Origin of the sequence: Enterobacter sp. V89_11 (genome assembly GCF_029967775.1) — a bacterium.
GTDB classification, from domain to species: domain Bacteria; phylum Pseudomonadota; class Gammaproteobacteria; order Enterobacterales; family Enterobacteriaceae; genus Enterobacter; species Enterobacter ludwigii.
Map to the genome: position 1 here is coordinate 1 of NZ_JASCAN010000007.1, position 57,008 is coordinate 57,008.

General features: G+C 56.3%; 54 protein-coding genes and 1 riboswitch (1 of these 55 running past the window's edge). Of the genes, 27 read left to right on the forward strand and 27 right to left on the reverse strand.

Annotated elements, in window-relative coordinates:
• Positions 1-251: 251 nt before the first annotated feature.
• Both nadA and pnuC read left to right on the forward strand, forming a co-directional pair.
• On the forward strand, positions 252-1,295 hold the full coding sequence (nadA, locus tag QLG09_RS07070; protein ID WP_049021869.1) for a quinolinate synthase NadA: 1,044 nt from the start codon (positions 252-254) through the stop codon (positions 1,293-1,295).
• A 22-nt stretch (positions 1,296-1,317) separates the two neighbouring features.
• Positions 1,318-2,037, forward strand: coding sequence for a nicotinamide riboside transporter PnuC (gene pnuC, locus QLG09_RS07075; RefSeq protein ID WP_049021867.1), 720 nt, complete (start codon positions 1,318-1,320; stop codon positions 2,035-2,037).
• On the opposite strand, the gene zitB is transcribed toward pnuC, so the two are convergent.
• Together zitB and QLG09_RS07085 are read right to left on the reverse strand one after the other, a co-directional pair.
• Complete coding sequence (gene zitB, locus QLG09_RS07080; RefSeq protein WP_020884956.1) at positions 2,034-2,972, reverse strand: CDF family zinc transporter ZitB; 939 nt, start codon at positions 2,970-2,972, stop codon at positions 2,034-2,036. The two genes, pnuC and zitB, sit on opposite strands and share 4 nt — an antisense overlap.
• A 105-nt stretch (positions 2,973-3,077) precedes the next feature.
• Positions 3,078-3,458, reverse strand: a complete 381-nt coding sequence (locus QLG09_RS07085; RefSeq protein ID WP_025204646.1) for a YbgS-like family protein — start codon at positions 3,456-3,458, stop codon at positions 3,078-3,080.
• 304 nt (positions 3,459-3,762) lie between these two features.
• Here QLG09_RS07085 and aroG point away from each other — a divergent pair, with 304 nt between their 5' ends.
• Positions 3,763-4,815, forward strand: coding sequence for a 3-deoxy-7-phosphoheptulonate synthase AroG (gene aroG, locus QLG09_RS07090; RefSeq protein WP_040016953.1), 1,053 nt, complete (start codon positions 3,763-3,765; stop codon positions 4,813-4,815).
• A gap of 61 nt (positions 4,816-4,876) precedes the next feature.
• Here aroG and gpmA read toward each other — a convergent pair whose 3' ends face one another.
• From gpmA to modE, 7 genes are all read right to left on the reverse strand, one after another.
• Positions 4,877-5,629: a 2,3-diphosphoglycerate-dependent phosphoglycerate mutase gene (gpmA, locus tag QLG09_RS07095; RefSeq protein ID WP_282488790.1), complete on the reverse strand. Its 753-nt coding sequence runs from the start codon at positions 5,627-5,629 to the stop codon at positions 4,877-4,879.
• Positions 5,630-5,835: 206 nt separating this feature from the next.
• Positions 5,836-6,879, reverse strand: coding sequence for a galactose-1-epimerase (gene galM / locus QLG09_RS07100; protein ID WP_032677707.1), 1,044 nt, complete (start codon positions 6,877-6,879; stop codon positions 5,836-5,838).
• Entirely contained in the window at positions 6,873-8,021 is a 1,149-nt protein-coding gene (gene galK / locus QLG09_RS07105) for a galactokinase (RefSeq protein WP_049021862.1), read from the reverse strand. Before galK ends, galM begins: the two co-directional genes overlap by 7 nt.
• Positions 8,022-8,024: 3 nt before the next feature.
• Positions 8,025-9,071 carry a galactose-1-phosphate uridylyltransferase gene (gene galT / locus QLG09_RS07110; protein ID WP_049021861.1) on the reverse strand — a complete coding sequence of 349 codons (1,047 nt, stop codon included), beginning with the start codon at positions 9,069-9,071 and terminating at the stop codon, positions 8,025-8,027.
• Between the two features lie 9 nt (positions 9,072-9,080).
• Complete coding sequence (gene galE, locus QLG09_RS07115; RefSeq protein ID WP_020884951.1) at positions 9,081-10,097, reverse strand: UDP-glucose 4-epimerase GalE; 1,017 nt, start codon at positions 10,095-10,097, stop codon at positions 9,081-9,083.
• 202 nt (positions 10,098-10,299) lie between these two features.
• On the reverse strand, positions 10,300-11,772 hold the full coding sequence (modF, locus tag QLG09_RS07120; RefSeq protein ID WP_020884950.1) for a molybdate ABC transporter ATP-binding protein ModF: 1,473 nt from the start codon (positions 11,770-11,772) through the stop codon (positions 10,300-10,302).
• A gap of 67 nt (positions 11,773-11,839) precedes the next feature.
• A complete protein-coding gene (gene modE, locus QLG09_RS07125) occupies positions 11,840-12,628 on the reverse strand; it encodes a molybdenum-dependent transcriptional regulator (RefSeq protein ID WP_047366362.1) in 789 nt (262 codons plus the stop codon).
• 127 nt (positions 12,629-12,755) lie between these two features.
• On the opposite strand from modE, the gene QLG09_RS07130 reads away from it, so the two are divergent.
• From QLG09_RS07130 to modC, 4 genes are all read left to right on the forward strand, one after another.
• Positions 12,756-12,905, forward strand: a complete 150-nt coding sequence (locus QLG09_RS07130; protein WP_020884948.1) for an AcrZ family multidrug efflux pump-associated protein — start codon at positions 12,756-12,758, stop codon at positions 12,903-12,905.
• A 179-nt stretch (positions 12,906-13,084) separates the two neighbouring features.
• Entirely contained in the window at positions 13,085-13,858 is a 774-nt protein-coding gene (modA, locus tag QLG09_RS07135) for a molybdate ABC transporter substrate-binding protein (protein ID WP_025204642.1), read from the forward strand.
• Entirely contained in the window at positions 13,858-14,547 is a 690-nt protein-coding gene (modB, locus tag QLG09_RS07140) for a molybdate ABC transporter permease subunit (RefSeq protein ID WP_014169203.1), read from the forward strand. Before modA ends, modB begins: the two co-directional genes overlap by 1 nt.
• A gap of 2 nt (positions 14,548-14,549) precedes the next feature.
• Positions 14,550-15,608 (forward strand): molybdenum ABC transporter ATP-binding protein ModC, encoded by a 1,059-nt coding sequence (modC, locus tag QLG09_RS07145; protein WP_020884945.1) that lies wholly within the window; start codon positions 14,550-14,552, stop codon positions 15,606-15,608.
• Here the strand turns inward: modC and QLG09_RS07150 are convergent, their stop codons facing one another.
• Entirely contained in the window at positions 15,609-16,427 is an 819-nt protein-coding gene (locus QLG09_RS07150; RefSeq protein ID WP_025204641.1) for a pyridoxal phosphatase, read from the reverse strand.
• Between the two features lie 140 nt (positions 16,428-16,567).
• On the opposite strand from QLG09_RS07150, the gene pgl reads away from it, so the two are divergent.
• A complete protein-coding gene (pgl, locus tag QLG09_RS07155; RefSeq protein ID WP_049021857.1) occupies positions 16,568-17,563 on the forward strand; it encodes a 6-phosphogluconolactonase in 996 nt (331 codons plus the stop codon).
• A 91-nt stretch (positions 17,564-17,654) separates the two neighbouring features.
• Here the strand turns inward: pgl and QLG09_RS07160 are convergent, their stop codons facing one another.
• The gene (locus tag QLG09_RS07160) at positions 17,655-18,938 is read right to left on the reverse strand and encodes a putative acyl-CoA thioester hydrolase (protein WP_014169207.1); all 1,284 of its coding nucleotides are present in this window, start codon (positions 18,936-18,938) and stop codon (positions 17,655-17,657) included.
• 224 nt (positions 18,939-19,162) lie between these two features.
• Between QLG09_RS07160 and hutI the strand changes: the two genes are divergently transcribed.
• From hutI to hutH, 5 genes are all read left to right on the forward strand, one after another.
• Positions 19,163-20,386: an imidazolonepropionase gene (gene hutI, locus QLG09_RS07165; protein ID WP_049021856.1), complete on the forward strand. Its 1,224-nt coding sequence runs from the start codon at positions 19,163-19,165 to the stop codon at positions 20,384-20,386.
• Positions 20,383-21,321 carry a formimidoylglutamase gene (gene hutG, locus QLG09_RS07170; protein WP_063435232.1) on the forward strand — a complete coding sequence of 313 codons (939 nt, stop codon included), beginning with the start codon at positions 20,383-20,385 and terminating at the stop codon, positions 21,319-21,321. Before hutI ends, hutG begins: the two co-directional genes overlap by 4 nt.
• Positions 21,322-21,340: 19 nt before the next feature.
• Positions 21,341-22,075 carry a histidine utilization repressor gene (locus tag QLG09_RS07175; RefSeq protein WP_014169210.1) on the forward strand — a complete coding sequence of 245 codons (735 nt, stop codon included), beginning with the start codon at positions 21,341-21,343 and terminating at the stop codon, positions 22,073-22,075.
• A gap of 136 nt (positions 22,076-22,211) precedes the next feature.
• Positions 22,212-23,897: a urocanate hydratase gene (gene hutU / locus QLG09_RS07180; protein ID WP_020884940.1), complete on the forward strand. Its 1,686-nt coding sequence runs from the start codon at positions 22,212-22,214 to the stop codon at positions 23,895-23,897.
• Entirely contained in the window at positions 23,897-25,417 is a 1,521-nt protein-coding gene (hutH, locus tag QLG09_RS07185) for a histidine ammonia-lyase (RefSeq protein ID WP_041162502.1), read from the forward strand. The genes hutU and hutH overlap by 1 nt, the downstream gene beginning before the upstream one ends.
• 42 nt (positions 25,418-25,459) lie before the next feature.
• On the opposite strand, the gene QLG09_RS07190 is transcribed toward hutH, so the two are convergent.
• Together QLG09_RS07190 and bioA are read right to left on the reverse strand one after the other, a co-directional pair.
• Entirely contained in the window at positions 25,460-25,936 is a 477-nt protein-coding gene (locus tag QLG09_RS07190) for a kinase inhibitor (RefSeq protein WP_014169213.1), read from the reverse strand.
• A 72-nt stretch (positions 25,937-26,008) separates the two neighbouring features.
• Positions 26,009-27,316 (reverse strand): adenosylmethionine--8-amino-7-oxononanoate transaminase, encoded by a 1,308-nt coding sequence (gene bioA / locus QLG09_RS07195; protein ID WP_014169214.1) that lies wholly within the window; start codon positions 27,314-27,316, stop codon positions 26,009-26,011.
• Positions 27,317-27,384: 68 nt separating this feature from the next.
• Here bioA and bioB point away from each other — a divergent pair, with 68 nt between their 5' ends.
• From bioB to bioD, 4 genes are read left to right on the forward strand one after another with little or no spacing between them, the layout of a single operon-like run.
• Positions 27,385-28,425, forward strand: coding sequence for a biotin synthase BioB (bioB, locus tag QLG09_RS07200; RefSeq protein WP_049023150.1), 1,041 nt, complete (start codon positions 27,385-27,387; stop codon positions 28,423-28,425).
• The gene (gene bioF / locus QLG09_RS07205; protein WP_049023149.1) at positions 28,422-29,579 is read left to right on the forward strand and encodes an 8-amino-7-oxononanoate synthase; all 1,158 of its coding nucleotides are present in this window, start codon (positions 28,422-28,424) and stop codon (positions 29,577-29,579) included. Before bioB ends, bioF begins: the two co-directional genes overlap by 4 nt.
• On the forward strand, positions 29,563-30,318 hold the full coding sequence (gene bioC / locus QLG09_RS07210; RefSeq protein WP_049023148.1) for a malonyl-ACP O-methyltransferase BioC: 756 nt from the start codon (positions 29,563-29,565) through the stop codon (positions 30,316-30,318). Before bioF ends, bioC begins: the two co-directional genes overlap by 17 nt.
• On the forward strand, positions 30,311-31,012 hold the full coding sequence (gene bioD / locus QLG09_RS07215; RefSeq protein ID WP_049023147.1) for a dethiobiotin synthase: 702 nt from the start codon (positions 30,311-30,313) through the stop codon (positions 31,010-31,012). The genes bioC and bioD overlap by 8 nt, the downstream gene beginning before the upstream one ends.
• Here the strand turns inward: bioD and QLG09_RS07220 are convergent.
• Entirely contained in the window at positions 30,975-31,697 is a 723-nt protein-coding gene (locus QLG09_RS07220; protein WP_014169219.1) for an ATP-binding cassette domain-containing protein, read from the reverse strand. The genes bioD and QLG09_RS07220 overlap by 38 nt on opposite strands.
• 752 nt (positions 31,698-32,449) lie before the next feature.
• On the opposite strand from QLG09_RS07220, the gene uvrB reads away from it, so the two are divergent.
• The gene (gene uvrB / locus QLG09_RS07225; protein ID WP_020884934.1) at positions 32,450-34,465 is read left to right on the forward strand and encodes an excinuclease ABC subunit UvrB; all 2,016 of its coding nucleotides are present in this window, start codon (positions 32,450-32,452) and stop codon (positions 34,463-34,465) included.
• Positions 34,466-34,551: 86 nt separating this feature from the next.
• Here the strand turns inward: uvrB and yvcK are convergent, their stop codons facing one another.
• Complete coding sequence (yvcK, locus tag QLG09_RS07230; protein ID WP_020884933.1) at positions 34,552-35,460, reverse strand: uridine diphosphate-N-acetylglucosamine-binding protein YvcK; 909 nt, start codon at positions 35,458-35,460, stop codon at positions 34,552-34,554.
• A 226-nt stretch (positions 35,461-35,686) separates the two neighbouring features.
• A riboswitch (molybdenum cofactor riboswitch) is annotated at positions 35,687-35,821 on the forward strand.
• On the opposite strand from yvcK, the gene moaA reads away from it, so the two are divergent.
• The 6 genes from moaA (at position 35,809) to QLG09_RS07260 (ending at position 39,282) form a co-directional block, all read left to right on the forward strand.
• On the forward strand, positions 35,809-36,798 hold the full coding sequence (gene moaA, locus QLG09_RS07235; protein ID WP_032677720.1) for a GTP 3',8-cyclase MoaA: 990 nt from the start codon (positions 35,809-35,811) through the stop codon (positions 36,796-36,798). (Overlaps the previous riboswitch by 13 nt.)
• 24 nt (positions 36,799-36,822) lie before the next feature.
• Positions 36,823-37,335, forward strand: a complete 513-nt coding sequence (moaB, locus tag QLG09_RS07240; protein WP_020884931.1) for a molybdenum cofactor biosynthesis protein B — start codon at positions 36,823-36,825, stop codon at positions 37,333-37,335.
• Between the two features lie 3 nt (positions 37,336-37,338).
• A complete protein-coding gene (gene moaC / locus QLG09_RS07245; protein ID WP_008501142.1) occupies positions 37,339-37,824 on the forward strand; it encodes a cyclic pyranopterin monophosphate synthase MoaC in 486 nt (161 codons plus the stop codon).
• Complete coding sequence (moaD, locus tag QLG09_RS07250; protein WP_020884929.1) at positions 37,817-38,062, forward strand: molybdopterin synthase sulfur carrier subunit; 246 nt, start codon at positions 37,817-37,819, stop codon at positions 38,060-38,062. The genes moaC and moaD overlap by 8 nt, the downstream gene beginning before the upstream one ends.
• 1 nt (position 38,063) lies before the next feature.
• A complete protein-coding gene (gene moaE, locus QLG09_RS07255) occupies positions 38,064-38,516 on the forward strand; it encodes a molybdopterin synthase catalytic subunit MoaE (RefSeq protein WP_014169225.1) in 453 nt (150 codons plus the stop codon).
• 58 nt (positions 38,517-38,574) lie between these two features.
• Entirely contained in the window at positions 38,575-39,282 is a 708-nt protein-coding gene (locus QLG09_RS07260) for a Bax inhibitor-1/YccA family protein (protein WP_014169226.1), read from the forward strand.
• Positions 39,283-39,340: 58 nt separating this feature from the next.
• Here QLG09_RS07260 and QLG09_RS07265 read toward each other — a convergent pair whose 3' ends face one another.
• The 3 genes from QLG09_RS07265 to QLG09_RS07275 are packed head-to-tail and all read right to left on the reverse strand — an operon-like array spanning position 39,341 to position 42,302.
• On the reverse strand, positions 39,341-40,303 hold the full coding sequence (locus QLG09_RS07265) for a YbhN family protein (RefSeq protein WP_020884928.1): 963 nt from the start codon (positions 40,301-40,303) through the stop codon (positions 39,341-39,343).
• Complete coding sequence (gene clsB, locus QLG09_RS07270) at positions 40,303-41,544, reverse strand: cardiolipin synthase ClsB (RefSeq protein ID WP_014169228.1); 1,242 nt, start codon at positions 41,542-41,544, stop codon at positions 40,303-40,305. The genes QLG09_RS07265 and clsB overlap by 1 nt, the downstream gene beginning before the upstream one ends.
• Positions 41,541-42,302, reverse strand: a complete 762-nt coding sequence (locus QLG09_RS07275; protein ID WP_014169229.1) for an endonuclease/exonuclease/phosphatase family protein — start codon at positions 42,300-42,302, stop codon at positions 41,541-41,543. The genes clsB and QLG09_RS07275 overlap by 4 nt, the downstream gene beginning before the upstream one ends.
• A 133-nt stretch (positions 42,303-42,435) precedes the next feature.
• On the opposite strand from QLG09_RS07275, the gene QLG09_RS07280 reads away from it, so the two are divergent.
• Complete coding sequence (locus tag QLG09_RS07280) at positions 42,436-42,846, forward strand: YbhQ family protein (protein WP_014169230.1); 411 nt, start codon at positions 42,436-42,438, stop codon at positions 42,844-42,846.
• Here the strand turns inward: QLG09_RS07280 and QLG09_RS07285 are convergent.
• Genes QLG09_RS07285 through cecR form a run of 5 tightly spaced genes read right to left on the reverse strand, consistent with a single transcriptional unit; the run spans position 42,808 to position 48,448 of the window.
• On the reverse strand, positions 42,808-43,914 hold the full coding sequence (locus QLG09_RS07285; protein WP_014169231.1) for an ABC transporter permease: 1,107 nt from the start codon (positions 43,912-43,914) through the stop codon (positions 42,808-42,810). The two genes, QLG09_RS07280 and QLG09_RS07285, sit on opposite strands and share 39 nt — an antisense overlap.
• Before the next feature lie 9 nt (positions 43,915-43,923).
• A complete protein-coding gene (locus tag QLG09_RS07290) occupies positions 43,924-45,057 on the reverse strand; it encodes an ABC transporter permease (protein WP_020884927.1) in 1,134 nt (377 codons plus the stop codon).
• Positions 45,047-46,786 (reverse strand): ATP-binding cassette domain-containing protein, encoded by a 1,740-nt coding sequence (locus QLG09_RS07295; RefSeq protein WP_282488791.1) that lies wholly within the window; start codon positions 46,784-46,786, stop codon positions 45,047-45,049. The genes QLG09_RS07290 and QLG09_RS07295 overlap by 11 nt, the downstream gene beginning before the upstream one ends.
• Complete coding sequence (gene hlyD, locus QLG09_RS07300; protein WP_014169234.1) at positions 46,779-47,774, reverse strand: secretion protein HlyD; 996 nt, start codon at positions 47,772-47,774, stop codon at positions 46,779-46,781. Before hlyD ends, QLG09_RS07295 begins: the two co-directional genes overlap by 8 nt.
• Entirely contained in the window at positions 47,771-48,448 is a 678-nt protein-coding gene (gene cecR, locus QLG09_RS07305) for a transcriptional regulator CecR (protein ID WP_014169235.1), read from the reverse strand. The genes hlyD and cecR overlap by 4 nt, the downstream gene beginning before the upstream one ends.
• Positions 48,449-48,685: 237 nt before the next feature.
• Here cecR and rhlE point away from each other — a divergent pair, with 237 nt between their 5' ends.
• Together rhlE and dinG are read left to right on the forward strand one after the other, a co-directional pair.
• A complete protein-coding gene (gene rhlE / locus QLG09_RS07310) occupies positions 48,686-50,074 on the forward strand; it encodes an ATP-dependent RNA helicase RhlE (RefSeq protein WP_020884924.1) in 1,389 nt (462 codons plus the stop codon).
• A gap of 96 nt (positions 50,075-50,170) precedes the next feature.
• Positions 50,171-52,348 (forward strand): ATP-dependent DNA helicase DinG, encoded by a 2,178-nt coding sequence (gene dinG, locus QLG09_RS07315; RefSeq protein WP_049022732.1) that lies wholly within the window; start codon positions 50,171-50,173, stop codon positions 52,346-52,348.
• Here the strand turns inward: dinG and QLG09_RS07320 are convergent.
• The 4 genes in view from QLG09_RS07320 to QLG09_RS07335 are tightly spaced (at most 26 nt apart) and all read right to left on the reverse strand, a layout consistent with a single transcriptional unit that may run on beyond the window.
• Positions 52,335-52,838, reverse strand: coding sequence for a fimbrial protein (locus QLG09_RS07320; protein WP_025204629.1), 504 nt, complete (start codon positions 52,836-52,838; stop codon positions 52,335-52,337). The two genes, dinG and QLG09_RS07320, sit on opposite strands and share 14 nt — an antisense overlap.
• 5 nt (positions 52,839-52,843) lie before the next feature.
• Complete coding sequence (locus QLG09_RS07325) at positions 52,844-53,833, reverse strand: fimbrial protein (protein ID WP_049022733.1); 990 nt, start codon at positions 53,831-53,833, stop codon at positions 52,844-52,846.
• Between the two features lie 22 nt (positions 53,834-53,855).
• Positions 53,856-56,399 (reverse strand): fimbria/pilus outer membrane usher protein, encoded by a 2,544-nt coding sequence (locus QLG09_RS07330; protein ID WP_282488793.1) that lies wholly within the window; start codon positions 56,397-56,399, stop codon positions 53,856-53,858.
• Between the two features lie 26 nt (positions 56,400-56,425).
• Positions 56,426-57,008 carry the 3' portion of a molecular chaperone gene (locus tag QLG09_RS07335; protein ID WP_032677726.1) on the reverse strand. Its footprint extends 92 nt past the window's final position, so only the last 583 of its 675 coding nucleotides appear in the window; its start codon lies beyond the right edge, outside the window; the stop codon is at positions 56,426-56,428.

Below are 57,008 nucleotides of genomic sequence, written 5' to 3' on the forward strand. Positions count from 1 at the left end.
CCTGCACGACCCACCAATGTAAAAAAGCGCCCTAAAGGCGCTTTTTTGCTATCTGTATTCCGCATATTTTGACCTTGCAGGTCGACTCCGGCGAAGTCGCCATCCGCTGCGTGCTACGCACACCTATTTCCGGTGACTTTTTCTCGTAAATTCGCTATCTTGTTTAGTATACAAAACACATTTGCCGTCCGTTTTGCTATGTCATGCAAAAGAAAGGCAATAATGTTAAGCCAGTAAAACGAGAAGCCATAATGAGCGTGATGTTTGATCCAGAAGCCGCAATCTATCCCTTCCCGCCAAAGCCTGTCCCGCTGAGTCAGGATGAGAAGCAGTTTTACCGTGAGAAGATCAAACGTCTTCTCAAAGAGCGAGATGCAGTGATGGTTGCACATTACTACACCGACCCGGAAATCCAGCAACTGGCGGAAGAGACCGGGGGCTGCATCTCTGACTCTCTGGAGATGGCACGCTTTGGTGCCAGACATCCTGCTTCCACGTTACTGGTCGCAGGCGTTCGCTTTATGGGGGAAACCGCAAAGATTCTCAGCCCTGAAAAAACCATTCTGATGCCAACGCTACATGCGGAGTGTTCACTCGACCTCGGCTGTCCGATTGATGCATTCTCGGCCTTCTGCGATGCCCATCCGGACCGGACCGTGGTGGTCTATGCCAATACCTCTGCCGCAGTGAAAGCGCGGGCAGACTGGGTCGTGACATCAAGCATCGCCGTTGAACTGATTGAACATCTGGACAGCCTGGGCGAGAAAATCATCTGGGCACCTGACCGCCATCTCGGTAATTACGTGCAGAAGCAGACCGGCGCTGACGTGCTTTGCTGGCAGGGTGCCTGTATTGTTCATGATGAATTTAAGACGCAGGCGCTCTCGCACATGAAGGCGCTTTACCCGCACGCTGCGATCCTTGTTCACCCGGAATCACCGCAGTCCATTGTCGACATGGCGGATGCCGTGGGATCCACAAGCCAGCTTATCAATGCCGCCAGGACGCTTCCGCACAAGCAGCTCATCGTGGCAACTGACCGCGGTATCTTCTATAAGATGCAGCAGGCCGTGCCTGAGAAAGAGCTGCTTGAAGCACCAACGGCGGGCGAGGGGGCGACGTGTCGTAGCTGCGCGCACTGCCCGTGGATGGCGATGAACGGCCTGAAAGCTATCGCTGAGGGGCTGGAGAAAGGCGGAGCAGCGCATGAAATCCATGTGGATGCTGCTCTGCGTGAAGGTGCGTTAATTCCGCTTAACCGCATGCTGGATTTTGCGGCTACACTACGTACTTAATTCAATACGCCCTGGGGAAAAGATGGATTTTTTTAGCACACAGAACATTCTGGTTCATATACCGATTGGTGCAGGTGGCTATGACCTGTCATGGATTGAGGCCGTGGGTACGCTGGCTGGGTTATTGTGTATCTGGCTGGCAAGCCTGGAGAAGATCAGCAACTACGCGTTCGGGTTAATTAACGTTACGCTCTTTGCGATTATCTTCTTCCAGATCCAGCTGTACGCCAGCCTGCTTTTGCAGTTGTTCTTCTTTGCGGCGAACATTTACGGTTGGTACGCGTGGTCGCGGCAGAACAGCCAGCAGGAGGCGGAGCTGCAAATCCGCTGGCTGCCCTTACCGAAAGCCATCGCCTGGTTTGTCGCCTGCGTTGTCGCCATTGGTTTAATGACCGTCTTTATCAACCCGGTGTTTGCATTCCTGACCCGCGTCGCGGTGTCGGTCATGTCTGGCCTCGGGCTGAATGTCGCTATGCCATCACTCCAGCCGGATGCTTTCCCGTTCTGGGACTCCTGCATGATGGTGCTGTCGATTGCTGCGATGATCCTGATGACCCGTAAATACGTTGAGAACTGGCTGCTCTGGGTCGTCATTAACGTCATTAGCGTGGTTATTTTTGCACTTCAGGGCGTCTATGCGATGTCGCTGGAGTATCTGCTGCTGACCTTCATTGCCCTGAACGGGAGCCGGATGTGGATTAACAGCGCGCGTGAGCGAGGCTCTCGCGCGCTTTCGAACTAATGATGGTGATGATGTGAATGTCCGGACTGCGCCTCGTTCAGGTGGCAGTCCGGGCCGTTACAGGGCTGGTACTCCATCTGGATGGTGGCGTGGCCAATCTCATAGTGATGTTCGAGAAAGTGCTGGATGCGCTCAAGCAGGCCATCATGGTCATGGGTAGGGATCACCTGGACGTGCAATGTCATGACCGGTTTCTCACCCACCAGCCAGACGTGAACATGATGCACATTGCGCACTTCGGGCACGGAACGACGCAGGTTGCGTTTAAGCTCGGCAATGTCCACGGATGCCGGTGCCCCTTCAAGCAGTTCATTCACGCTCTCCTTCAGCAGCCGCCAGGCACTGCGCAATACCAGACACGATACCAGCACGGAAAGAATCGGGTCGACGGGTGTCCAGCCGGTATAAAGGATCACCAGCGCGGCCACAATAGCGCCGACGGAACCCAGTAAATCGCCCATAACATGCAGAGCCGCAGCGCGCACGTTGAGGTTCTTTTCCCCGCTGCCGCGATGCAAAATCCAGAACGCCAGAAGATTCGCCAGCAGACCTGCTACGGCGATAACCATCATTGTCGCTCCGGCGACCGGCTGTGGGTGACGAAAGCGCTGTATGGCTTCCCAGACGATAAGAAGGGTGATAACCACCAGAGCAATAGCGTTAACAAACGCCGCCAGAGTGGTCAGTCGCAGCCAGCCAAAGGTATGACGCGCGTTAGGCGGACGACGGGCAAACTGCACGGCCAACAGGGCAAAGAGCAGGGCGGCGGCATCGGTAAGCATATGTCCGGCATCCGCCAGAAGCGCCAGAGAGCCGGAAACCAGGCCACCAATGACCTCGATAACCATAAACGTTGCCGTGACGCCGAAGGCCAGCATAAGGCGTTTAGCGTTGTCATCGCCAGGAGACGGGGTGTGTGAATGCGTGTGCGCCATATCAGCTTTCCTTTTTGTTATTGTTTTTAGTGTAGCGTTTTTAATGGCTTACTCCAAAAGAAAGGAGAGCCAGAGCTCTCCTTTTACGTTTACATCCGTCACGGATTATTGGGTTGTGCCATCCGTTTTGGTATTGGCATCGTCGCCCACTTTGTCATTCGAATTCGGACACTTACCGTCTTTGCACATGGTGTTCTTATGCATCTCATCGGTACTCATCGTGTCATGATTCATGGTGCCAGAGCCGCTACTGTCCGGATGCAACATCGTGCCTCCGGTATTGGTGTTCCCGGTATTGATCTGGCTGTTATCGACATTATTCGGGGCGATATTCTGTTTTGCATCAGGGGCGACCTGACCCGCCGCCGCCGCGGCATTTGCATCACCGTTGTTATCTGTTGAGCCCGTCTCAGCGGCAAGGACGCTGCCGCTTGCCAGGGTAAGGGAGGCTGTGAGGAAGAGGGTTGCCAGTTTCGTCATTTTCATCTTGGTGCTCCTGTTCTTGTCGTTACGCTGGATAACATTTTCCAACAGTGCATCTTTTTCAGAGGCGAAAGATTCCGTCATACGGACTTACGTCAGTATGGAATCGCGTTTAATCAAACAAAAGTGGTTGTTACAGTTAAAAAGCTTAGGTTAGATCTCGTTTTTCGCTATTTTGTGGCGATTTTTAGGTGAATTCCAGGAATTATCTGCGTGAAGTGTAAAACCGTGTTTACACTTTCTGGTCGGCAAGTTAGATTGAAAGGATTGCTTTCATTACTAAAGATATGGCAGAGCTGGAAAGAAAATGAATTATCAGAACGACGATTTACGTATTAAAGAGATCAATGAGTTATTACCTCCTGTAGCACTCCTTGAGAAATTCCCCGCCACTGAAAATGCCGCAAACACGGTGTCTCATGCTCGTAAAGCGATCCATAAGATCCTGAAAGGTAATGACGATCGTCTTCTGGTGGTGATTGGCCCTTGCTCAATTCACGATCCTGCTGCGGCCAAAGAGTACGCAGCAAGGTTGCTCCAGCTTCGCGAAGAACTGCAAGGCGAGCTGGAAATTGTCATGCGTGTTTACTTTGAAAAGCCGCGTACGACCGTTGGCTGGAAAGGGCTGATTAACGACCCGCATATGGATAACAGTTTCCAGATCAACGACGGTCTGCGTATTGCGCGCAAACTGCTGCTGGAGATCAACGACAGCGGTTTGCCGGCTGCCGGTGAGTTCCTCGACATGATTACGCCGCAATATCTGGCGGATCTGATGAGCTGGGGCGCAATCGGTGCGCGTACTACAGAATCTCAGGTTCACCGCGAACTGGCGTCAGGTCTCTCGTGTCCGGTTGGTTTTAAAAACGGTACCGATGGCACCATTAAGGTGGCAATTGACGCCATCAATGCCGCCGGGGCACCGCACTGCTTCCTGTCCGTCACCAAATGGGGTCACTCCGCCATTGTGAATACCAGCGGTAACGGTGACTGTCATATTATTCTGCGTGGCGGTAAAGAGCCGAACTACAGCGCAAAACATGTCGCAGACGTGAAGGTCGGGCTGGAAAAAGCGGGTCTGCCACAACAGGTGATGATCGACTTCAGCCATGCCAACTCCAGCAAGCAGTTTAAAAAGCAGATGGAAGTCGGCGCCGATGTTTGTCAGCAGATTGCCGGCGGTGAGAACGCGATTATTGGCGTGATGATCGAAAGCCATCTGGTGGAAGGTAACCAGAATCTGGAAGGCAGCGAGCCGCTGGTCTACGGTAAGAGCGTCACGGACGCCTGCATCGGCTGGGACGATACGGATGTCCTTCTGCGTCAGTTGGCGAATGCGGTAAAAGCGCGTCGCGGCTGAGTTTCAGGAGCCAAATAAAAAAGCGTGGATTGCTCCACGCTTTTTTTATGTCCAGCGAAAATTATTTCGCTTTACCCTGGTTCGCTACAGCCGCGGCTTTTGCAGCGATCTCATCAGCGTTGCCCAGATAGTAATGTTTGATTGGTTTGAAGTTTTCGTCGAACTCATACACCAGCGGAACGCCAGTTGGGATGTTCAGTTCGAGGATCTCGTCTTCACCCATGTCGTCCAGGTATTTCACCAGCGCACGCAGGGAGTTACCGTGAGCTGCGATGATCACGCGCTCGCCGCTTTTCAGGCGTGGCAGAATGGTTTCGTTCCAGTAAGGCACAACGCGGTCGATGGTCAGCGCCAGGCTCTCGGTCGTTGGCAGCTCAGCATCCGTCAGTTTCGCGTAACGCGGGTCGTGGCCCGGGTAGCGCTCGTCATCTTTGGTCAGCTCTGGTGGGGTTACCGCGAAGCCGCGACGCCACTGTTTAACCTGCTCATCACCATATTTTTCAGCGGTTTCCGCTTTGTTCAGACCCTGCAGCGCACCGTAGTGACGCTCGTTCAGTTTCCAGGATTTCTCAACCGGCAGCCAGGCCTGATCCAGTTCGTCCAGAACGTTCCACAGAGTATGGATGGCACGTTTCAGCACAGAGGTGTAAGCAAAATCAAAGCTGAAGCCTTCAGCCTTCAGCAGTTTACCTGCTGCTTTTGCTTCGCTTACGCCTTTTTCTGACAGATCAACGTCGTACCAACCGGTAAAGCGGTTTTCGTTGTTCCACTGGCTTTCGCCATGACGCACCAGGACCAGCTTAGTTACAGCCATATCGTACTCCTCATAAGCTTTATTGAATGATAACAATTCTCATTATATTGCCGTGACAGTGCCAGCAGCAACGCTTAACCCTAACCATAGCGAAAATAGTCTCTGAGTGTAAGATGCTTGTGAATCCAGGGTTATGATTTTGTCTGCGATCGGCGCTATTTTCAGCAAGACGGAGAGAAAAAGCCCTCCGCAAGGAGGGCTGGGAATTATGAATGCGGGATGAAATGATATTCTGTCACGCTAACGTACTCTTCACCCGGGCGCAGCACACAGTCCGGCTGTGGCCATTCTGGATGGTTCGGGCTGTCCGGCAGGAACTCGCTTTCCAGCGCCAGACCTTGCCAGTCGCTGTACTCTTCATGTTCGCGTGCCGTGGTACCGCCAAGGTAGTTGCCTGAATAGAATTGCAGGGCAGGGGCCGTGGTGTAGACCGTCATCTGCAGTTTCTCATCTGCAGACCAGACCTGCGCGGCAGGCTGAGTCACATCACCTTTCGCCTGCAGCAGGAACGCGTGGTCATAGCCTTTTACCTTGCGCTGATCGTCATCGCTCAGGAAATCCTGCGCGATGGTTTTTCCGCTGCGGAAATCAAAGCTGGTACCGCTGACGGCCTTGAGTCCCTGATACGGGATCCCCATTTCATCCACCGGCAGATAGGCATCGGCCAGGATCTGGAGCGTGTGATTACGCACGTCGCACTGGTTGCCGTCCAGGTTGAAATAAGCGTGGTTGGTCAGATTGACCGGGCACGGCTTATCAACTTTCGCGCGATATTCAATGGCGATACGGTTATCGTCAGCCAGCGTGAAATGCGCGAACGCGGTGAGGTTACCGGGGAATCCCTGGTCACCGTCACGCGAGTCAAGTGAGAACAGCACTTCGCGGTCGTTTTGCTGAACGATTTTCCAGCGGCGCTTATCGAACCCTTCAGGTCCACCGTGTAACTGATTTTCGCCCTGACTGGAAAGCAACGAGTAACGCTCGCCATCAAGTTCGAAAGCGCTTTTCGCGATGCGGTTAGCATAACGGCCGACAGACGCGCCAAGATAGGCGGACTGATTGACATACTGCTCAGGCGACGCGCAGCCAAGCAGGGTTTCACGTACGCTGCCATCAGGCATTGGTACGCGAGCGGATAGCAAAGTGGCACCCCAGTCCATTAACGTAACCACCATTCCTGCGCTGTTGCGCAGGGTTAACAGGCGATACGGCAGGCCATCCGGGGCAAGGGTTGGCGTTTCGTTTAGCACTGTCCTGCTCCTTGTGATGCTTTACACACGTAGAAAGTTTCTTTAATACCTGTTTTCGCTTCGTACTGTTTTTCCACCGCCTGCTGGACGGCAGGGACGAACTCTTCCGGCATCAGGGCAACAATGCAGCCACCGAAGCCGCCGCCGGTCATACGCACGCCGCCTTTATCGCCAATCGTGGCTTTGACGATGTCCACCAGGGTATCGATTTGCGGAACGGTGATTTCAAAATCATCGCGCATGGAGGCGTGAGATTCTGCCATCAGTTCACCCATACGTTTCAGGTCGCCTTTCGCCAGTGCGGACGCCGCTTCAACGGTACGGGCATTTTCCGTCAGCACATGACGAACGCGTTTCGCCACTACCGGATCCAGTTCGTGCGCCACTTTATTGAACTCGTTGAGCGAAACGTCACGCAGCGCAGGTTGCTGGAAGAAGCGTGCGCCGGTTTCACACTGCTCGCGGCGGGTGTTGTACTCGCTGCCCACCAGCGTGCGTTTAAAGTTGCTGTTAATAATTACCACAGCTGCGCCTTTTGGCAAGGGAACGGCTTTGGTGCCCAGAGAGCGGCAGTCGATAAGCAAGGCATGCTCTTTTTTACCCAGCGCAGAGATCAGCTGGTCCATGATGCCGCAGTTACAGCCCACAAACTGGTTTTCCGCTTCCTGACCATTCAGGGCGATTTGTGCCCCGTCCAGTGGCAGATGATAAAGCTGCTGGAAGACGGTACCCACGGCGACTTCCAGCGACGCGGACGAGCTTAACCCGGCGCCCTGAGGCACGTTTCCGCTGATGACCAGATCAGCGCCGCCCACGTTTTTATTACGTTTCTGCAGGTGTTTTACCACGCCGCGCACGTAGTTAGACCATTGCTGGCTGTCGTGGGTAACGATGGGTGCATCGAGGGAAAACTCATCCGTCTCATTGTTGTAATCCGCTGCAATAACGCGGACTTTGCGATCATCGCGCTTAGCGCAGCTAATGACCGTCTGGTAATCAATGGCGCACGGCAGAACGAAACCATCGTTATAGTCGGTATGTTCACCAATCAGGTTCACGCGGCCAGGCGCCTGAATGACATGGGTGGCAGGGTAGCCAAATTTCTCAGCAAACAGGGATTGTGTTTTATCTTTCAGACTCATTTTTTAGACTCCTGATTCGCGATAATGGACGTCACTCACAGCCCGCAGGCGTTCTGCAGCCTGTTCTGCCGTCAGGTCACGCTGGGTTTCCGCCAGCATTTCATAGCCCACCATGAATTTACGTACCGTCGCAGAGCGCAGCAGCGGCGGATAGAAATGGGCATGCAATTGCCAGTGTTGATTCTCTTCACCGTTAAACGGAGCGCCATGCCAGCCCATTGAGTACGGGAAGGAGCACTGGAACAGGTTGTCATAACGGCTGGTCAGTTTCTTCAGTGCCAGGGTGAGGTCATCGCGCTGTGCGTCGCTCAGATCGGTGATGCGCAGAACCTGTGCTTTTGGCAGAAGCAGCGTCTCAAATGGCCATGCTGCCCAGTAAGGTACGACGGCCAGCCAATGCTCGGTTTCCACTACCGTTCGGCTGCCATCGGCCAGTTCACGACGGGTGTAATCCACCAGCATCGGCGATCCGTTTTCCGCGAAATAGGCTTTTTGCAGACGGTCTTCACGCTCGGCTTCGTTTGGCAGGAAACTGTTGGCCCAGATCTGACCGTGCGGGTGCGGGTTAGAGCAGCCCATTGCCGCGCCCTTGTTTTCGAACACTTGTACCCACGGGTAGGTCTGACCCAGCTCAGCAGTTTGCGTCTGCCAGGTGCTGACGACCTCTTTCAGCGCGTCAACACTCAGCTCCGGCAGCGTTTTGCTGTGGTCGGGCGAGAAACAGATAACACGGCTGGTGCCGCGCGCGCTTTCACAGCGCATCAGCGGGTCCTGGCTATCCGGCGCGTCGGGCGTGTCGGTCATCAGGGCGGCAAAATCGTTGGTGAAAACGAAGGTGCCTTTGTAGTCCGGGTTTTTATCGCCCGTCACACGCGTGTTGCCCGGACACAGGAAGCAGTCCGGGTCGTGCTGGGGAAGCGTCTGTTTTGCAGGCGTCTCTTGCGCCCCCTGCCAGGGGCGCTTGGCGCGATGCGGAGAAACCAAAATCCATTGCCCGCTTAGCGGGTTAAAACGACGATGCGGATGATCGACGGGATTGAACGAAGTCATGACGGATCCTTAGTCCGGATAACCTTGTGGATGGCGAGACTGCCAGTGCCAGGTATCCTGTGCCATTTCATCAAGCGTGCGGGTGACACGCCAGTTAAGCTCTTTATCGGCTTTGGAGGCATCGGCCCAGTAAGCCGGGAGGTCGCCTTCACGGCGCGGTGCGAAGTGATAATTCACAGGCTTACCGCAGGCCTTACTGAAGGCATTCACGACGTCCAGCACGCTGCTGCCGATCCCGGCGCCGAGGTTATAAATATGCACGCCTGGCTTATCGGCCAGCTGCTGCATTGCCGCCACGTGGCCGTCGGCCAGATCCATGACGTGGATATAATCACGCACACCGGTACCGTCTTCGGTTGGATAATCATTACCGAAAATAGCCAGAGACTCACGGCGGCCAACGGCCACCTGGGCGATGTACGGCATCAGGTTATTCGGGATGCCCTGTGGATCTTCACCCATATCGCCTGACGGATGGGCGCCAACCGGGTTGAAGTAGCGCAGCAAGGCGATGCTCCATTCAGGCTGCGCTTTTTGCAGATCGGTGAGGATCTGCTCCACCATCAGTTTGCTTTTGCCATACGGGCTTTGCGGCGTACCGGTCGGGAAGCTTTCAACGTAAGGGATTTTTGGCTGATCGCCGTAGACGGTTGCGGAAGAGCTGAAGATAAAGTTTTTGACGTTCGCTGCGCGCATGGCGGAGATCAAACGCAGGGTACCGTTGACGTTGTTGTCGTAATACTCCAGCGGTTTCGCGACGGATTCACCCACCGCTTTCAGGCCGGCGAAATGGATCACCGTCTCAATGGCATGGTCGTGAAGGATCTCGGTCATCAACGCTTCATTGCGGATGTCGCCTTCCACGAAGGTTGGTTGTTTACCGCCAAGACGTTCAATCACAGGCAGCACGCTGCGCTTACTATTGCACAGGTTGTCGAGGATGATGACATCATGACCGTTTTGCAGCAGCTGCACGCAGGTATGACTACCAATGTAACCGCTACCACCTGTTACCAGAACTCGCATATTTCGCTCCATTGGGCTTATGGTATGTAATAACCATAGCATAACAGAGACGCGAAAAGTGTGACATGGGATAAAATAGTGGAATCGTTTACACTGCTTTTAAAATCCGTTTTTTGGCGGCAATGCGACATTGTAGATCAAAGGGATAGGGAAGTCTTTGTGCAGGTTATCCGAAAAAATGGAGGGGCAGAGCCCTCCGGAGTTAATCGATTTTGCTCAGCAGGTACTGATAGCGTTCACCGTCGGGCACAAACTCGAGGCGGTGCGTAATGCAGGACGGGGCATCTTCGGCATGATGGGAAACGAACAGCAGCTGCGTTTCACCTTCGCTAATCAGGACATCCACAAAACGGCGGATCAGCTGGCGGTTTAATGGGTCCAGCCCCTGTAGCGGTTCGTCGAGGATCAGAAGGGTCGGGTGTTTCACCAGCGCGCGAACGATCAGCGCCAGACGCTGCTGTCCCCATGAAAGGCTATGAAACGGCGCGTCAGCGACCCGGTTATCCATCCCCAGAATATCCAGCCACTGCTGGGCCAGCTTATGCTGTTTGTCCGAGACCGCCTGATAAATGCCGATGGAATCAAAATACCCGGACAGGATCACATTGCGCACCGTGGTGCTGACCCGGTAATCCAGATGCAGGCTGCTGCTGACATAGCCGATATGCTTTTTGATATCCCAGATCGTTTCACCGCTTCCGCGGCGGCGGCCAAACAGGGTGAGATCGTTACTGTAGCCCTGAGGGTGATCGCCGGTGATCAGGCTCAGCAGCGTTGATTTACCCGCGCCGTTGGGGCCAACAATTTGCCAGTGTTCACCCGGGTTGACCGTCCAGCTGAGATGATTAAGGATCGGTCGATCGTCATACGCTACCACGCCATCACGCAGCACGATGCGCGGCTGGTGGGGATCTAACGCGTGGCGGGCAGAAGGTGCGTCTGGTTCCGGCAGCGCGATGCCGTCCAGGTTTTCACTGTGCGCCAGCTGGGCAATTAACGCCTGCTTAAGTAACGCCGATTTTTCGCCGGTTTCAGTCAGGTTGCAGTCAGCGAGCACGCCGGCGTTCTGAATAAACTCAGGAATTTCATCAAAACGGTTAAGCACCAGTACCAGCGTATAGCCCTGCTGGTTAAGCGAGCCGAGCAGGGTGGCCAGCTGTGCGCGGGACTGCACGTCGAGACCGTCGAACGGTTCATCCAGAATCAACAGTTCCGGCTCGCTCATCAGCGCCTGACACAGCAGCGTTTTCCGGGTCTCACCTGTCGAGAGGTATTTAAAGCGCCGGTTCAGCAGGGAGGTGATGCCAAACTGTTCTGCCAGATACGCACAACGGGCAGGATTGTTGACCTCATCCTGAATAATGTCTGCCGTTGTGCGGCCCGTATCCTCTTCGCCCGGGCTGAGTAAATCGGTGTTATTGCGCTGCCATTCATCGCTCACCAGCTTTTGCAGCTGTTCAAATGACAGGCGCGTCAGGCGCGTAAAGTTACACTGGTATTCACCTTTAAGGTGCGCGAGCTCTCCGCTCAGCGCACGGGCCAGCGCTGATTTCCCGCTTCCGTTTGTACCGACAAACGCCCAGCTTTCCCCGGCGCGTATTGTTAAATCAGAAATCGTCAGCGTTCGGGTGTCGCTAAGACGAAACGTGCCTTGCGAAATATGCAATGATGACATGACTTATCCCATTTTTTGCAGCAACAGTTGTCAGGGATACTCACTGTCGACACGCTTGTCAATGTGCTCAGCACAATGTGGCGATAATCACCCGGTCGGCGTTGAAATATGCGGTCACCACAGCACCTTCTTCTAATTCTGCGGCGTCGCTGAGGGGAAGGGTTGCGCAGAGTTCTTGCCCGTCCGGCAGGGTCATCAGTACTTCACACTGCTCTTCACCGCGTTCAACGTGGCGGATGGTACCGCGTAGCTGGTTATCAGCGGCTTTTGCTTTTTCGGCATCGGCAGTGATATTCACCCACGGCGCTTTCAGTAACACCAGCACCTCTTTACCTTCATTCAGCGCCAGCCGGTCTGCGCTTTGTGCGGTAATCGCGGCTTTCAGACGGGTTGTTCCATCGGCAAGCAGGATCTCAATATGACGCTGCACCTGGGCGTTATCGCCCGCCATCACCGTGCCAAACCACTGGTTACGGGCACTGGTTTGCAGCGAAAAACGTGAAATGGCAGCCAGCAGGCTGTCCAGCGGGAGATTATCGTCGTCACTTAACACATCAAACGCTTTTTGCTGGATCTGCGCCAGCAGATCATACAGCTGAACCAGGCGCTGGCCGTAACGTGTCAGGATCGCACCTCCACCGCCTTTGCCGCCCGTGGCCCGGTCAACCAGCGTTTGCTCGCTCAGGGTGTTCATGTCGTTGATGGCATCCCAGGCGCTTTTATAGCTGATGCCAGCGTTCTTAGCCCCCTGGCTTATTGAACCGGTTTGTTCTATTTGTTTAAGCAGGGCGATACGTCGCGGATCGGCGAAAAGCTTCTGCTGTAGTCGTAGAGTGAGGAGAATTTCGGCCTGCATAACACTGTCCTGGCAAAAAGTGCATTGTGACCCAAATGGCGAAGGTCGCAAAGGGCACCGCACAAAAGGGGATGTTTTTCTCACTTTTCAGGGTAGAATAAGCCATTCACAATATCTGGAGAAAACCATGTTGGAATTGTTGAAAAGTCTGGTATTCGCCGTGATCATGGTACCAGTAGTGATGGCCGTTATCCTCGGTGCCATCTACGGCCTGGGTGAAGTGTTCAACGTATTTTCGAACATTGGTCACAGAGACCAGGCTAAAAAGCAGCATTAATTTCCCCCCGAAACGCCCGGCTTGCCCGGGCGTTTTGCTCTCAAGTATTTCCCTTTCTCGCCGATATTATTTAAAGCATCAGCTTGCTGTACCCCTTGAGCGGTACGATTTAACGCTGGGATCTCCCCGGAGTTACCGTTATATTAGTGTGTATATAACGATACTCACAGGAGCTACAAATGGCACGTACATGGGTACGCCTTTTCGCAGGGGCAACGCTGACACTTTCGCTGAGCGGACACGCGCTGGCTAACGAGGGTAAAATTACCGTCTTTGCGGCGGCGTCGTTGACCAACGCGATGCAGGATATTGCGACAGCGTATAAAAAAGAGAAGAACGTCGAGGTGGTCTCCTCTTTTGCTTCTTCATCGACGCTGGCACGTCAGATTGAAGCGGGAGCGCCGGCCGATCTGTTCATCTCTGCAGACCAGAAGTGGATGGATTACGCGGCTGAAAAGAAATCGATTGATGCGACTACCCGCGAAACATTGTTGGGGAATAGCCTTGTCGTGGTGGCGCCGAAAGCCAGTCAGCAAGGCGAAATCACTATCAACAACGAGACCCCCTGGACCCGGTTGCTGAACGGAGGACGCCTGGCCGTTGGCGATCCGGAGCATGTACCGGCGGGGATCTACGCCAAAGAAGCATTGCAAAAACTGGGGGCCTGGGAGACGTTATCGCCCACACTGGCTCCGGCTGAAGATGTGCGCGGTGCTCTGGCGCTGGTTGAACGTAATGAAGCGCCGCTGGGGATAGTCTACGGGTCGGACGCCGTCGCCAGTAAAGGGGTGAAAGTGGTTGGTACGTTCCCGGAAGACTCCCACAAGAAAGTGGAATATCCTGTTGCGATTGTTGATGGACATAAAAATGCGACCGTGACGGCCTTCAGCGAATACCTGAAGGGACCCGAAGCGTCCGCAATCTTTAAACGTTACGGATTTACGACTCACTAATGATATTGACCGATCCCGAATGGCAAGCTGTCCTGCTGAGCCTGAAAGTCTCTTCCCTGGCGGTTGCGCTGAGTTTGCCCTTTGGGATCTTCTTTGCCTGGTTACTGGTTCGCTGTAAGTTTCCCGGCAAAGCCCTGCTGGATAGCGTTCTTCATCTTCCCCTCGTGTTGCCACCGGTGGTGGTTGGCTACCTGCTGCTGGTGTCGATGGGGCGGCGCGGTTTTATTGGCGAATGGTTATATGACTGGTTTGGGCTGACGTTTGCGTTTAGCTGGCGAGGGGCGGTACTGGCGGCGGCGGTGATGTCATTCCCGCTGATGGTGAGGGCCATTCGCCTGGCGCTGGAAGGGGTTGATATCAAACTGGAACAGGCTGCCCGCACGCTGGGTGCCGGGCGCTGGCGCGTCTTTTTCACCATCACGCTCCCGCTTACGCTGCCGGGCATTATTGTCGGCACGGTACTGGCGTTTGCCCGCTCGCTGGGTGAGTTTGGTGCCACGATTACCTTTGTGTCGAATATCCCCGGTGAGACGCGAACGATACCGTCAGCAATGTACACCCTGATTCAGACGCCGGGTGGAGAAGGTGCCGCGGCGCGGCTGTGCATTATCTCAATTGTGCTGGCGCTGGTCTCGCTGCTGGTTTCGGAATGGCTGGCGCGACTCAGTCGCGAGCGGATGGGGAAATAGTCATGCTCGAACTTCAGTTCACCCAGACGCTGGGAAATCATACCCTGACCCTTAACGAGACGCTGCCTGCGAGCGGCATTACCGCCATCTTTGGCGTATCTGGTGCAGGGAAAACCTCATTGATCAATGCCATCAGCGGACTGACGCGGCCGCAGTCCGGACGGATTGTGCTCAACGATCGCGTCTTAAACGACGTTGAGAACAAAATTTACCTGGCACCGGATAAGCGGCGAATTGGTTATGTTTTTCAGGATGCGCGATTATTTCCGCATTACAGCGTGCGCGGTAATCTTCGCTACGGCATGGCCAAAAGCATGGCCGCGCAATTTGATAAGCTGGTGGCGCTGCTGGGCATTGAGTCACTGCTGGACCGGCTCCCTTCATCGCTTTCTGGTGGTGAAAAACAGCGCGTGGCGATAGGCCGCGCGTTGCTCACCGCGCCAGAACTGCTGTTGCTCGACGAACCGCTGGCCTCGCTGGATATTCCGCGAAAACGTGAACTGCTGCCCTATCTTCAGCGCCTGGCGCGTGAAATCAATATCCCGATGCTCTACGTCAGCCACTCGCTGGATGAGATCCTGCATCTGGCCGATAAAGTGCTGGTACTGGAAGAGGGCAGCGTTAAGGCATTCGGTAATCTGGAAGAGGTGTGGGGCAGCAGCGTGATGCACCCGTGGTTACCGAAGGAGCAGCAGAGCAGCATCCTTAAGGTGAGCGTGCTGGAACATCACCCGCATTATGCGATGACCGCACTGGCGCTGGGCGACCAGCATCTGTGGGTCAACAAAATCGACAAACCGCTGCAGTCTGCGTTGCGTATACGCATTCAGGCTTCAGATGTCTCTCTGGTGCTGCAAGCGCCGCTACAGACCAGTATTCGCAATATCCTGCGCGCGAAAGTGGCGGAGTGTTTTGATGATAACGGACAGGTTGAGGTAAAGCTCGAAGTGGGCAGCAAGACGCTCTGGGCGCGCATCAGTCCGTGGGCCAGAGATGAGTTAGGGATCAAGCCTGGCCTGTGGCTTTACGCGCAAATCAAGAGCGTCTCCATCACCACCTGATTACAGCAGGTGGGTATAAATATACTGCGCGATGCTGTCGGTGGTGTTATCACCAATCACGACGTTAGCACGCGCTTTTACCGCATCGTCGGCGTTGCCCATTGCCACGCCTGTACCGGCGGCCTCCAGCATGCTGATGTCGTTGTAGTTATCGCCAAAGGCAATCACATCCTGCATTGACCCGCCCTGAGACTCCACGAACTGCGTCAGACGTTTGCCTTTGCTGTTGCCTTTGCGGGCGATATCGACCTGGTCGTGCCAGGACCACTCGCACTCCAGACCCAGCGTTTGTTCAACGTGCGTCGCGAAGGCATTCAGTTTGGTGGTATCTTCATCCGTCAGCGCAAATTTCCAGATAGCATCGACATCCTGAGCCGCCTGGCGCAGGGAGGAAACCTGGGTAAAGACCGGACGCTGCGCTTCAGGCAGAGACAATGCCCAGTTGCTGGTGCGGATCACGTGGCCTGTCGGACGTTCATACACCATTGCGTTATCCACATACATCAGGCCGTGAATAGCATGCTCATCAAGCAGATCAATCAATTGCAGCGCCTGAGGCACGGGCAGCGGATCGGATTCTAAAACCTTTTTTGCCTGATAATCATACAAATAAGTGCCATTACAACAAATTGCAGGTGTATCTAACGCCAGTGCCTGATAAAAAGGATGAATGGCAACGTGATGTCGACCCGTTACGATAAGGAGTTGATATCCCACTTCCTGCGCGCGTTTGAGTGCTTCAAGGGAAGAGGGGAGAAGGGTTTTCTGCGGAGTAAGTAAGGTACCGTCTAAATCCAGAGCTATTACACGCGAGGTCATTTGTTTTTCCGGGTTAATATTGAATTTACGTTCTGAAGGGATGGTACACCGAGAGGCAAAGGCTTCAAAATTCCCGATGACAATTCAGCATTCACCGTCAAAAGTTAACTACTTTCATGCGCAGTGAGGAGTGAATATTCATGAAACAAACCGTTTATACCGCCAGTCCTGAAAGCCAGCAGATCCACGTCTGGCGTTTAAATACCGAGGGTACCCTCACGCTGGTTCAGGTTGTTGATGTGCCAGGTCAGGTGCAGCCGATGGTTATCAGCCCGGATAAACGTTTCTTGTACGTGGGTGTGCGCCCGGAGTTTCGCGTGCTGGCCTACCGCATCTCGCCGGACGACGGCGCGCTGACTTACACTGCGGAAGCACCTTTACCGGGCAGCCCAACGCATATCTCCACCGATCGCAAAGGCAACTTCATCTTCAGCGGCTCTTACAATGCGGGCTGTGTCAGCGTAACGCGCCTGGAAGCGGGCCTACCGGTTGAAACCGTGGATGTGGTTGAAGGGCTGGAAGGTTGCCACTCGGCGAATATTTCTCCGGATAACCGTACGCTGTGGGTCCCTGCGCTGAAACAGGATCGTATCTGCCTGTTTACCCTGAGCGATGACGGTCACCTGGTGGCGCAGAATCCTGCAGAAGTGACCACCGTTGAGGGCGCGGGCCCGCGCCATCTGGTGTTCCACCCGAACCAGCAGTACGCCTATGTGGTGAACGAGCTGAACAGTTCTGTGGACGTATGGGAACTGAAAGATCCTAACGGCAAGATTGAGTGCGTGCAGACGCTGGATATGATGCCGTCTGACTTCTCTGACACCCGCTGGGCGGCTGATATTCACATCACACCGGATGGGCGTCATCTGTATGCCTGCGACCGTACCTCCAGCCTGATTACGGTATTCAGCGTTTCTGAAGACGGTAGCGTGCTGGCGATTGAAGGTTTCCAGCCTACCGAAACCCAGCCACGCGGGTTTAATATCGATCACAGCGGTAAATACCTGATTGCGGCGGGGCAAAAATCCCACCACATCGCGCTGTACGAAATCAAAGGTGCGCAGGGGCTGCTGGAAGAGAAAGGGCGTTACGCCGTCGGCCAGGGGCCAATGTGGGTGGTGGTAAACGCACACTAAAAGACTTAAAACAAAAAACCTCGCAAATGCGAGGTTTTTTTATGCCCGGTGGGCGCCGGGCGAGTACAGCAAAAGACATCAACGCATTCTTTTATTGCTTAGGCTCAGCAACCACTTTGCTACCCAGACCGCGGTTGTTGTATTCCCACATGCGGTTGAAGTTAGCGTCATTCAGGTTGCGCTGCACGTTACCTTTATCATCCACGCTACCGGTATTGCCGGAGAAAGGACGTTTGGAGATAGCGGCATCGGCCCATGGCTTAGCCATGTTGAAACCTTCGTTGATCACGCTGTCACGAATAACAACCTGACCGTTGGTGGCAGAGTCCACATCCAGCGAGCGGCCCAGCTGCGCGACGCCGTCACCGGACGCGTTAAAGCGGCTGTTAACGGCCAGGAAGCCGTAGAACAGGTTAGATTGCGTGGCAGGGGCAAACACATAACCTTCCTGCTGAGTGCGTGAATTCACCACGCGGAAATCGGTGTTCTCAAACACCACCGCGCCGCGACCGGAGACCAGATCCACGTCACCTTCAACGTAGCTGTTAGTGACCAGCGTACGGGTCAGACGGTTATTCTGCAGCGTGTTCTGAACACCGCTGTTCGTCACGAAGAAGGTGTTCTGACGGCCGAGAATATTCACGTTGTTGATCTGCACTTTATCGCCATCGCTACGCAGTGCAACGGCCTGGTGGTTACCCGCATCAACGCTATCGCCCAGGGTATTCTGAATGGTCAGATTCTGCAGCTGCAGGCCATTATTCTGAGACCAGACGACCGCCGAACACATCACGCCGATGGTAGCTGCACGCTTGCTCTGGCAGTTGTCAAACATGTACCACGCCGGTTTGCCAGGCATGTATTTACCCGCCGGGTTGACCAGGCGACGCCAGGTGTTGCTGTCGATTTCAGAATCAATCGCCAGACCAATTTTCACGTCGACCGCTTTCTCGCCTGTCCCGTAAAGGGTGATGCTGCCCGGTGCTGCCGGAACGTAAACGGTGCCTTCATATTCCCCAGGCAGGATCGCGATGTACTGGCGAGAGGCGCTGTGTTTGGTGATAGCCGCGTCAACCGCAGCCTGAATCGTTGTGTGCGTCACGCCCTGCGTGCCTGCCGGACCGACAACGAAGTCAGGTTGTTTCGGCAGGTTAATAGAAGACGGTGTCCACGGCGCAGCGTTAGGGTCCATCGCCGAGAAGTAGTGCGCACGGTCAAAGTTCTTCGCTTCATCAGCGGACAAAATCGGGCGAGAGGCGGTACCCGGTGCAACCTGCTCAGAAGGCTGCTGGTCCGGTGGGGTAGAACTGCATGCGGATAATGTCACGCCAAAGGCGAGCGCTAACGCCAGACGGGAAATCCTGGAAATGTTCAAGGTAAAGCTCCTGGGTATGCAAGTCTTAACGGGATAGACGAAATAGCCTGCTTTTTTATACTAAGTTGAGCGAAACGGGAAGATAAAAAGGGTAAAAGATGCATTTTTTACCCGCGGGAGGCGGGAAAGTCATCACAAATAAATAACATTTTCCGCCAGAGCGGTTGACAGCAGGGGGCAGATGAAAATAAATGTCTATACAACCCATGACAAGTGGAATGCCCATGCAGCAGCTTCATCCCGACGATGTAATATGGCGCAATGCGCGACTGGCGACAATGATCCCGGACGACAGCACGCCTTATGGCCTGAAAGCGCAGCACGCCCTGGTGGTGCGCGGCCAGACGATTCTGGCCGTTATTCCCGAATCCGACATCCCTTCCGGCCACCGTCACTGTGTCGATCTGCACGGTCGTCTGGTCACGCCCGGGCTGATTGACTGCCATACCCACCTGGTGTTCGGTGGCGATCGTGCGGCAGAGTGGGAGCAGCGTCTGAACGGCGTCTCTTATCAAACCATCAGCGCGCAGGGCGGCGGGATTAACGCGACCGTGACGGCGACGCGGAGCAGTTCGCCCGAGACCCTGCTCAGGCTGGCGCAACAGCGTCTGCAGCGGCTGATCGATGAAGGGGTGACCACGGTTGAAATCAAGTCGGGATATGGTCTCAACGCCGAAGCGGAAGAGAAGATGCTGCAGGTCGCCCGCCAGCTGGGCCAGAACAATCCGGTAGAGATCAGCCCAACGCTTCTGGCTGCGCATGCGGTTCCGGCGGAATACCGCCACGACGCGGACGCGTATCTCACCAGGGTGTGCGAGCAGATGATGCCCACGCTGTGGCAAAAAGACTTATTCGAAGCCGTGGATGTGTTTTGCGAAAACGTCGGCTTCACGCCAGCGCAAACCGAGCGGCTTTTCCGCGCTGCCACTGCCATGGGGATTCCGGTCAAAGGACACGTGGAACAGCTTTCAAATCTTGGCGGCGCGGCGCTGGTCAGCCGCTTTAAGGGGCTTTCCGCCGATCATATTGAATATCTCGACGACGCCGGTGTTCAGGCGATGGCGCACAACGGCACGGTTGCGGTATTACTGCCGGGGGCGTTCTATTTTCTTCAGGAGCGCCAGCGTCCGCCGGTTGAACAGCTCAGAAAAGAGGGCGTTCCCATGGCTGTCGCCACCGACTATAACCCCGGCACCAGCCCGTTCGCGAGTATTCATCTCGCGATGAATATGGCCTGCGTGCAGTTTGGCCTGACGCCTGAAGAGGCCTGGGCTGGCGTGACGCGACATGCTGCCCAGGCGCTGGGACGCGGGGCCACGCACGGGCAGCTGCAGGCTGGATTCGTGGCTGACTTTGTCGTCTGGGATGCACATCACCCGGTCGAAATGGTCTACGAGCCGGGACGCAATCCGTTGTATCAACGTATTTTCCGTGGGGAGAGCGTATGAGACTCTGGCGGCCGGTTGCCGAGACCGTCTGGCAGGGGCGCGACGACAGCGCCGAGGCCAGCAATGCAAAACGTATTTTTCAGACCCTGCGACAGATGCCGGTATTTACCCCTCAGTCATCCGGCATCGCTTTGATAGGGTTTGAATGTGATGAAGGGGTAAAACGCAATCAGGGCAGGCCCGGCGCCGTACAGGCCCCGGAGGTGCTTCGCAAAGCGTTGGCGAACATGGCAAGTCATCATGGACATGACCGGCTGGTGGATATGGGGTCGGTATATGTCGAGGGCGATAATCTGGAAGCGGCTCAGCGGGCGTTAAGCGATGCCGTGCAGGCCTGCCAGCAGTCCGGCATGCGTACGCTGGTTTTTGGCGGGGGACACGAGACCGCCTGGGCGCATGGCCGCGGGGTTCTGGATGCTTTCCCGAACGCGCGCGTGGTGGTGATAAACCTGGATGCACACCTTGACCTGCGCAAGGCGGAGCATGCGACCTCCGGCACGCCGTTTCGTCAGCTGGCACACTACTGTGCGGAACAGGCGCGCGATTTTCAGTATGCCTGCCTGGGCGTCAGCCGGGCGGCGAACACGCAGGCGCTGTGGGATGAAGCTGAGCGACTAAACGTCACGCTGGTGGAAGACCTTCATTTCAGGCGAGATGCGTTATCGGCTCTGGACAAGGTTCTGGCCCAGGTCGACCGCGTTTACCTCACCATTGACCTCGATGTTTTGCCTGCTGGCGAAATGCCAGCCGTCTCAGCGCCCGCGGCGTTAGGGGTACCCGCGCTGGATCTTCTGCCGGTGATTGAACACATCTGCCGCAGTGGAAAACTGCAGGCTGCCGATCTGGTAGAATTTAACCCGCAGTACGATCGGGACGGACAGGGGGCAAAGCTTGCCGCCCGTCTGGCCTGGCAAATTGCTCACTGGTGGGCATAACAACGTTTAAGGAGTCAGAATGTTTTCACGCTCACCGCTGTCGCAGTCCAGCCCTCCCGCGCCTTTCTACGAAAAGGTGAAGCAGGCCATCAGCGAAAAAATCGCAACCGGCGTCTGGCGGCCGCACGATCGCATTCCGTCCGAGGCCGAACTGGTCGCACAGTTTGGTTTTAGCCGAATGACCATCAACCGGGCGCTGCGCGAGCTGACCGATGAGGGCCTTCTGGTGCGTCTGCAGGGGGTCGGAACCTTTGTTGCGGAGCCGAAAGGGCAATCGGCACTGTTTGAGATCAGAAGTATTGCCGATGAGATAGCTTCGCGTAACCATCAGCACCACTGTGAAGTGCTGGTGCTCGAAGAGACACAGGCCAGCGCCGAGCAGGCCGTGGAGCTGAATGTCAAAGAGGGAAGCCGCATCTTTCATTCCGTGATGGTGCATTATGAAAACGACATCCCGGTGCAGATTGAAGATCGCTGCGTGAACGCCGATCGGGTGCCCGAGTACCTGGATCAGGATTACACCCAGACCACGCCGCATGCCTATCTTTCGCTCATCGCGCCGTTGACGGAAGGGGAGCACATCGTGGAAGCGGTTCGCGCTACGCCGCAGGAGTGCGAACTGTTGCGGATCAAAGAGCACGATCCTTGCCTGCTCATTCGTCGCCGTACCTGGTCTTCGTCGCATATTGTGTCGCATGCCAGACTGCTGTTTCCGGGAAATCGATACCGGCTGCAGGGCCATTTCATGTCGTAAGGGTCATACGTTTTAAAAGCGTGATAGCTAACGCAATATAACAAAATTGTATCTTTTTTGTTAAATCCGACCTTGTGTGTGCTTGTCTATACAAGTATATCTGAATACATCATCTGTCCCGTATGAGGAGCACACAATGTCGTCAGGTAAATACCGCCAGCAGGATGTCCGCGCCGCGCGCGGCACCACACTCACCGCCAAAAGCTGGCTCACCGAAGCCCCGCTGCGCATGTTGATGAATAACCTCGATCCTGAGGTCGCGGAGAACCCCCACGAGCTGGTGGTGTATGGCGGCATAGGCCGCGCCGCGCGCAACTGGGAGTGCTATGACGCGATTGTTGAATCCCTGACTCATCTGGAACATGACGAAACCCTGCTGGTGCAATCCGGCAAACCGGTCGGCGTGTTCAAAACCCACAAGAATGCACCGCGCGTGCTGATCGCCAACTCTAACCTTGTCCCGCACTGGGCGACCTGGGAACACTTTAACGAGCTGGACGCCAAAGGGCTGGCGATGTATGGCCAGATGACGGCGGGAAGCTGGATCTACATCGGCAGTCAGGGGATTGTGCAGGGCACCTACGAAACCTTCGTGGAAGCCGGTCGCCAGCACTATAACGGTTCGCTGAAAGGTCGCTGGGTACTGACCGCCGGTCTGGGGGGAATGGGGGGCGCACAGCCGCTGGCCGCGACCCTTGCCGGTGCCTGCTCCCTGAACATTGAATGTCAGCAGAGCCGCATTGATTTCCGTCTGCGTACCCGTTACGTCGATGAACAGGCTGAAAACCTGGATGACGCACTGGCACGCATCAAAAAATACACGTCAGAAGGCAAAGCGATGTCGATTGCGCTCTGCGGCAACGCGGCTGACATTCTCCCTGAACTGGTGGCCCGTGGTGTACGCCCGGATCTCGTCACCGACCAGACCAGCGCGCACGACCCCCTTCACGGCTACCTGCCATCGGGCTGGACGTGGGAAGCGTACCAGCAAAAAGCCGAAAGTGACCCGGAAGGCACGGTGCTCGCCGCTAAACGTTCCATGGCGGAGCACGTGAACGCCATGCTGGCCTTTAGCCAGATGGGCATTCCGACATTTGATTACGGCAACAATATTCGCCAGATGGCGAAAGAGATGGGCGTGAGTAACGCCTTCGACTTCCCGGGGTTTGTGCCTGCCTATATTCGTCCGCTGTTCTGTCGCGGTATTGGTCCGTTCCGCTGGGTGGCCCTGTCCGGCGACCCGGAAGATATCTACAAAACCGACGCCAAAGTGAAGGAGATCGTCGCCGACGACGAACATCTGCACCACTGGCTGGATATGGCTCGCGAGCGCATTAACTTCCAGGGCTTGCCGGCGCGGATCTGCTGGGTCGGGCTGGAGTGGCGACAAAAACTGGGTCTGGCCTTTAACGAAATGGTGCGCAGCGGTGAAGTCTCCGCGCCGATTGTTATCGGACGCGACCATCTCGACTCGGGCTCTGTTGCCAGCCCGAACCGTGAAACCGAAGCCATGCGCGACGGCTCCGATGCCGTCTCCGACTGGCCACTGCTGAATGCCTTACTGAATACCGCCAGCGGGGCGACCTGGGTGTCGCTGCATCACGGTGGTGGCGTAGGAATGGGCTTCTCCCAGCACTCGGGAATGGTCATCGTGTGTGATGGTACGGATGAAGCGGCAGCGCGTATCGCTCGCGTGCTGCATAACGACCCGGCAACCGGCGTAATGCGCCACGCGGATGCCGGTTACGAGATTGCGATTGAATGTGCCAAAGAGCAGGGCCTGAACCTGCCGATGATCCCTGCCACACAAGGAAAGCATTAATGAACGCCTTAACCCTCACTCCCGGCTCACTGACGCTCAAACAGCTGCGTAACATCTGGCGTCAACCGGTTACGCTCTCACTTGATGAAAGCGCCCACGCCGCGATTAACGACAGCGTTGCCTGCGTTGAAGCCATTATTGCCGAAGGACGTACCGCCTACGGCATCAACACCGGATTTGGTCTGCTGGCGCAGACGCGTATCGCCACGCACGATCTGGAAAATTTACAGCGCTCGCTGGTGCTTTCGCATGCGGCGGGTGTCGGTCAACCGCTGGATGATGACATTGTCCGCCTGATGATGGTGCTCAAAATCAACAGTCTGGCACGTGGGTTCTCCGGAATTCGCCTCAGCGTGATCGAGGCGCTGATGGCGCTGGTGAATGCGGAGGTCTATCCGTGGATCCCGGCAAAAGGTTCCGTCGGTGCATCCGGCGATCTTGCGCCGCTGGCTCATATGTCGCTGCTGCTGCTCGGTGAAGGTCAGGCTCGCTGGAAGGGCGAGTGGCTCCCTGCGAAAGAGGCGCTGAAAAAAGCCGGGTTAACCCCGATAACGCTGGCGGCGAAAGAGGGTCTGGCGCTGCTTAACGGAACCCAGGCCTCGACGGCGTTTGCGTTGCGTGGTCTGTTTGAAGCCGAGGATCTTTTCGCCTCCGCGGTCGTGTGCGGTGCGCTGACCACCGAGGCGGTGCTTGGCTCACGTCGTCCGTTTGACGCCCGTATCCACGAGGTACGCGGCCAGCGCGGGCAGATTGACGCCGCGGCGATGTACCGTCACCTGCTGACCGAGACCAGCGATATTGCAGACTCTCACCATAACTGTGACAAGGTACAGGATCCCTATTCGCTTCGCTGTCAGCCCCAGGTGATGGGAGCCTGTCTGACGCAGCTGCGCCACGCGGCAGAAGTGCTGCTGGTGGAGGCGAATGCGGTGTCTGATAACCCGCTGGTGTTCGCTCAGGAAAACGAAGTGGTCTCCGGGGGAAATTTCCACGCCGAGCCTGTGGCGATGGTGGCGGATAATATCGCGCTGGCGATTGCGGAAGTGGGGGCCTTATCCGAACGTCGCATCGCGCTGATGATGGATAAACATATGTCCCAGCTGCCGCCGTTCCTGGTCCGCAACGGCGGGGTTAACTCCGGTTTTATGATTGCCCAGGTGACGGCCGCGGCGCTGGCGAGCGAGAACAAGGCCCTGTCGCATCCGCACAGCGTGGACAGTCTGCCAACGTCAGCGAACCAGGAGGATCATGTCTCGATGGCCCCGGCCGCTGGACGTCGTCTGTGGGAGATGGCCGCCAACACCCGCGGCGTGCTGGCGGTGGAATGGCTGGCCGCATGTCAGGGCGTTGATCTGCGTGAAGGTCTGAAGTCCAGCCCGCTGCTGGAACAGGCGCGTCATCTGCTGCGTGAACAGGTCGCGCATTACGATGATGACCGTTTCTTTGCGCCGGATATTGATAAAGCGATCGCGCTGCTGGAGAAGGGAAGCCTGGTGGGCTTACTGCCTTCGGTGCTCTAAGATTTGCCCGGTGGCCCGGACATGTTCAGGCCACCGGTTTTTTTACGAATACATTGCCGTGATCGATGCGCTGCCCAGCGAATGAAAATGGACGTTAAAGCCGACCATTGCGCCACTCGCGCCCTCATCCACCTCAATCTTGTCCACATCCAGCGCGTGAACCGTGAAGATATAGCGGTGCGTTTCCCCTTTTGGCGGCGCGGCGCCACCGTAACCCGCTTTGCCAAAATCGGTTCGGGTCTGGATAGCGCCTTCAGGCAGCGCCACCAGGTCAGAGCCGGAACCTTGCGGCAGAACGCGCGTATCCGCAGGCAGGTTCGCCACTATCCAGTGCCACCACCCTGAGCCTGTAGGGGCATCCGGGTCATAGCAGGTGACAACAAAGCTTTTGGTTCCCGCCGGAACATCGTCCCACGCCAGATGCGGAGAGATATTATCCCCCTGATAACCCATGCCGTTAAAAACGTGGCGTTCAGGCAGTTTTTCCCCGTCGCGCAGATCTTTACTGATGATTTTCATACGATTTACCTCGGTACCCGATTATGCAAAAAGTGTAATGCATAAACAGAGTACCGACGTTAACGCTCAGGGTTAAATCGCAAAATGTGCGGGAATGTTAACAGCGTCAACTACCGCAGCCGTTAACTGACGTAGCTGAGCCGGCGAGATAACATAAGGCGGCATCAGATAGATAAGCTTGCCGAAAGGACGCACCCACACCCCCCGTTCCACGAAGAAACGCTGCAGCGCCGCCATGTTAACCGGATGGGTGGTCTCAATCACGCCGATGGCACCCAGCACGCGCACATCCGCCACGAATTCAGCCGCGGACGCTGCGCTCAGCTCCTGGCGAAGCTGCGCTTCAATCGTCGCGACCTGCGTTTGCCACTCGCCGCTCTCGAGAATGGCCAGGCTTTCGCTCGCCACCGCGCAGGCCAGTGGGTTGCCCATAAACGTCGGGCCGTGCATAAAGCAGCCCGCGTCGCCGTCGCTGATGGTGTCGGCAACGTGGCGCGTTGTCAGCGTGGCGGACAACGTCATGGTGCCGCCGGTCAGCGCTTTACCCAGACACAGAATATCCGGTGCGATCCCCGCATGCTCGCAGGCGAACAGCTTGCCGGTGCGGCCAAAGCCGGTGGCGATCTCATCGGCAATCAGCAGAATGCCTTCGCGATCGCACATCTTACGAATGCGTGTCAGCCACGCCGGGTGGTACATCCGCATTCCGCCTGCACCCTGCACAACCGGCTCAAGAATAACGGCGGCAATCTCATGGCGGTGGGCAGCCATCAGCCGCGCAAAACCGACCATGTCCATTTCATCCCACTCCCCGTCAAAACGGCTTTGCGGTGCCGGGGCAAAGAGGTTCTCTGGCAGATAGCCCTTCCACAGGCTGTGCATGGAGTTATCCGGATCGCACACCGACATCGCGCCGAACGTGTCGCCGTGATAGCCGTTGCGGAAGGTGAGGAACCGCTGGCGGGTCTCACCTCTGGCGTGCCAGTACTGCAGCGCCATTTTCATCGCCACTTCCACGGCAACAGAGCCGGAATCTGCAAGGAAAACGCACTCCAGCGGGGCCGGGGTCATCGCGACCAGACGCCGGCACAGGTCAACCGCAGGCTGATGGGTGATACCGCCAAACATCACGTGCGACATCTGGTCAATCTGCGCTTTCATCGCCGCATTCAGACGCGGGTGGTTATACCCGTGAATAGCCGCCCACCAGGATGACATGCCGTCCACAAGCGACTCACCGCTGCTCAGGGTCAGTTCGCACCCGTGAGCCGAGGCGACCGGGTAAACGGGGAGGGGGCGGGTAGTGGAAGTGTATGGGTGCCAGATATGCTGCTTGTCGAAGGCGAGATCGTCCTGGGTCATAATCGACTTGTAAACCATTTTGAAAAGTTTTAGGTTTACGAGTATAAACCGATCTGAAAATTAACAAAACCCTTTGGAGAAGCCCCATGGCTCACCACGCACGCTGGACGATGTCGCAAGTTACTGAATTATTCAATAAACCTTTCCTTGAGCTGATGTTTGAAGCCCAACAGGTGCATCGTCAGCACTTCGATCCACGCCATGTGCAGGTCAGTACGCTGCTGTCGATCAAGACCGGCGCATGCCCAGAAGATTGCAAATACTGCCCGCAGAGTGCGCGCTATAAAACCGGGCTTGAAACTGAACGTCTGATGGAAGTGGAGCAGGTACTCGACTCCGCCCGTAAGGCGAAAAATGCAGGCTCAACTCGATTCTGTATGGGCGCGGCATGGAAAAACCCGCACGATCGCGACATGCCGTATCTGGAGCAGATGGTGAAAGGGGTGAAAGAGATGGGGCTGGAAGCCTGCATGACCCTTGGCACGCTGAACGAAGAGCAGGCGCAACGCCTTTCCGCAGCAGGGCTGGATTACTACAACCACAACCTCGACACCTCCCCTGAATTTTACGGCAATATCATCACCACGCGGACCTATCAGGAGCGTCTCGACACGCTGGATAAAGTGCGTGACGCCGGCATCAAAGTCTGTTCAGGCGGGATTGTGGGACTGGGCGAAACGGTGAAAGACCGTGCGGGTCTTCTGCTGCAGCTGGCGAACCTGCCCACACCGCCGGAGAGCGTGCCGATCAACATGCTGGTGAAAGTTAAAGGTACGCCACTGGCGGATAACGAAGACGTGGATGCATTTGATTTTATCCGCACCATTGCGGTGGCGCGAATCATGATGCCAACCTCCTACGTGCGCCTCTCGGCGGGTCGTGAACAGATGAGCGAACAGACGCAGGCGATGTGCTTTATGGCCGGGGCCAACTCCATCTTCTACGGCTGCAAACTGCTGACCACCCCGAACCCGGAAGAGGATAAAGACGTCCAGTTGTTCCGCAAGCTGGGGCTGAACCCGCATCAGACCGACGTCCTGACGGGGGATAACGAGCAACAGCAGCAGCTGGAGCAGCAGATTTTCAACGCCGATACTGACCAGTTCTACAACGCGGCAACCGTATGACCTGGCAGGCACGTATCCATTCTGCGCTCGAAGAACGGCGGGCGGCAGATGCCTTTCGCGTTCGCAACGTGGTAGAAAACGGCGCAGGCCGTTTTCTCACCCGCGAGGGCCGGCAGTTTTGCAATTTCTCCAGCAATGATTATCTCGGGCTGAGCCAGCACCCGGCAATCGTCCGCGCCTGGCAACAGGGGGCGGAGCGGTTTGGCGTCGGCAGCGGCGGCTCGGGGCATGTCAGCGGCTACACCACGGCGCATCAGGCGCTGGAGGAGGCCCTTGCCGACTGGCTGGGGTATCCGCGTGCGTTGCTGTTCATTTCAGGTTTTGCCGCCAACCAGGCGGTCATCACCGCGCTAATGGGCAAGGACGACCGCATTGTTGCCGACCGCTTAAGTCACGCCTCGCTGCTGGAAGCGGCAAGTTTAAGCCCTGCGCAGCTCCGCCGCTTTGCCCATAACGATGCGGCTCAGCTTGCTGGCCTGCTCGATAAGCCCTGCACCGGACAGCAGCTGGTAGTAACAGAAGGGGTGTTCAGCATGGACGGCGACAGCGCACCGCTGCGTCCGCTGCATGAGACGGCGCAGCGACAAAACGCCTGGCTGCTGGTTGATGATGCGCATGGTATTGGCGTGATGGGTGAGGAAGGGCGCGGTAGCGTCCATCAGCAAAACGTGAAGCCGGAACTGCTGGTGGTGACTTTCGGGAAAGGTTTTGGCGTGAGCGGGGCGGCCGTGTTGTGCAGCGAGTCTGTCGCCGACTATCTGCTGCAGTTCGCCCGTCATCTCATTTACAGCACCAGTATGCCACCCGCACAGGCCGTGGCGCTGTCTGCATCACTGGCGGTGATCCGCGGCGCTGAAGGCGCGGAACGACGGGCGCGTCTGGCTGAACATATCCGGCGTTTTCGCCAGGGGTTACGCCATCTCCCGTTCCAGAGCACCGATTCGCAGAGCGCAATCCAGCCGGTGATGGTGGGGGAAAACGGTCTGGCTCTCACGCTGGCGCAGACGCTTCGCGAGCGGGGGATATGGGTGACGGCTATTCGTCCACCAACCGTACCGCCAGGCACTGCCCGGCTGCGTCTGACGCTCACGGCGGCGCACGAAGCAGAGGATATCGAAGCACTTCTGGAGGCGCTGCATGACACCCGTGAATAAACAGGCGATCGCGGCGGCATTTGGCCGGGCCGCGCGCAGCTATTCGCAGCACGATGAACTCCAGCGTCAGAGCGCGCAGGGTCTGCTTGCTTTACTCGACGAGACCCGGTTCCCTCAGGTGCTGGACGCCGGGTGTGGGCCGGGTGCCAATAGCCGACACTGGCGTGCGGCCGGCAGCGAGGTGACGGCCATCGACCTGTCGCCCGATATGCTCGAGGAGGCCCGTCAGCAGCAGGCCGCGCACCACTATCTGGTTGCCGATATTGAGTCCATTCCGCTGCCGGATGCGCGGTTTGATCTGGTCTGGAGCCATCTGGCGGTACAGTGGTGCAGTAGTCTCCCGCAGGCATTAAACGAGCTTTATCGCGTGGCGCGCCCGGGTGGATGCGTGGCCTTCACCACGCTGCTGGAAAGCTCTTTACCGGAGCTCAATCAGGCGTGGAAAGCGGTGGATGAACAACCTCACGCTAACCGTTTTTTGTCGCACGAGCAGGTCATCCACGCGCTGGCGGGATGGCGCTATCGCTGTGCTGAGCAGACCATTACGCTGAATTTCGACGATGCCTTCAGCGCCATGCGCTCCCTGAAGGGCATTGGCGCGACCCATCTGCATGCGGGGCGTGAAAAGAAACCTCTTACCCGCGGCCAGTTACAGCGTCTGGAGCTGGCGTGGCCGCAGCAGCGGGGGCAGTTCCCGCTCTCATATCAACTTTTTCATGGGATTATTGAACGTGACTGAACGTTATTTTGTCACCGGAACAGATACCGAAGTGGGCAAGACGGTTGCCAGCTCAGCGCTGCTGCAGGCGGCGCGCATGCAGGGAAAAACCACCGCCGGATATAAACCTGTCGCCTCCGGCAGCGAGATGACGGCGCACGGGTTACGCAATACCGACGCGCTGGCGCTCCAGCGCAACAGCACGCTTGAACTTGCCTATTCAGCGGTGAATCCGTACACCTTTGCCGAGCCCACCTCACCGCATATTATCAGCGCCGATGAAGGTCGCCCGATTGATTTTGCCGTGCTTTCTGCCGGGTTACGCGCCCTTGAACGCCAGGCTGACTGGGTGCTGGTGGAGGGCGCCGGTGGCTGGTTTACGCCACTTTCGGCGGACCAGACCTTTGCTGACTGGGTGCAAATCGAGCAGCTGCCGGTAATCCTGGTGGTAGGGGTCAAACTCGGCTGTATCAACCATGCGATGCTGACTGCCCAGGCCGTTCAGCAGGCCGGGCTGCGCCTGGCCTGCTGGATAGCCAACGACGTGGTTGCGCCGGGCAGGCGACATCAGGAGTATCTGGCAACGCTGAAGCGGGTGCTTCCTGCGCCGTTTCTTGGGGAGATCCCGTGGCTGGCTGACACGGCCGGGTGCGCTGAAACCGGGCATTACCTCGATCTCAGCGTCTTGCCTCCAGCGACATCCAGTGGGCGATAAGCTCGTCGTCCAGCTCGTTAACGTGGCCCTGGGCCACGTTACGCCCGCGATACAGCATGCAAAAGCGCTCCGCGACCCGGCGGATAAACGACAGCTGCTGCTCAGCTAACAACACCGTCATTCCCAGTTCCCGGTTTAACCGCACCAGCAGCTGGCTCAGCTTCTGGGCGAAGCTGTGGCCCGCGCCATGCATCGGTTCATCCAGAATCAGCATCCGCGGACGGATGACCAGCGCATTGGCCAGCGCCAGCTGATACTGGTCGTCTGGCGAAAGCGTGTTGGCCCGGGTTTGTCGCAGCGCATAGAGTTCCGGAAAGAGGTCGTAAACGTCACTTTTCGCTTCAGGGTCAGGCTTCCCTGTCGCCCGCATGGCGATATGCAGATTTTCATCAATGGTTAACTGGGAGAAAATCCGCCTGTCCTGCGGGACATAGCCTATTCCCGGGCCAGCGAAGGGTTCTGGCGTCTGGCTAAGCAAATCTCGCGGCGGTGCACCGGCTTCGTGCCAGATGATGGTGCCGCTGTCGACAGGCACTTTCCCGGCGATGCAATTCATCAGGGTCGTTTTGCCCATCCCCGGCAGGCCAACAACGCCTGTACACATGCCTTTGGGAAAATCTAAATCCACGTTCCATAGCGTATGTTGGCTTCCGTAAAACTGGTTAACTGCACGCAGACTCAACATCTTTCTCTCCTTAAAAATCTGTGTGGGTGAGGCTCATTGTGGGATGTGCAAAACTCCTGCCAGAAACCCTAAATTGATTAAAAAAGAGACTTTTTTAGGAATTTATCTTGGGTAAGCGGTGTGTGATTACCCCCTTTGCACATCTGCGGTGCCGGACGTGATGAGTTGTGGTGCAGGGTTAAAATGGTGGAAATGTGAGCAAGATCGCATCGGTTGGTTATGAATGACACAACTGTTTATCAGCAAAAAATAGCTATAAAAAATTTTTGCTGCCGTTTCGTGGGAAAAGTCGGGAATTTGCTGAGCGGCGGTCTGCACGGGCTGGAAGCAGTTATCCACTATTCCTGTGGATAACCATGTGCATTAGAGTTAGAAAACACGCGATAAGCGAGAGAAGACGCGGGTTACGACCAAATTGGCGCGAAACGCGGCTTTAGAAAATATCGCTTAATATTTAATTGGTTAGATAAAAGCAATTGCCGTAATGAAAGTGTCACCTGTTGCCATAAAACTATCATTACCTGGCTTGACAAATGTTAAAAAAGAAAAAGTTCTGGGGATAACCCGTCCTGACTGGTGTTTTATGTTGTCACGGTCCAAATTTTGACCGCTATCGCGCTAATCACCCTGCCGGTACTCTAAATATCCTGACATGCTACTGGTTTTTCATCCAGTGTTTTTTACTGGCATTCCTGGCAGCAACGAGTAAAATTACTCACCTGCCGCTTATAACGTCATCAGGTTGTCGCCCCATGAGTAAACCGTTCAAATTGAATTCTGCATTCCGTCCTTCCGGCGATCAGCCTGAGGCGATCCGACGTCTCGAAGAGGGGCTGGAAGATGGGCTGGCGCACCAGACGCTGCTGGGGGTAACCGGTTCGGGCAAAACGTTTACCATTGCCAACGTTATCGCCGATCTGCAGCGCCCCACGATGGTGCTGGCACCAAACAAAACCCTGGCCGCTCAGCTTTACGGCGAGATGAAAGAGTTCTTCCCGGATAACGCCGTGGAATATTTTGTCTCCTACTACGATTACTACCAGCCTGAAGCGTATGTCCCGAGCTCTGACACCTTCATCGAGAAAGATGCCTCGGTAAACGAACACATTGAGCAGATGCGTTTGTCGGCGACGAAGGCGCTCCTTGAGCGTCGCGATGTGGTGGTGGTGGCGTCAGTGTCGGCTATCTACGGTCTGGGCGATCCGGATCTCTATCTCAAGATGATGCTGCACCTGACCCAGGGGATGATCATCGATCAGCGCGCTATTTTACGCCGTCTGACAGAGTTGCAGTACACCCGTAACGATCAGGCGTTCCAGCGAGGTACCTTCCGCGTGCGCGGCGAGGTGATTGATATCTTCCCGGCAGAGTCGGACGATATCGCCCTGCGCGTTGAGCTGTTTGACGAAGAAGTTGAACGCCTGTCGCTGTTTGACCCGCTGACCGGCCACGTCGAGTCGGTCGTTCAGCGCTATACCATCTACCCGAAAACGCACTACGTGACGCCACGCGAGCGTATCGTGCAGGCGATGGAAGAGATCAAAGTTGAACTGGCAGACCGCCGTAAGGTGCTTCTGGCGAATAATAAGCTGCTGGAAGAGCAACGCCTGAGCCAGCGCACCCAGTTTGACCTGGAGATGATGAACGAGCTGGGCTACTGCTCCGGTATCGAAAACTACTCACGTTTCCTCTCCGGGCGTGGTCCGGGCGAGCCACCGCCGACGCTGTTTGATTATCTGCCGGCAGACGGTCTGCTGGTGATCGACGAATCTCACGTGACTATCCCGCAAATTGGCGGGATGTATCGCGGTGACCGGGCGCGTAAAGAGACGCTGGTGGAGTATGGTTTCCGTCTGCCATCGGCGCTGGATAACCGTCCCATGAAGTTTGAAGAATTTGAGGCGCTGGCACCGCAAACCATCTACGTCTCGGCTACGCCGGGCAACTACGAGCTTGAAAAATCGGGCGATGAGGTGGTTGACCAGGTGGTGCGTCCGACCGGGCTGCTGGATCCGATTATCGAGGTGCGTCCGGTCGCCACTCAGGTTGACGATCTGCTGTCAGAAATCCGTATCCGCGCGGCCATCAACGAGCGCGTGCTGGTAACGACGTTGACCAAGCGCATGGCGGAAGATCTCACCGAGTATCTTGAGGAGCACGGTGAGCGGGTGCGTTATCTGCACTCGGATATCGATACCGTCGAGCGTATGGAGATCATTCGCGACCTGCGTCTGGGCGAGTTTGACGTGCTGGTGGGTATCAACCTGCTGCGAGAAGGCCTGGATATGCCAGAAGTCTCGCTGGTGGCGATTCTGGATGCCGACAAAGAGGGTTTCCTGCGTTCTGAACGCTCTCTGATCCAGACCATTGGCCGTGCCGCGCGTAACGTTAACGGTAAAGCGATCCTTTACGGTGACAAAATTACCCCGTCAATGGCGAAAGCAATTGGCGAAACGGAGCGTCGTCGTGAGAAACAGCAGCGTTACAACGAAGAGCACGGCATTACGCCGCAGGGCCTGAACAAGAAAGTGGTGGATATTCTGGCGCTGGGTCAGAACATTGCGAAGACCAAAGCGAAAGGGCGCGGGAAGGCGCGTTCAGTGGTTGAGCCGGATACCGTCGAGCTGACCCCAAAAGCGCTGCAGCAGAAAATCCACGAACTGGAAGGGCAGATGATGCAGCATGCGCAGAACCTCGAATTCGAAGAGGCCGCGCAAATCCGCGACCAGCTGCATCAGCTGCGCGATCTGTTTATCGCCGCCTCCTAGGTAAAAGCAAAATGACAGCCGCAGGCTGTCATTTTTTTAGTGGTTGCTCTCTCCCGTGGGAGAGAGGTTGGGTGAAGGCATAATCTCTATCCCAGGTCCTGAATCGCCTTCTCCAGCGCTTCACGCAGCAGGTGACGGTCGTGGCGATATTTGATATCGCTCGCTTCCAGCGGCTCCTGCACCACCACGCGATCGCCAATTCCTGATACATCAACTTTCGGGCCGACCACCACGCCATCGATGATTTTCTTCCCGACGTACTGCTCCATCAGATTCAGTTTGTCCGCCAGCGACAGGCTGGCCGCCGCCGGGCTCAGCTCACGGCCTAAATTGCCGATGTAAACCATGGGGGCGGGCGTTCTGCGCAGAGCCTGTGCCAGCTCTTTGACCAGTAAAATGGGCATCAGGCTGGTGTAAAAACTGCCCGGCCCAATCAAAATCAAATCCGCTTCGCCGATGGCCTCAATGGCTTCACGCGTGGCGGGCACGCTTGGGTAGGTCATCAGCTCTTTTGGCGGCACGGTAAGCTGGTCGATGTTCACTTCGCCATAAACCTCGTGCCCTTCCGCATCGATTGCCATTAAATCGACCGGTTGTTCGGACATTGGGATCAGGAACGCGTCAACCTTGAGCAGGTTTCGGATCAAATTGATGGCTTCCAGCGGGCGCACTGACAGGTGATCCAACGCTTTAAGCATCAAATTTCCAAGGTTATGCCCGGAAAGTTCGCCGTTACCGCCAAAACGGTACTCAAACATCGCCGAAGCGACGCTCGGCTCGGTAATTAACTGGTTCAGACAATTACGCATATCGCCCCAGGCGATACCCCCTTCCGCGCGTCGAATACGCCCGGTGGAGCCGCCATTATCCGTGGTTGTCACTATCCCTGTCAGCCTTGAGCCAAGTGAGGACAGAGAAGACATCACTCGCCCCAGACCATGGCCTCCGCCAAGAGCGACAACACGGTCAAGATCCGCAAAAGTGCGATTGCGCATACACATTCCTTATCACGTTCGATCTGCGTAACACTACCCTAACTACCCCTAAAAGACGATGCCTCACCCGGCGCAAAATGACGTATATCAATGTGAATATGCTGTTTTTAGGTATTCTGTAGCGAAAATACACGATTATGTCGTTATGTATATGGTTATATAGCGTTAAGTGATAATGGCGAAGGGAAGATTTCCGCGCTACTATCGCCATAACCACGTTTTCAAATTTGAGAACATACACTCGAGCCCTGGCGCCTGTGTCGAAAGATATGGCGTCCTGGCCGTGGCGAATATGCCACCAGGGTACAGAAAGAAATGACTGTGCCTCCCGTCTCTGGAAAGGTGTACATGGCTTCACAACTTACTGATGCATTCGCGCGTAAGTTTTTTTACTTACGTCTGTCGATTACCGATGTGTGCAACTTCCGTTGCACCTACTGTCTGCCCGATGGCTACAAACCGGGCAGCGTCACCAATAACGGCTTTCTCTCCGTGGACGAAGTGCGCCGCGTCACGCGCGCATTCTCTGAACTCGGCACGGAAAAGGTCCGCCTGACCGGAGGGGAACCCTCTCTGCGTCGTGATTTCCCCGATATCATTGCTGCGGTGCGTGAGAACGATCGTATCCGTCAGATTGCGGTCACCACCAACGGGTACCGCATGGCACGCGACGTTGCGGCCTGGCGCGACGCGGGCTTAACCGCCATCAACGTCAGCGTGGACAGCCTCGATGCCCGCCAGTTTCATGCCATTACCGGCCAGGATAAATTCCGCCAGGTGATGGACGGAATTGACGCGGCGTTCAGTGCCGGGTTCCAGAAGGTCAAAGTCAATACGGTGCTAATGCGTGACGTCAACCATCACCAGCTTGATACCTTCCTGGCGTGGATCAAATCCCGCCCCATCCAGTTGCGTTTTATCGAGCTGATGGAAACCGGCGAGGGCAGTGAGCTGTTCCGTCGGCATCACATCTCCGGGATGGTGTTGCGAGATGAGCTGCTGAAACGCGGCTGGATCCACCAGATCCGTCAGCGCAGCGACGGCCCGGCGCAGGTCTTTTGTCACCCGGATTACGAAGGGGAAATCGGGCTTATCATGCCGTATGAGAAAGACTTCTGTGCCAGTTGTAACCGTCTTCGCGTCTCCTCCGTTGGTAAGCTGCATCTGTGCCTGTTCGGGGATGGCGGTGTCGACCTTCGCGATCTGCTGGCGGAAGACGCCCAACAGGCCGCGCTTGAAGCGCGGATTTCTGAAGCTCTGACGCACAAAAAACAGACCCACTTCCTGCATCAGGGCAACACCGGCATTACTCAGAACCTGTCCTACATTGGCGGGTAATCAGGCTTAAGAAGGAACCAGAAGATGAGTCAGGTTAGCGCGGAATTTATCCCGACACGCATTGCTATTCTTACCGTTTCCGACCGCCGCGGTGAAGAGGATGACACCTCCGGCCACTGGCTGCGCGATGCGGCACATGATGCCGGGCACAGTATTGTTGATAAGGCGATCGTGAAAGAGAACCGTTACGCCATTCGTGCACGGGTCTCTCAGTGGATTGCCAGCGATGAGGTGCAGGTGGTGCTGATCACCGGTGGCACCGGTTTTACCACAGGCGACCAGGCTCCCGAGGCGCTCGTCCCGCTGTTTGACCGGGAAGTGGAAGGCTTTGGTGAAGTGTTCCGCATGCTCTCGTTTGAAGAGATTGGCACCTCCACGCTGCAGTCGCGTGCGGTTGCCGGTGTGGCGAACGGCACGTTGATTTTTGCCATGCCCGGCTCGACAAAAGCGTGTCGCACCGCGTGGGAAAATATCATTGCGCCGCAGCTGGATGCCCGTACCCGTCCGTGTAATTTCCATCCCCATTTAAAGAAATAAGTTATGTCGCAACTGACCCACATTAACGCCGCTGGCGAAGCACATATGGTGGATGTCTCCGCCAAAGCCGAAACGGTGCGTGAAGCGCGTGCTGAAGCCTTCGTGACCATGTTGCCAGAGACCCTGGCGATGATTATTGACGGCAGCCATCACAAAGGCGACGTCTTTGCCACCGCCCGCATCGCCGGGATCCAGGCTGCGAAACGCACCTGGGACTTAATTCCGCTCTGCCACCCGCTGATGTTGAGCAAGGTGGAAGTCAACCTGCAGGCGCAGCCGGAGCACAACCGCGTGCGCATCGAGTCGCTCTGCCGTTTAACCGGGAAAACCGGGGTTGAGATGGAAGCCCTGACGGCGGCCTCTGTCGCCGCGTTAACTATCTATGACATGTGCAAAGCGGTGCAGAAAGATATGGTGATTGGCCCGGTTCGTTTGCTGGCGAAAAGCGGTGGTAAATCCGGTGATTTTAAGGTGGACAGCCATGATTAAGGTGCTCTTTTTTGCTCAGGTCCGCGAGCTGGTGGGCACCGACAGCCTGACGCTTGATGCCCCGTTTGACACCGTTGCCGACCTGCGTGCGCATCTTGCCGCGCAAAGCGACCGCTGGGCGCTGGCGCTGGATGAAGGCAAGCTGCTGGCCGCGGTTAACCAGACGCTGGTGGAGCTGACCCATCCGCTGACGGCCGGGGATGAAGTGGCCTTCTTCCCGCCGGTGACAGGAGGCTAAGATGGCTGAAACCCGAATTCTGGTAGGTCATGATCGTTTCAGCGTTGGTACAGAATATGACTGGCTGGCAGAGCGTGACGAAGACGGTGCGGTTGTCACCTTTACCGGTAAAGTGCGTAACCATAATCTCGGCGACAGCGTAAAGGCGCTGACGCTGGAGCACTATCCGGGCATGACGGAGAAATCCCTCGCGGAGATCGTTGAACAGGCGCGTGGCCGCTGGCCGCTCGGGCGAGTGACGGTTATCCACCGTATTGGTGAAATGTGGCCTGGCGAGGAAATCGTTTTTGTCGGCGTGACCAGTGCCCACCGTAGTAGCGCGTTTGCAGCTGGGGAGTTCATTATGGATTACCTCAAAACCAAAGCGCCATTCTGGAAACGTGAAGCGACGCCGGAAGGCGACAGGTGGGTTGAGTCGCGTGACAGCGACAAAGAAGCCGCCAGTCGTTGGTAGTCGGTTTGCGTGGATGTGTTAGTCTTAACGTGTGTGTCTACTTAATCAGGAGTGAATCATGGACCGATTTCCGCGTTCCGATTCAATAGTACAGCAGACCCGTACCGGGCTGCAGACGTATATGGCTCAGGTTTATGGCTGGATGACGGTCGGTTTACTGCTGACCGCCTTTATCGCATGGTATGCAGCCAACACGCCTGAGCTGATGATGTTTATCTTCTCAAGCAAAATCACCTTCTTTGGGCTGATCATCGCGCAACTGGCGCTGGTCTTTGTTCTCTCCGGCCTGGTGCAGAAGCTGAGCGCCGGAATGGCGACCACGCTGTTTATGCTCTATTCGGCACTGACGGGGCTAACGCTCTCCAGCATCTTCATCGTGTATACCTATTCCTCCATCGCCAGCACGTTTGTGGTCGCTGGCGGGATGTTTGGTGCGATGAGCCTCTACGGCTACACCACGAAGCGTGACCTGAGCGGTTTCGGCAGCATGCTGTTTATGGGGCTGATTGGGATTGTGCTGGCGTCGCTGGTGAACCTGTGGCTGAAGAGTGAAGCGCTGATGTGGGCGGTGACCTATATCGGGGTGGTGATCTTCGTCGGTTTGACGGCCTACGACACTCAGAAGCTGAAAAATATTGGCGAACAGATTGACGTACGCGACAGCTCAAACCTGCGCAAATACGCGATTCTGGGCGCCCTGACGCTGTATCTGGACTTTATCAACCTGTTCCTGATGTTGCTGCGTATTTTAGGCAACCGTCGTTAAGGGTATTTCCCTTACCCGACCTGCGTTGCGCAGGCCGGGTAAGTTCCCCCGCCAGACCTCACTTCGCTAACGCTTTCTCATTCTTCGCCCGCAGTTTCTTCGCCCGACTCTCCAGCACCAGATAACATACCGTTGCCAGCGCCAGCGGCAGGAAGTAATAGAGCATACGGTAGGCCAGCAGGGCGGCAATAATCGTACCCTGTGAAACATGCTCTCCGGCGAGCAGGGCGATAAATACCGCCTCCAGCACCCCAATCCCCGCCGGAATATGCACGATCACGCCGGCAATGCTGCTGACCAGCAGCACGCCCAGCACAAAGAAGTAATTCACATCTTCACCAATGAGCATCCAGATAATCGCCCCCATCGCCATCCAGTTGGCGCTGGACACGGCCATCTGCAGGACCGCGAATTTCCACGAAGGCAGCACCAGTTTTTGCCCCTTGATGGTCATGTGTCGGCGTTTGGCAAAGGCGCAGGCCCAAAGATAGAGCGCAATGATGAGCAGTAATGCAAAGCCTAAAATCCGCAGCGTGGTTTCATCGATGTACCAGTGCGCAGGCAATTGCACTACGCCGATGGTGAAAATCACCCCGCCGAGCAGAATGTAACCCAGCCAGTTGGTGGTGATGCTGAGGGAAAAAATGCGCGTAATGGTCCCACCCGGCAGGCCGAGGCGCGAGTAAAGGCGATAGCGCATGCCGATCCCGCCCACCCAGGTACTCAATGTCAGGTTAAAGGCGTAACAGATAAACGACACCAGCATGACCTGGCGCTTCGCAAGCTTATGGCCGCAGTAGGCGCGGCCCAGCAGGTCATAGCAGCCGTATATGAGGTAGCTTACAATCACCAGCCCCACCGCGCCCAGCAGCACCAGCCGGTTGTAGTTGCGGATAACTTTCCACACCTCTTCCCAGTCAACTTTCTGGGCGTAAACCACCAGCAGAACCGCGACGGCGATGAAAAACAGCCAGGTGAGGATCTTTTTAGCCAGCCGCCAGCGTGGATGTGATTTCGACATCAGGTTTTCCCTCCATCTTCCGCTTCAACGCGGTCCTGGGTTTCCATTTCGGGCTGGACAGGCGGATCCACCAGCGCAAGTTTTGGCGTGTGCGCCGGCAGCCAGCCCACCATCGCCGGGAAATGACGCAGGAAGTGGAACACCACCACGCTAATGCCCAGATTCCACCAGGTGCGTTTGGGCACCATGGATTCGTCCACGCGCACGCAGTCGTTCACGATCAACGCCTGCAGGTTATCCCTGAGAGTCTGGTTGAACTGGCGATCGTGGATGATCAGGTTAGCTTCAAGATTCAGTGACAAACTCAGCGGATCGAGATTGCTGGAGCCCACGGTGGCCCAGTGATCGTCCATCAGGGCAACTTTGCCGTGCAGCGGCCGGCGGCGATATTCGTAAATTTGTACGCCACCTTTCACCAGATAGTTGTACAGCAACCGGGCACCGATTTTGACAATCTGCATGTCCGGCTCGCCCTGAACAATGAGCTTCACGCGCACGCCGCGTCGGGCCGCATTGCGCATGGCATGCAGCAGGCGATAGCCCGGGAAAAAGTAGGCGTTGGCGATAATCACTTCGCGCTTCGCATTCGCCAGCATCTTCAGGTAATGCCGCTCAATGTCGTCCCGGTGCTCACCGTTATCCCGCCAGACAAACAACGCCTGCGCTTCACCGGGGTGACGGTTCTCTTCCGGACGATGATGGCGGCGCTGCCACCAGCGACGGGCAGCCTCTTTACCGGGCAGGTTTTCCAGCTCAAAGAGCAGGATATCCTGCACCACCGGTCCTTCAATGCGAATCGCGTAATCCTGCTTGGCTTCCGGGCCGTAATCGGACATATGTTCAGCGGAGTAGTTAATGCCGCCAACAAACGCTACCGTCTCATCCACCACCACAATTTTGCGGTGCATCCGGCGGAAAAGATTGGTACGCATGCCGAAAAGGCGAGGGCCAGGATCGTAATAACGGAACACGACGCCTGCTGAGGTGAGCTCATTGACGAACGCATCGCTGAGGTCCGGTGAGCCATAGCCATCCAGCAGCACTTCGATTTTGACGCCACGCAGGGCAGCACGCAGCAGCACGCTGTGCAACTGCTTACCGACGTCGTCTTCGAACCAGATAAACGTTTCAAGGATCACTTTCTGCTTTGCGTGGTCAATCGCGTCAAACACCGCGGGGTAATATTCATCCCCGTTGACCAGCAGCGTGATCCGGTTGCCTTCCTGCCATGAACATTTCATAAGTGGATCTCCGCGCTGAGCGGCGCATGGTCGGAAAGATGTCGCCAGTTAAGTAACGCCAGTGCGGTCGGGCTGCTGGCATGGGCGTTTTTTACGTAGATTCTGTCGAGTCGCAAAAACGGGAACCGTACCGGAAAGGTGCGTGCAGGCCTGCCGTTTGCACGGGTGAAAATCTCCTCAAGTCCCGCATCAACCTTCAACGGATGGTTAGCCCGCTGCCGCCAGTCGTTGAAATCACCGGCCACGACCACGGGTTCACCTTCGGGCAGGGCATTGGTCCATTCGGCCAGCATTTTTAGCTGTGCCTGGCGATGGGCTTCGCGCAGGCCCAGATGAACACAGCCCACGTGCACCGGGAACGCCAGGTCCGGCGGGGCGATACGGCAGTAAAGCAGCCCGCGTTTTTCACTTTCACCCACAGAGACGTCGCGGTTCTCGTAATGTTCGATGGGAAAACGTGACAGCACCGCATTACCGTGATGCCCTTCCGGGTACACCGCGTTGCGCCCGTAGGCGTAATCACTCCACATGGTGTCGGCCAGGAATTCGTAGTGCGGGGTGTCCGGCCAGTTTTCAAAGTGAAGCGGATGCACTTCGTGCGCGCCCATGACTTCCTGAAGACAGACAATGTCCGCGCTGACGGTGCGAACCGCGTCGCGCAGCTCCGGTAAAATGAAGCGGCGGTTAAATGCTGTGAAGCCTTTATGAATGTTTATCGTCAGCACTTTAAGCGAGAAATGCTGCATTTTTTTGGTCATACGTTCCTTCCAGGGTGACTATCCCGATGAAAATAAAGTGTAGTAGGCGTCACAAAAAGATGCGGTGTTACGGAATTTTCCGTAAAGTGCGGTAGTCTGATTAAGCAGAGAAAAATCCTTCAGGAGAGAAGCCATGAAGTGGCAACAACGCGTTCGTGTCGCAACTGGCCTGAGTTGCTGGCAGATAATGTTGCATTTACTGGTCGTGGCCGTACTGGTGATGGGCTGGATGAGCGGCACGCTGGTGCGGGTCGGCTTAGGGCTATGCGTCCTCTATGGCGTCACCGTGCTGTCGATGCTGTTTTTACAGCGCCACCATGAAGCACGCTGGCGTGAGGTGGGTGATGTGCTCGAAGAGCTCACCACCACCTGGTACTTTGGTGCGGCGATGATTGTGCTTTGGTTGCTGTCGCGTGTGCTGCAAAACAACCTGCTGCTGGCCCTGGCCGGTCTGGCAATCCTCGCAGGGCCTGCCGTGGTCTCGTTACTGACCAAAGAGAAAAAGCTACGCGATGTTTCGTCTAAACATCACGTACGCCACTGAGCCCGTCGTGGCCGCTATGATCAGTAGCGGCCACAAACTTCCCCAGACAATGTCCAGACTCGCATCCTTCAGATAGATCTGCTTGGTGATATCCGTGAAGTGCCGAATCGGGTTTATCCACGTCAAATCCTGTAACCATACCGGCATGTTCTCGACGGGTGAGACGTAGCCCGAAAGCAAAATCGCCGGCATCATAAAGACGAACACGCCAATAAATGCCTGCTGCTGGGTAGAGCAGAGCGCGGAAATCAGCAGTCCAAACCCGACCAGCGACAGCCCGTAAATCACCATCGTGAAGTAGAACAGCGCCAGCGAACCGGCGAACGGGATCTGGTAGGCCCATATTCCCACGCCCAGCACGATGGTGGCCTGGAAGGTCGCGACAATCAGCGCCGGAACCGCTTTGCCGACGAAAATTTGCCATGTTGCGAGCGGGGAAACCAGCAGCTGATCGAGCGTCCCCTGTTCGCGCTCACGGGCGACGGAGAGCGACGTTACGATCATCACTCCGATGGTGGTGATCATGGCGATCAGCGATGGCACCACGAACCATTTGTAATCCAGATTCGGGTTATACCAGTTGCGCACCACCAGCTCGCTGTTGTTAGGTTTTGGTTTCCCGTCCATCAACTCCTGTTGGTAATCCTTCACCACCTGCTGAAGATAGTTGGCTGCAATCTGGGCGCTGTTGGAGTTGCGCCCGTCGAGGATTAACTGCATTGGTGCCGTCTGGAAGGTATCCAGGTTGCGGGAAAAATCGGCCGGAAAACGCACCAGCAATAATGCTTTTTGCGTATCGATGGTGGGCTGGATCTCCTGGGGGCTTTTCAGCAGCAGGATGTGGGTAAAAGCCTTCGCGCGGGCGAAACGCTGCGTCAATTCGACGGAATGTTTGCCGTTATCTTCGTTGTAGATAGCAATGGTGGCGTTAGTCACCTCCAGCGTGGCGGCAAACGGGAAGAGCAACACCTGAAGCAACACCGGTAATACCAGAATGGCGCGCGTCTGCGGCTCACGCAGCAGCGACTGCAGCTCTTTGCGTATCAATGTCCATAAACGGTGAAACATGTTCGCTCCTTAATCCAGACGCCGTTTGGTCTTTATCCACGTCAGCCCAATAAACATCGTTGCCGATGCCAGCAAAAACAGCGTGTTGATGATCAGCACCACCGGAATATTCCCCGCCAGGAACAGGCTTTGCAGCGTACTCACGAAGTAGCGCGCCGGAATAATGTAGGTCACGGCACGGATCACGGCGGGCATGCTGTCTATCTGGAAAATAAACCCGGACAGCATAATCGACGGTAAAAAGGCGGCGTTCAGGGCCACCTGCGCGGCGTTGAACTGGTTACGGGTGATGGTGGAGATAAGCAGCCCCATCCCGAGGGTGCTCAGTAAAAACAGACTGGTGATAAAGAACAGCACCACCAGCGATCCACGGTACGGCACGCCGAGGATAAACACCGAGACCAGCATGCAGAGCAGCATCGCCAGCATGCCGAGGAAGTAGTAGGGGATAAGCTTACAGAGCAGCAGTTCAACCCGTGTGACCTCGGTAGACAGCAGCGCCTCCATGGTGCCGCGCTCCCACTCGCGGGCAATCACCAGCGAGGTCAAAATGGCGCCAATAACCGTCATGATGATGGTCACCGCACCCGGGATAATAAAATGCTGGCTAATGGCCGCAGGGTTAAACCAGTAGCGCGTCTGCACGTCGATCAGCGGTTCGAAGGTTTCCCCGCGATCTTCGGCGCGCTGCATTTGCCACAGCTGCCAGATACCCTCCACATAGCCTTGTACAAAGTTCGCGGTGTTTGGCTCGCTGCCGTCGGTGATCACCTGCACCGGCGCACTGGCATCGGTGCGCGCCATGTTGGCGGCAAAATCCACCGGGATCACCACCAGCCCGCGTATCTTCCCGGCCTGCATCATCTGGATTAACGCCTGCCGGTTGTCGCTGATGGTGGCGTCGATGTAAGGGGAGCCGGTCATGGTGTGGGTGAAATCAAGCGCCTCTTCGCTCTGCTGCTCCAGCAAAATCCCGACCCGCAGTTTGCTGGAGTCGAGGTTGATCCCGTAGCCAAAGATAAAGAGCAGAAGCAGGGGGATCACCACAGCGATCAGCCAGCTGCTGGGGTCACGCACGATCTGGCGCGTCTCTTTGATACACAACGCACGCACCCTGCGCCACGAAATGGCGTTATTGCGCATGGGCATTCTCCTTATCCCAGTCGTGGATGAGGGTAATAAACGCCTGTTCCATGGTCGGGTCCGGCACCTCATCATCGGCGGCCTGTTCTTTCAGGTCGTCCGGCGTACCGTGGGCAATCAGCTTGCCGCGATACACCAGCCCGATGCGGTCGCAGTATTCCGCCTCATCCATAAAGTGGGTGGTTACCATGACCGTGACCCCTTTCTCCACCATGCTGTTAATATGCAGCCAGAACTCGCGGCGGGTGAGGGGGTCAACGCCGGACGTCGGCTCATCGAGAAACAGGATATCGGGCTCATGCATTAATGAGCAGGCCAGCGCCAGCCGCTGCTTGAAGCCGAGCGGCAGTTCGTCGGTGGCATGGGAAGCAATGCCCGTCAGGCCAAAGGCCTCGCTCATGCGGTGGATTTTCTCGTTCTGCGCGCGGCCCCGCAGGCCGTACACGCCGGAGAAAAAGCGCAGGTTCTGCTCGACCGTCAGGTTGCCATACAGCGAGAATTTTTGCGCCATATAGCCCAGATGCTGACGCGCCTTGCCGGAGCTGACCTTCAGGTCCATGTCGAGCACCAGCGCTTTCCCCGAGGTCGGTACCAGCAGACCGCACATCATCTTAAAAGTGGTCGATTTCCCGGCGCCGTTTGGCCCGAGCAGGCCAAAAATCTCACCGCGTTTCACCGCGAAATTGACGTTATCGGTGGCGGCGAAATCCCCAAACTTTTTGGTGAGGGATTTGGCTTCAATCACCGTTTCACCCGGCGTACCTTCAACCGTGTGCAGGATCGCGGCGAGGGGGGATTCTGATGTCCCTGCGCCGCCGAGCAGATCGATAAACGCATCTTCAAAGCGTGGCGCGGTCTCCTCCATCTCAATTTCAGGCATACCCGGTGCACGGCGTATATCGTCCGCGGTCGCCTCTTTCGTGAGGATCACGCGCACAGAACGGCCCTGAATCATTCCATCGCTGACCTGAGGTAGCTTTAGCACCCGCTGCAGCAGCTGACGGTTGGAGGCCTGGGCGCTGTGCAACAGGAAGCTGCGACCAGCCATGCTCTGCGTCAGCGTGGTCGGCTCTCCCTGATAAAGCAGCTCACCTTCGTTCATCAGCAGAACGTCACGGCACTGTTCCGCTTCATCAAGGTACGAGGTGCTCCAGAGGATCAGCATCCCATCGCCGGCTAACTCATGCACCATCTGCCACAGCTCGCGGCGCGAAATCGGGTCGACGCCCACGCCGGGTTCATCGAGCAAGAGAACCTTCGGCTCGCCCACCAGCGTACAGGCCAGCCCCAGCTTTTGTTTCATCCCGCCGGAGAGCTTGCCTGCCAGCCGGTCGGTGAAGGGGCCAAGCGAGGTAAATTCCAGCAAACGGGCAAAGGTCTTCTGACGGGTTTCGCCAGTGACGCTGCGCAGGTCAGCATACAGATTAAGGTTTTCCTTCACCGTCAGGTCTTCATACAGACCAAACTTCTGCGGCATATAGCCCAGCATGGCATGGAGCGCGCCATCGTCTTTAATCGGGTCGAGTCCGAGCACGCTGGCGGTTCCTTCATCGGGCTTTAACAAACCCGCCAGCATCCGCATCAGCGTCGTTTTTCCTGCGCCGTCCGGGCCAACCAGCCCGGTCACATAGCCTTTCTGAATGGTACAGTTCAGCGGGGCGACGGCAGGTTTTTCCATCCCCGCGAAGCGTTTGACCAGATTGTTGAGCTGAATAACCGCGTCATTCATGTCGTTCCCCGTCGCTGACTTTTACGGTGACAGGCATGCCCTGACGCAGCGCGTCGTCGGCATCGGTCACGATGATGCGCAGGCGATAAACCAGGTCGGTACGCAGATCCGGCGTTTCAACCGTTTTGGGTGTGAATTCAGCCGTCGGTGACACAAAGCCAACTTTGCCATGATACGGTTTATCCGGCCGACCGTCGGTGTAGAGCAGCAGCTCGCGGCCCGGCTGCATCTGGCCGAGATTAGGCTCATCAATGTAGGCGCGCACCCATACCGGACGCGTCAGAGAAAGCGTCAGGACGGTGCTTCCCGCGCTTAACATGCTGCCCGGCTCCACGGCGCGGGTCATCAGCGTGCCGTCAGACGGGGCAATGAGCGTGGTGTCGTGCAGATCCAGTTCCGCCTGCGCCAGCTGCGCCTGCGCCTGTTCCAGGCTGGCTTTTGCCTGCGCGATGTCCTGCGGGCGATTACCGGTGTGGTACTGGCTTAATTTATCCTGGGCGGATTTCAGCGTCGCCTGGGCCTGGTCGCGGGAGGAGCGGGCGTTTTCCAGGTCGTTGGCGGAAATGGTGCGGCTTTTCCACAGTCCCTGCTGACGGGCATAGAAGTTTTGCGCGTAGTCATAGGCGGCCTGCGCCTGTTTGACCGCGGCGGCGGCCTGAGCAATCTCTTCGTCACGGTAGCCGGCCAGCATCAGGTCATATTGCGCCTGCGCCACGGAAACGCCTGCTTTCGCCTGCATCAGCGCGTTCTCGTACGGGGCCTTGTCGAGCATCCCCAGCATCTGACCGGTTTTGATGGTATCGCCTTCATCAACGGTGAGGGAGGCCAGGCGCCCCCCGACGCGGAAACTCATATTCACGGTGCGAATATCGACGTTACCGTACAGCGTCAGGCCTCTGTCCTGGTGACTTTGATACCACAGCCAGCCGCCGATACCTGCGGCAAGCAGAACAACGACCACCAGAATGATGGCGACAGGTTTTTTCATGACTTCAGGCTCCTTTGCGTTAAGCCTTGCAGGATCAGATCGAGATGACAGGTGATGACCTGGCTAATCTGCGCGGCTTTATCCTCATCAAATTGTGTCCAGCCGGTGCGTAACAGGATCGTTTCGCGCCCAAGACGGAAGGCGAGAATTTCACCCAGCAGGGCGTGGGTATGCAAAATAGTCTCGGTATCGTCGGCGTCTCGTCCGGTATAGGCCGCGATCAGCCGGGTCAGGTGCGTATGCATCGGGGCAATCACCTGATCGTGCACTCGCTGGTAAGCCGCCGTAGGGGAGAGCTGCTCACGGGAGATGAACTTACTCAGGCTCAGCGTCTCGTCGTGGGTCAGCAGGCGAATCATATTGTCGCAGGCGCTGATAATCAGCTGCCTGATGGCGGCGCGATCCGGCGACGGCTGGCTCAATAGCCCGCTGGCCTCTTCAACGTGTGGCCGAAAATGGTTACCGATAAAGTCGGCGATCCACTGGGCACAGGCGAGGTACAAATCCTCTTTTGAGCCAAAATAGTAGGTAATGGCCGCAATGTTTTGCCCGGCCTGCGCCGCGATGTCCCGCGTGGTGGCATGCAGACCATATTCGCCAAACTGCGCCAGCGCGGCGGCAATAAGCTGGTTTTTGGCCTGTTCACCTTTCGATGTCGTTGGGGTCGTATTCATGGCGGTTTTAAAAATTAATCAATCGATTGATTAACATTATGCCCGGTTGCCCTTTTTGTCCAGTGACCACACGGCGGGAAATCTTTCGTCAACGCAGCGCCGCGGGATATTTTATGCGCCACGTCACAAAACCTGCTACACTCCGCTGCTTCACGACATTGTGGTTTTTGTCCTTCCCTATTCGTTATATCTCCCTGAAAACTACACCTGTGATGGTCGGGGCGGTTCGGAGTTTTTATGTCTTTTGATTCCCTTGGCCTGAACCCTGAAATTTTGCGCGCTATCGCAGAGCAGGGCTACGTCGAGCCAACCCCAATCCAGCAGCAGGCTATTCCGGCCGTTCTGCAGGGCCGCGACCTGATGGCCAGCGCCCAGACCGGTACCGGTAAGACTGCGGGTTTTACCCTGCCGCTGTTAGAGCTGCTGGTAAAAAATCAGCCGCACGCCAAAGGACGTCGTCCGGTGCGTGCCCTGATCCTCACCCCAACGCGTGAGCTGGCGGCCCAGATTGGTGAGAACGTGCGTGAGTACAGCCGCTATCTCAACATTCGCTCGCTGGTGGTTTTCGGTGGAGTAAGCATTAACCCGCAGATGATGAAGCTGCGCGGTGGCGTGGACGTGCTGGTGGCAACGCCGGGTCGTCTGTTGGATCTTGAGCACCAGAATGCCCTGAAGCTTGATAGCATCGAAATCCTGGTGCTGGACGAAGCTGACCGCATGCTTGATATGGGCTTTATCCACGACATTCGTCGCGTGCTGGCTAAGCTGCCACCGCGTCGTCAGAACCTGCTGTTCTCTGCCACCTTCTCTGATGAGATCAAGGCGCTGGCGGAAAAACTGCTGCATAACCCGCTGGAAGTGGAAGTGGCGCGCCGCAACACCGCCTCTGAGCAAATTACCCAGCACGTGCACTTCGTTGATAAAAAGCGTAAGCGGGAACTGCTCTCCCATATGATTGGTCAGGGCAACTGGCAGCAGGTGCTGGTCTTTACCCGTACCAAGCACGGCGCTAACCATCTGGCGGAACAACTGAATAAAGACGGTATCCGCAGCGCGGCGATCCACGGTAACAAAAGCCAGGGGGCACGTACCCGCGCGCTGGCTGAATTTAAATCCGGTGACATTCGCGTCCTGGTTGCCACCGACATTGCTGCCCGTGGTCTGGATATTGAAGAGCTGCCGCACGTCGTCAACTACGAGCTGCCAAACGTACCGGAAGACTATGTTCACCGTATCGGTCGTACCGGTCGTGCGGCGGCAACCGGTGAAGCGCTTTCGCTGGTGTGTGTGGATGAACACAAACTGCTGCGTGATATCGAACGTCTGCTGAGAAAAGAGATCCCGCGTATCGAAACCCCGGGCTATGACGTGGACCCGTCCATCAAGGCGGAGCCTATTCAGAATGGCCGTCAGGGCGGCGGCGGTGGTCGTGGTCAGGGTGGCGGGGGGCGCAGTCAGCAGCCGCGTCGTTCTGAAGGCGGTGCACCGAAAGCCGCGGGCAAACCTCCGCGTCGTAATACAGAGGCTAAGCCAGGCGGTGAAAGCCCATGGCGTAGCGGCGAGGGGAAACCGGCAGGGGAAGGGCAGCGCCGACGCCGCCCGCGTAAACCTGCTAACCCGCAGTAATCTGGAAGCCCGGTCGTAAAGCCGGGCTTTTCTTTTGCGGCAGCGGAAAGAAAGTGCCACAATAGTGGCTGTTTATACAGTATTTCAGGTCCTCCGATGGCTTTAACCGCGGCGCTCAAAGCGCAAATTGGCGCCTGGTATAAGGCGCTACAACAGCAGATCCCCGATTTTATCCCCCGAGCGCCTCAGCGGCAGATGATTGCTGATGTGGCAAAAACGCTCTCCGGGGACGACGGACGACATCTGGCGATTGAAGCCCCGACGGGTGTCGGGAAAACCCTTTCGTATTTAATCCCGGGCATTGCCATTGCGCGGGAAGAGCAAAAAACGCTGGTGGTCAGCACCGCTAACGTGGCCCTGCAGGATCAAATCTTCAGCAAAGACCTGCCGCTGCTGCGCAAAATCATCCCTGAACTGCGATTTACAGCCGCCTTTGGCCGTGGGCGTTATGTGTGTCCGCGCAATCTCGCGGCTCTCGCCAGCAGTGAGCCCTCTCAGCAGGATCTGCTGGCCTTCCTGGATGATGAACTGACGCCGAACAACAAAGCGGAACAGGAGCAGTGCGCGAAGCTAAAAACCGAGCTCGACAGCTACAAGTGGGACGGCCTTCGCGATCACACCAGCCATGCCATCAGCGATGATTTGTGGCGCAGGCTCAGCACCGATAAAGCCAGTTGCCTTAACCGCAATTGCCACTACTACCGCGAGTGCCCGTTCTTTGTCGCACGGCGGGAGATTCAGGAAGCGGAGGTGGTTGTCGCTAACCACGCGCTGGTCATGGCCGCGCTGGAGAGTGAGGCCGTCCTGCCGGAGCCCAAAAACCTGCTGCTGGTGCTCGATGAAGGCCACCATTTGCCGGATGTGGCGCGGGATGCGCTGGAGATGAGCGCCGAAATCACCGCGCCGTGGTTCCGCCTGCAGCTGGATCTGTTCTGCAAGCTGGTGGCGACCTGTATGGAGCAGTTCCGCCCGAAAACCACGCCGCCGCTGGCGGTGCCCGAGCGGCTGAGCGAACATTGCGAAGCGGTCTACAGCCTTATTGCTTCCCTGAATAACATCCTCAATCTTTATCTCCCGGCGACCCAGGAAGCAGAGTACCGCTTTGCGATGGGAGAGCTGCCCGACGAAGTGATGGAGATCTGCCAGCAGCTGGCGAAGCACCTTGAAAAGCTGCGCGGGCTGGCGGAGATGTTCTTAAACGATCTCAGTGAGAAAACCGGTACCCACGACGTGGTGCGTTTGCACCGCATTCTGCTGCAGATGAACCGTGCGTTGGGCATGTTCGAAGCCCAGAGCAAGCTCTGGCGTCTGGCCTCGATGGCGCAGGCGTCCGGTGCGCCGGTCACCAAATGGGCAACCCGTGACGTGAAAGACGGACAGGCGCACCTGTTTTTCCACTGCGTGGGGATTCGTGTTGCCGATCAGCTGGAAAAGCTTATCTGGCGCAGCGTGCCGCACGTGGTAGTGACTTCCGCGACGTTGCGTTCCCTGAACAGTTTCTCCCGTTTACAGGAGATGAGCGGGCTGAAAGAGAAAGCTGGCGATCGTTTTGTGGCGCTGGATTCGCCGTTTAACCACTGTGAACAGGGCAAGCTGGTCATTCCGCGCATGAAGTATGAGCCGCTTATCGACAACGAAGAACAGCACATTGCCGAAATGGCAGCGTATTTCCGCGAGCAGCTGGAGAGTGAAAAATATCCCGGCATGCTGGTCCTGTTTGCCAGCGGAAGGGCGATGCAGCGTTTTCTGGAGCACGTTACCGACCTGCGATTGCTGTTGCTGGTGCAGGGCGATCAGCCCCGCTACCGGCTGGTAGAGCTGCACCGCAAACGCATTGATAACGGGGAACGTAGCGTGCTGATCGGGCTGCAGTCATTCGCGGAGGGGCTGGATCTGAAGGGGGATTACCTGACGCAGGTGCATATCCATAAAATCGCCTTCCCGCCCATCGACAGCCCGGTCGTCATCACCGAAGGTGAATGGCTCAAAAGCCTCAATCGCTATCCGTTCGAGGTCCAAAGCTTACCCGCGGCGTCGTTTAATCTGATTCAGCAGGTGGGGCGTCTGATCCGTAGCCACAGCTGCTGGGGAGAGGTGGTGATTTATGACAAACGTCTGCTCACCAAAAATTACGGCCAGCGGTTACTCAACGCTCTGCCTGTTTTCCCGATTGAACAGCCGGACGTGCCCGACGTTAAAAAACGTCCGGCAAAACCTGCCGCCGGACGGCGTAAAAGCGTCCGTACGAAGGGGCGCGGGCCTACTGGTAAGTAAAAGTCACCTGGACCACACTGTTAAACGTTCCGGCGGTGACGGGCAATGCGCTGGCATAATAGCGGGCAGCCAGAGGAAACGTTGCCGTGTGGTCCGCTGAGTTAACCGGAACGTTAAAGGCTGCCTGCGGGGCAATGAGTATATTGTCCTGGCGGTCTGCCAGTTCCAGAGCCAACCCTTTCGCACTGCCGATATTGGCGAATTTTGTCGGGTGCGTACTGTCGGCCTGACCATAGAAAAAGGCGGTCGCCAGCGCAAGTGTGGGAGGACAATGTGAGACCGAGAGCGTAAAGTCTTTCCACGCGCCGGTATCGCCCACATTTTTAAAATCCCCTGATACCGCCTGGCCTAAATCCACCGTCAGGTTGCGGCTGGCGCTGTCAATAATGCAGGTGTTGGCGTAAATATTGCCTGTCATCTGGATCTGAATATCGTCCGCCTGTGCCCGGGCAATCAAGCCGAGAATCAGGATCGCAAGTGTCTTTTTCATGTTGGTCACTTATAAGCCAGAGTGATCGTCGCCACGGTATTGGCCGGCCCCGGTGTCACCACGTTGCTGACCTGTTCGTAGCGAACCTCGAACGGTATTCGCAGGGTTTCGTTGGCGATGGCCTGGCTTCGGGTGCTGACATAGGTGTCAAAGGTGGCGAGATGGTCATCAAAGAGCATTCTCACGCCCACGCCGGTTGCCATTCCGTTCTGCTGAGTCAATTTGATCACCCCTTCGAATGCCGTTTCGTAGCCGTTTGCGCTGGTCACCTTTAGCTCAGGCTGGACGGTGCTGTCGCAATTAATCGTGACGTCAAAGTTTTGTGCAGGGCTGGATAGCAACCCGATACTGATAAAATCACTGACGGGAAAATCGCCCAGGTTCACGGTGAGATTTTTGGGCAGGACAGAGCAGGTAACCGTTTCGAGGTTCACATTGCCCGCATAGGAAATCGTATTAGGATCGCTGATGCCTTCATGCTGATAAACCCCGACACCAAATTTAGACTCCGCCTGAGAAAGCGAACCTGATTTGACCGTATTGCTCGTTTTCACCAGTTCCAGCGTGACATTAAAGTTAAAGGACTCAGAAATGTCGTTGGAGACATAGCCCAGCGGCGTACCGCTTGAATTACAGTAAATTCCCCCGGCACCGGTAATTCGCTGGCCTTTGTCATTCATCAGCGCTACGCCAATTCCTTCCAGCCCTGATTCATACACCCCAGAAAGGCCGGTGATCTCCAGACCTGCGCCGTAATAGCACGCAACAATCGGAAGCCCGAAGTCAGAAGGGTTATAGCAGTTGCCCGCCACGTGAACGGTCTGCTCGGTACCCGGAATGGTGGCACCTACCGGCAACGTGCTCGAGACGGATACGGAGGCCACATTAATCTGTTTTGGCAGATCGGATGAGGTACAGAGCGCGTTAGCATGTGGCATAAATAACGCGGCGGTTCCCAGAACCAGGAAGAAAAAGCACTGTTTAATCATTTGCATAATGGTTTGCCTGAACGGTGAATCAGTGGCACTGCGCAGCAGCGTTAAGGATGTTGGTTTTCTCTGTCTCATCCGTAAGGACGTAGTCGGCCTCGCAGTGCTCGCTCGCATCCTGTCCCCAGGTGACGGCGAGATGCCCTTGCTTTGGCAGGCCGGAGAGATAGGTCTGGCCGTCATTGCCGACAATAAATTCGCTGTCCTTATCCTCCGTTGTTACCGTCGCACCGAAGGGCAGCGGTTTACCGTTGTGCGTCAGCGTCATCAGGACGCGGCTGCCCACGCGGGTATTAAAGCTGGCGCGCACCACGGCCCCGCGTGTCGGGGTCACAACGTACGCTGCGTGCGTCACGTCGGCCTCGTCGGGCAGGGTTTCGGTATCCAGCGCAATGGTATTGTGGCGATAAGGGGTAACAAACGGCACGACGGTATAGCCGCGGAAGTCGGTCTCAACGCCCGTCTGATTGGCGATATGCGTACCGTGTGTTCCCGGTGCTTTCACCAGCGCAATGGTCTCTCCGAGCGGCTGGCTCAGGGTTATCCCGTTGGCGTGCACGATCGCGCCACCCTGCAGCCCGACGTTTACGGTTTGCTGATATTTATCCTGGCTTACCCCGCCGCTCACTTCGCCATAGGTCGCTTTATAATCGGCGTTCATGCTGGTGGAGTTTCCGCTACCGGTGCTGCTCAGCCCCTCCTGAATATTCCAGTTGAGGTTGTCTCCCTTCAGCGCGGTACCGTTAAGGCCGATGTTCTGCGTCGTACTGTCTTTGGTGTTGTTGAGGTTGTAGGTGGCCCAGGTGTTATGCATCCAGCGATCCAGTGGAACGGAGACGTTTAATGAGAACTGGTTGTCGTTCATCACATCGTCACCGTTCGCATCGCTGTCCTGGGTGTTTTTGTTCATGCTGTAGCTCAGGCTATAGCTGACGCCGTGCCAGCTGTTGTTGTAGCTGACGCTCATGGAGGTCATATCCTGGCTCTGGCTCCAGTAGGTCTCTTTGACCAGGCTCAGGGTGACAGAGCCCCAGCCCGCGGGCAGCGTCTGGTCGACGGTGGCTTCCGTTCGGGCACGTCGCTGCTGCGGCGCAGACCCGTCATCTGAACGGGTGTAAGACTCCATCGTGTCTTCCAGGGTGTAAAACCCTTTGCTGTTGTAGCGATAGCCCGCCAGGGAGAAGTGAGTGCCCGAGGCGACAAAATCTTTGCTGTAGCGAACGCGCCAGGATCGGCCTTTGCTGGCCTGCTGCTTTTTCAGCAGCGCTTTGGCGCGGGTGACATCAAGGGAGAAGGCACCCAAATCGCCCAGGTTTTTCCCGACGCCCAGCGCCCGGGACTGATAATGGCGACTCTGCTGCGCACCACCGTAGGCGGTGAAACCCAATGGCATGCCGTAGATGGCGCTGCTCTCGGCAAACGGAGTTTGTTCGACGTCCTTGTCGTAAGACCGGTAACGCCCGGCGGTCACGCTGTAGCGGAGATTCTTTTCACGCTGCAGTACCGGGACCGAGGCGTAGGGCACGACAAAGTGACTTTCGCTGCCGTCGGTCTCTTTCACGGTGACCTGCAGATCGCCGCTGCTGCCGGTGGGGTAGAGATCGTTAATTTCAAACGCACCGGGTGCAACCGTGTTCTGATAAATGACGTAACCGTTCTGACGAACCATCACCAGCGCATTGCTGTGGGCAGTGCCGCGAATAATCGGCGCATAGCCTTTTTCACTGTCCGGGAGCATGTCGGTATCGGATTTCAGCTCAACCCCGGTATAGGGCACGCTGTCGAAAACGTCCGACGGGGAGGTGCTTTGCCCGACGGTCATATCGCTTTTCATCGCCACGATATCGCGTTGAGCATAGGTGTAGACGGAGGAGAACCTGTGCTCTTCGTCGTTGCCCGTTGTGCTGCGATTCCACGTGGAATAATTGCGTATGCGCCAGGCGCCCACATTGAGGCCCGGGCGCAGGTTAACGTACTGGCTGCTGTTATCCTGCTCTCCCTGTACACGGGCATGGCTCTGGCTGGCGGTGGCGCTGTAGTTCAGCAGACCTGCGGTGATCCCTTCGTCGAACGTTTTCGGGTCGATATACCCGCGTGGGACCTGGCCCAGTGCCGTTTGTGGAATACTGAGCAACAGTTGCTGATGACGAACCTGAAACGTTGCGGATGCCGCGGGAATGGCGTTTATATCGGCGCACTGGCCTTTAGCCATCAGCGCGGGATACTGCCGGGTTTTGATCCCAAGGTTTTTTAGCTCATCCAGGCTAAAGCAGGGTTGAAGAGAATGATTGCCCTGAGCGTCTTTTATTAATTTGAACGTGACATCACGGGTATCAATTTTATTATTGTTGATGAAAATATTGACCTGATATTTCCCGGGGGCTTGTCCCGGTCCTTTTTCATAAACAGACAGGTCGGTTTTCCCCTGTTGAGGATTATCAATATCCAGTAATGCCGGGTTGAAATAATCATCAGCCATAACCTGCTGCGCAAAGATCGCCAGTGCCAGGCCACATAAAATGACCAGCATTGAAGAAAGGCGATGGATGAACGGCTTTTTATGGCTGTACATGATGATATTAATAGCCTGAGTGGGTGTTAATGAACGGATGCCGACCAGGTCTGACTGATGCTGCCGTAATCAGTAATAATGGAGTAAGTGACGGTCGACCCGCTGGCATTATCGGGTAAGGCAAAGTGCGTTTCCGTTTTGGGGACTGCCCAGGTGGCTTTATCCACTTTATGGCCGTTAAGCATCACCGTCTGGAAATTCATATAGAAAGGCGTCGGGTTATTCACAACCAGGTCGTGACCTTCACGATGCCACTGAAGCTTGTCCGCCACAGCCTCGGGTTTGCCTGTTATTGCTGACGGGCGATACAACAATTTAATGCGTGTATTAATGGCAATCTGCAGGGTATTTACCCCTTCGACGTGCTTTGACGAGGGAATAGCTTTGATATTAAGCCAGTAGAGAGATTCACGATCCTCGGGCAAATTCCCGCCGGTGCGCACGACACGCAGGACGTTATCCTCTTTCGCATCGAGACGAAACAGCGGTGGGGTGATCAGGAAGGGGGCTTTAGCCGGGTTTTTACCGCCAGAATCAACCCAGGACTGTACCAGATAATCCGTGGCATCTGGGTTTGAAAGACCCAGAGACGACTCCTTTTTATCGCCC

Bases quoted from the DNA above. Each gene is read 5' to 3' on its own strand.
- nadA (WP_049021869.1), top strand. From the start codon at position 252: ATGAGCGTGATGTTTGATCCAGAAGCCGCAATCTATCCCTTCCCGCCA.
- pnuC (WP_049021867.1), top strand. From the start codon at position 1,318: ATGGATTTTTTTAGCACACAGAACATTCTGGTTCATATACCGATTGGT.
- zitB (WP_020884956.1), bottom strand. From the start codon at position 2,972: ATGGCGCACACGCATTCACACACCCCGTCTCCTGGCGATGACAACGCT.
- QLG09_RS07085 (WP_025204646.1), bottom strand. From the start codon at position 3,458: ATGAAAATGACGAAACTGGCAACCCTCTTCCTCACAGCCTCCCTTACC.
- aroG (WP_040016953.1), top strand. From the start codon at position 3,763: ATGAATTATCAGAACGACGATTTACGTATTAAAGAGATCAATGAGTTA.
- gpmA (WP_282488790.1), bottom strand. From the start codon at position 5,629: ATGGCTGTAACTAAGCTGGTCCTGGTGCGTCATGGCGAAAGCCAGTGG.
- galK (WP_049021862.1), bottom strand. From the start codon at position 8,021: ATGAGTCTGAAAGATAAAACACAATCCCTGTTTGCTGAGAAATTTGGC.
- galT (WP_049021861.1), bottom strand. From the start codon at position 9,071: ATGACTTCGTTCAATCCCGTCGATCATCCGCATCGTCGTTTTAACCCG.
- galE (WP_020884951.1), bottom strand. From the start codon at position 10,097: ATGCGAGTTCTGGTAACAGGTGGTAGCGGTTACATTGGTAGTCATACC.
- modF (WP_020884950.1), bottom strand. From the start codon at position 11,772: ATGTCATCATTGCATATTTCGCAAGGCACGTTTCGTCTTAGCGACACC.
- modE (WP_047366362.1), bottom strand. From the start codon at position 12,628: ATGCAGGCCGAAATTCTCCTCACTCTACGACTACAGCAGAAGCTTTTC.
- QLG09_RS07130 (WP_020884948.1), top strand. From the start codon at position 12,756: ATGTTGGAATTGTTGAAAAGTCTGGTATTCGCCGTGATCATGGTACCA.
- modA (WP_025204642.1), top strand. From the start codon at position 13,085: ATGGCACGTACATGGGTACGCCTTTTCGCAGGGGCAACGCTGACACTT.
- modB (WP_014169203.1), top strand. From the start codon at position 13,858: ATGATATTGACCGATCCCGAATGGCAAGCTGTCCTGCTGAGCCTGAAA.
- modC (WP_020884945.1), top strand. From the start codon at position 14,550: ATGCTCGAACTTCAGTTCACCCAGACGCTGGGAAATCATACCCTGACC.
- QLG09_RS07150 (WP_025204641.1), bottom strand. From the start codon at position 16,427: ATGACCTCGCGTGTAATAGCTCTGGATTTAGACGGTACCTTACTTACT.
- pgl (WP_049021857.1), top strand. From the start codon at position 16,568: ATGAAACAAACCGTTTATACCGCCAGTCCTGAAAGCCAGCAGATCCAC.
- hutI (WP_049021856.1), top strand. From the start codon at position 19,163: ATGCAGCAGCTTCATCCCGACGATGTAATATGGCGCAATGCGCGACTG.
- hutG (WP_063435232.1), top strand. From the start codon at position 20,383: ATGAGACTCTGGCGGCCGGTTGCCGAGACCGTCTGGCAGGGGCGCGAC.
- QLG09_RS07175 (WP_014169210.1), top strand. From the start codon at position 21,341: ATGTTTTCACGCTCACCGCTGTCGCAGTCCAGCCCTCCCGCGCCTTTC.
- hutU (WP_020884940.1), top strand. From the start codon at position 22,212: ATGTCGTCAGGTAAATACCGCCAGCAGGATGTCCGCGCCGCGCGCGGC.
- hutH (WP_041162502.1), top strand. From the start codon at position 23,897: ATGAACGCCTTAACCCTCACTCCCGGCTCACTGACGCTCAAACAGCTG.
- QLG09_RS07190 (WP_014169213.1), bottom strand. From the start codon at position 25,936: ATGAAAATCATCAGTAAAGATCTGCGCGACGGGGAAAAACTGCCTGAA.
- bioA (WP_014169214.1), bottom strand. From the start codon at position 27,316: ATGGTTTACAAGTCGATTATGACCCAGGACGATCTCGCCTTCGACAAG.
- bioB (WP_049023150.1), top strand. From the start codon at position 27,385: ATGGCTCACCACGCACGCTGGACGATGTCGCAAGTTACTGAATTATTC.
- bioF (WP_049023149.1), top strand. From the start codon at position 28,422: ATGACCTGGCAGGCACGTATCCATTCTGCGCTCGAAGAACGGCGGGCG.
- bioC (WP_049023148.1), top strand. From the start codon at position 29,563: ATGACACCCGTGAATAAACAGGCGATCGCGGCGGCATTTGGCCGGGCC.
- QLG09_RS07220 (WP_014169219.1), bottom strand. From the start codon at position 31,697: ATGTTGAGTCTGCGTGCAGTTAACCAGTTTTACGGAAGCCAACATACG.
- uvrB (WP_020884934.1), top strand. From the start codon at position 32,450: ATGAGTAAACCGTTCAAATTGAATTCTGCATTCCGTCCTTCCGGCGAT.
- yvcK (WP_020884933.1), bottom strand. From the start codon at position 35,460: ATGCGCAATCGCACTTTTGCGGATCTTGACCGTGTTGTCGCTCTTGGC.
- moaA (WP_032677720.1), top strand. From the start codon at position 35,809: ATGGCTTCACAACTTACTGATGCATTCGCGCGTAAGTTTTTTTACTTA.
- moaB (WP_020884931.1), top strand. From the start codon at position 36,823: ATGAGTCAGGTTAGCGCGGAATTTATCCCGACACGCATTGCTATTCTT.
- moaC (WP_008501142.1), top strand. From the start codon at position 37,339: ATGTCGCAACTGACCCACATTAACGCCGCTGGCGAAGCACATATGGTG.
- moaD (WP_020884929.1), top strand. From the start codon at position 37,817: ATGATTAAGGTGCTCTTTTTTGCTCAGGTCCGCGAGCTGGTGGGCACC.
- moaE (WP_014169225.1), top strand. From the start codon at position 38,064: ATGGCTGAAACCCGAATTCTGGTAGGTCATGATCGTTTCAGCGTTGGT.
- QLG09_RS07260 (WP_014169226.1), top strand. From the start codon at position 38,575: ATGGACCGATTTCCGCGTTCCGATTCAATAGTACAGCAGACCCGTACC.
- QLG09_RS07265 (WP_020884928.1), bottom strand. From the start codon at position 40,303: ATGTCGAAATCACATCCACGCTGGCGGCTGGCTAAAAAGATCCTCACC.
- clsB (WP_014169228.1), bottom strand. From the start codon at position 41,544: ATGAAATGTTCATGGCAGGAAGGCAACCGGATCACGCTGCTGGTCAAC.
- QLG09_RS07275 (WP_014169229.1), bottom strand. From the start codon at position 42,302: ATGACCAAAAAAATGCAGCATTTCTCGCTTAAAGTGCTGACGATAAAC.
- QLG09_RS07280 (WP_014169230.1), top strand. From the start codon at position 42,436: ATGAAGTGGCAACAACGCGTTCGTGTCGCAACTGGCCTGAGTTGCTGG.
- QLG09_RS07285 (WP_014169231.1), bottom strand. From the start codon at position 43,914: ATGTTTCACCGTTTATGGACATTGATACGCAAAGAGCTGCAGTCGCTG.
- QLG09_RS07290 (WP_020884927.1), bottom strand. From the start codon at position 45,057: ATGCGCAATAACGCCATTTCGTGGCGCAGGGTGCGTGCGTTGTGTATC.
- QLG09_RS07295 (WP_282488791.1), bottom strand. From the start codon at position 46,786: ATGAATGACGCGGTTATTCAGCTCAACAATCTGGTCAAACGCTTCGCG.
- hlyD (WP_014169234.1), bottom strand. From the start codon at position 47,774: ATGAAAAAACCTGTCGCCATCATTCTGGTGGTCGTTGTTCTGCTTGCC.
- cecR (WP_014169235.1), bottom strand. From the start codon at position 48,448: ATGAATACGACCCCAACGACATCGAAAGGTGAACAGGCCAAAAACCAG.
- rhlE (WP_020884924.1), top strand. From the start codon at position 48,686: ATGTCTTTTGATTCCCTTGGCCTGAACCCTGAAATTTTGCGCGCTATC.
- dinG (WP_049022732.1), top strand. From the start codon at position 50,171: ATGGCTTTAACCGCGGCGCTCAAAGCGCAAATTGGCGCCTGGTATAAG.
- QLG09_RS07320 (WP_025204629.1), bottom strand. From the start codon at position 52,838: ATGAAAAAGACACTTGCGATCCTGATTCTCGGCTTGATTGCCCGGGCA.
- QLG09_RS07325 (WP_049022733.1), bottom strand. From the start codon at position 53,833: ATGCAAATGATTAAACAGTGCTTTTTCTTCCTGGTTCTGGGAACCGCC.
- QLG09_RS07330 (WP_282488793.1), bottom strand. From the start codon at position 56,399: ATGTACAGCCATAAAAAGCCGTTCATCCATCGCCTTTCTTCAATGCTG.